This window comes from Paenibacillus dokdonensis (assembly GCF_004916975.1).
Classification (GTDB): domain Bacteria; phylum Bacillota; class Bacilli; order Paenibacillales; family Paenibacillaceae; genus Paenibacillus_AQ; species Paenibacillus_AQ dokdonensis.
Window position 1 is genome coordinate 344,076 of sequence record NZ_STGQ01000003.1, and the last position, 57,671, is coordinate 401,746.

The following is a 57,671-nucleotide window of genomic DNA, read 5'->3' on the forward strand; positions in this document are numbered from 1 at the left end:
TGGTGTATATTCGTCTTTACAAAGTCATCATCATTCAGATGCGGATAGCTCTCATACACACGGTCAATCTCTTCCATTTGTCCCGGAGACAACTCCTCTTGCAGGTTCAGGCACCATCGCCCTTCGAGCAGCCCCTGACGCCGCAGTACTTCATGAATACCTGGAATGCAGCCATGGAACTGATGAGCAGGATCGAATAAGGCAGCGTTGCTATCCGTAATCTCGGCCGCATATGTCAACCACTCTGCGGGGATACGATCCTCATCCCTCATCTTTTTAATCTCATTCAACAGCTCCACAGCTTGATGAGTCCAGACTGCCCAGTGTCCCAGGAGCCCCCCCACGATACGCTTCTCTAGGATCTGACCGTCTACTTTAAAACGGAACTTCGTCAGCAAATCGATCACAATATTATCATCATTGCCTGTATATAAGGCGATCTCATCACGGCGTTCCGATTCCATAACAGCCCGGATGACATCCAAAGATTGGTATCGGTTAAAGGGGGCCATCTTGATGGCAATGACACCCTCGATTCCGGCAAATGCATGCCAGAACTCAAAGCTGAGCGTTCTTCCTCCGACTGAAGGCTGCAAATAAAAACCAAATACCGGAATAATTCCGGCCACGCGGCGGGCCCGTTCCAGCAGCTGCTCCTCTGTCCAGCGGCTGAGTCCACCCATGCTGAGGAGTCCGGCATCGTAACCAAGCCCCGCGGCAAGCTCGGCTTCTGCAACGGCCTGCTCAGTCGGTCCACAAATTCCGGCGATCTTCATGAAGGGATGTTTCAGACCAGCTCGGTCCACCTCTTCGGCCGCCATGCGCAAAACCGGCTCCAGCAAATCAATGCCCTTGTCACGGATTTCGAATTGTGTCGAGTGAACTCCTATAGCGATGCCGCCTGCTCCAGAAGCAATATAATACCTAGTTAGCGCACGCTGGCGGCGTTCATCCAGCTGACGGTCCGCATTTAGAGCAAGCGGATGCGCAGGAATCGCCAGCCCGTCATGCAGAGCTTTCTGGAGCTCGGGAATCATAGGCTTATATGAGCTGCCCATTAATATTTCCCCTCCCGTTCCTGAAAATGTGTCGGCTTATTCCAGGTCGCTCCATCCTGGAGTACCCAGTCCGATATCCAGTCGATCATTTGTAAAACCGAAACCTTCGGATACCCAAATGTCTGCATCGCCTTGGATGCGTTACTTAGCAGTGCAGTCGGCGCCTCCTGGCCAACGAGTACTGGCTCAACGCCTAATCTGCGGCCGAATTCGCCGGCAACCCAGCGCAGCGAAAGCGTCTCCGGTCCGGTGACATTCATCGTTACTGCCGGCGAATTGCAGATACGCAGAGCTCTAAGGGCAATTTCATTGGCATCCCCCTGCCAGATCACATTGACATGCCCCATGGAAATATCGACCGGACTGCCTTCCTTGACTGATTTGGCGAGCTCCAGCAGGACACCGTAGCGGAGATCGATGGCATAGTTCAGACGGTAAATAAACATCGGGATCTGATATTTATGTGAGAAATGTTCAAACACACGCTCTCGCCCGAGACAGGACTGGCCGTATTCCCCATTAGCATTTGGAGCGCATTCTTCCGTAGCTCCCCCTGCTCCAACCGGAGTAAGAGGATATACATTGCCTGTTGAAAAGACAACCATCCGCGAATTTCTGAACTTTTCTGCTACACGGCCTGGCAAATAGGCATTCATTGCCCAGGTGAAGTGCTCATTGCCGGTCGTACCGAATTTATTGCCCGCCATAAAAATGACGTTTTTCGCATCAGGCAGTGCCTGCAGCTGCTCATCATCCAGCAGATCGGCCGAGATTGTCTCGACCCCCATCTCCTCCAGCTCCTGCTTCAGTGTACCGCTGGAAAAGCGGGATACTCCGATGACCTTCTTATTCAAACCGGCTTTGGCGATAGCGTTCATGGCCAACCGGGCCATACTCGGCCCCATTTTTCCGCCGACACCCAGCAGCATGATATCTCCATCCACCTGACCCAAGTCGGCCAGCAGCTCATCTGATGGCTCAGCGAGCCTGGTTTCCAATTCTTCAATAGAGTTGATTTTCATTCTTCAGCACCATCCTTCCATATCGGTTCAATCTCGGACAACCTGTTCTATAAAGAGCCTTACGCCTGACTTTCGCAAAAAGCGATGTCCTTCTAACGTAGAATCAAATTGCCCTGCCGATGCTTCACCGAATCGTTCTCTGACGGCAGACCGCTGCGGTTAACCGCCCTCTCGACATTGCCATGATGAAGCATGTATCCATCCCTGAAATAATCCTCCGTCACAATGAAGCTCCCTCCTTCAAAGGTAGAACCGCTGGCTGTGTACTCACCATGACCAGTTGTTAACCTGAAGTGCGAAGTCTCCGCATCCGCCGCCTGACTGACGATATCGGAGAGCCTCCATTCCACATGGCCGCTTTCCTTTTCGGTTGTGAAAAAGCATTTCCCGCGGTTGGTTCCCCTGATACATGCCCCGGAGCGTAACTCGACCCTCTGATTTAGAGCTCCGCAAAGCGAGATACCAGTGTCTTCCATTCTTCCTCCCTGGAAGCTGAACACGCTGCCTTCCATCCGAATGGGCTCCGCATCCTGTGCACCGTACAAGCGGCAGTCACGGAAGTACAATCCCCCCGCCGCACTCCAGCGGAGATCGTCCAGCCCATGAAAATCGCAGTTGTGGAAAAAAATGTCCTGCAGCACCGGCTCCCGGTTCAAACTTCGGCCTTTCACCAGCTTGAATGTACAGTTTTCCACCACGTTGGGACGACCCGAACTACTCACCGCCTGAAAGAATGCCAGCGTGTTTTCCGCTGTACAGTTCTTCATGTGCACGCCGTCCGTATTGACCCAGATTGAGCCGGAATCAGGAATGCCTTTCTGTTCAAAGATATGTACATCCTCCAGCGTGATGTCGGTTACTTTACGAAAAGAGATAAATCGGCTGCCAACATGCTTTTTGACCGTGATCCGTTTTGCGCTTTCCCCCCAGATCGGTCCACTGTTTCCAAAAGACAGCAGGCCCGAGTTTCCGGTGAAAACGAGGTCATGCTCATACTGACCATGCGTGACGAAGGTGCCGTGCTCATCACCGTCGCCGTGGCAGTTCTCCACCTGACAGTACGCAGAACCTGTAAAGTCGTTCAAATGGCGGGCATTGCTGGTATGGCAGTCACGGACATGACCATAGAGACAATAAATCTGCTGTGTCATATAGCCGGTGCCGCCAATGACCACCTCGGTCGGATTGGTCAAACGGCAGCGTTCAGTTACAAAATGAGTACAATGTCTGCGCATAATAACCGGCCAGAAGGTGCGGAATGCTTCAATTGCAGAAACGTTGCATTCCACGGCATATTCATATACCAGTGGATGCGAGCCGGTCATGTCGGTCACACCCGCTCCGTGGAACACCATGTTCTTCACATGCGCTCTCACAACAGGAGCTATCCTCCGGTAGGTTATGCTGCGACCCTTCCGGATCAACCAGCCGTTTTTATAGTTAAAACGCACATGCTTCGCGTCCATGATTTCCGTGACCATAATCAGCTTGTCGAGCTCACGCTCAGTGCTGCCCCCGCCTTCAGCATTGCTCACCTGAGCCGTCCACCACTCCCCGATGGCAAAGACCGAAGAGTCCTCGACTTCGTAAACCTCGGACATTTCCGCAGCATCCTCTGTCAATATCACCGTTTGCTCCTCGCCTGACGGCCTGCCGCGAAACTGGAATACAGCCGCAAACGGATCATTCGGCGGTCCCTCTTCTATACCGTCGGTGTAGACGGAAAAGCCGTTAAAATCCAGCTCAATGTGGCTCCGATGAAATCGGTGCCGCTTGTTAAACCTCAGATCCGAGCTCGCCTCAACCCGATACACGGATGGATCTGCAAGCCAAGCCTCCAATGCCTCATCCGCAGGGCGGTCCGCATCAAAAATTCCGAAGTGCCTGTAATCACCGACGCCGTTATGTACCATGATCCAGCGACCTATTCCTCCATCTACCGGTGCATGCACCGTGCCACCATTATCAGCGGCGGTGCTTTTGCCATCCCAGCGCATCATTTTGGCTCCGGGATCTCCTTCTTTATAGTAGCCTCCGACCCATACCGCAGCCCCCTGCTTCCGCTGCTCAGCCGGAATCAACATCAAAGATTCTATGTCTGGCACGGTGTACATCATGAATGTCCCTCCCTATGAAGCCTATATTGCTTTTTTAGTACAGATGGGGCCGGACTTAAATAATAAGCCGGCCCGTCTGTTCACTTTTTTCATATGACGGATTGTAATATGAAGTGCGACACCTCAAGCTAGGAAAAACAAAAATGGCCCATGCTGGTTTCGTGTAAAATGGAAGTCACCACAACTAAACCATTTATCACAGGAGAACCCAACATGAGCTACTCCCATCTTAGCATAATTGAGCGCGGACAACTAGAAACGTTACATCGACTGGGCTGGTCCTGCCGGGAAATAGGGCGTGAACTGGGCCGTCATCCCTCTACAATCGCACGTGAAGTTGTACGAGGCAGCCAGAAAGAAGAGTATGCGGCTCTACCCGCCCAACAGGCCTACCACGAGCGAAGAGCTTCATGTGTGCCTAACGGGAAGTACAACACAGATCTTGCTGAGCAGATCAACCAGAAGCTGCTGGAGACGTGGTCTCCTGAGCAGATCGCGGAGAAGCGACGGGCGGAAGGGAAGCCTTTCGTTTGCTTCAAGACCATCTACAGATGGCTCTACAAAGGATGCCTTGCAGCTGGAGACGTCAAGGTTCTACGGCATAAAGGCAAGCGTCAGAAACCGGTGGAAACGCGCGGTCGCTTCCTCGTTGGCACCCCAATTAGCAAGAGACCAAAAGAGGTTCGCAAACGCACGTCATTTGGCCATTGGGAGCTCGATACTGTCGTCTCCAGCCGAGGGAATAGTAAAGCCTGTGCGGCTACCTTCATTGAACGGAAGACGCGTCTTTACGTGGCTGTGAAAATGCCAGATAGGACGGCTAACTCCATGGAAATCGCCTTCGGTGTCGTGGCCAGCCAATACCCACAAGGTGCCTTCCAAACGGCGACAACCGATCGAGGGAAAGAGTTCGCTTGCTACGCGAATCTGGAAGCCTTTCACGATATCCAGGTCTATTTTGCAGATCCATATTCCTCTTGGCAGCGGGGCTCCAACGAGAATGGAAACGGCCTACTCCGAGAGTTCTTCCCCAAAGGGCATGACTTCGCTGCCATTACGGATGAACAACTTGCTGATGCGCTCCGGCTGATTAACAACCGCCCCCGAAAATGCCTAGATTGGAAGTCGGCTCACGAAGCCTTCATGGACGAGGTGTCGCACTTAGCTTGACAATCCGTCTTATAAATTAAACTGTGTTGTCCCCAGATCCTATCGATTACTCTCCGGTAAATGTAACGGTTTTGCCGGAAGCATTGGACACTTGTTCTGCATAGTAAGCAAAGATTTCGTTACCGCCATACTTGGTCATGAGCTCCTTACGGTGTGCAGGCCACTTGGAAGCGTCCTTATCATCGAATAGGACAGACACCATCAATTCGTTCATGCGTTTGCGGAGTGCCGCCAAGTCCATGCCTTCCTTCACGACCACGCTTGTGCCGATCGAAGGAACGATTTTATATGCTTCGATCGTTTTGACAATCTCCTTGTCGCGGTCGGTGATGCTTGGATCTTCAATTTCCAGTTCCAATACTTTCGGATCAGGAACAGGCGTAAACCATTGGTATACGGACAGGAAGTTGCCGTTGTCCGTAACATCCTTCTTGAACGCTTCTTGATTGATTGTGATCTTGCTGCCATCACGTGTATAGTCGGTACCGTCCTGTCCGTAGTGTGTCAGCAAGTAGCCCTCTTCACCAGCCAGCCAGTCGAGGATCTCAACGGATTTTTTGATTTTATCATCTGAAGATTGCGAGCTGAGCAGGAACGGGTTGCCCGGAACGGTCTCAATCCAGGTTCCGGTTTCCGCGAACGGATGGAATGGCTGCCAATCCGCTTTGTCATTACCTGTAATTTGCTTCGTTTTTAGCTGCAGACCTTCCGGATTGTTATCGAATGCCAGATTTTTGCCCATGCCGAGAATGATACCTGCTTTACCCTGCTCTGCTTTCTCAAGCTGCTGTCCATTTTTCGCGAGCAGCCAGTCAGGATCGACAACGCCCATAGCCATTACCTTTTTTACGTCATTCAACACCTGCTCAACGCGCGGATCGGTACGTGTATCGATAAATTTGTCGCCTTCTACGATGAAGTCGCCAATGAGCCCGTTTTTCACGAATTCAGGGAAGTCCATCGACATGTTCGTGCCGCCGCCATACGTGGTGAAGCCATAGGTATCCTTTTTACCGTTCCCGTCCGGATCTTGCTCTGTAAAGGCCTTCATGGCTGCGATCATTTCATCATAGTTGGTAGGCATCTTCATGCCCAGCTTATCCAGCCAGTCCTTGCGGATGTAATAAGAGCGGTAGATGTCTTTGGCATATGGAATCGGAGCGCGGGCGAATTTACCCTGCACCTGATACATATTCAAGTCTTTCTCAGTCATCCAGTACTTGAAGTAGTTAGGCATCGTTTGTGGAGTCACCAGGTCTTTAATTTCGCGCGCTACCCCGTCCTTGATGTACTGGTTGGAAGAAACACCATCAGAGTAAAACACATCCGGTGTATCGCCGGAGGAAATAAGCGAGTTGAGCTTGTTTTGGAAATCGGCTCCAAACGGCATATAATCGATCGTCAGATCCACATTGAACTTCTCATCAATGGCTTTCTTAACAAAATCCTTATCTTTCGCCGGAAGCTGGGCGTCAGCCGATGCGACAATAAACCATTTCAGAGCCATTTTTCCGCTGTCTTTATCTTTTCCAGCATCTCCGCTTGGAGCCTTGTCGCTTCCCGTATCACCACTAGCCGTTTCCTTCTTGTCGCCGCAGGCGGATAAAATCAGCATCATGACCATGAGTACAATAAATCCGGTTCGTTTCATTTATTTACCTCCCCTTATTCTTACAGTCAACAGTAATCGGTTATTGCCTTGTTTCAGACTGACTCGCTGCTGATTGTTGTACGTTCCGGCCAGAGCATCATTCCCTCAAGGCCCAGCGGCACCCCCCTCTATGTAATCTGGCCGTTTGAAGCAGCCGCAACCTCTGAACAGCTTAAGAGATCAACCCTTGACGGCGCCGATCATCATCCCTTTGATAAAATACTTTTGAAGGAACGGGTACACAATCATCACCGGTACAATAGCGACTACGACGGTGGCCATCTTGATTGACTCAGGCGGGAGCGCACTCAGCTGTGTTTGCGGTACGGCCAGCTCCTGGCTGACGCTTGGCGTGATAATCATATTCCGCAGCACCACCTGAAGCGGATACAGACTGCGGTCGTTAAGGTACATAATTCCCGGGAAATAAGCGTTCCAGTGCGTAACGCCGTAGAAGAGACCCAGCGTTGCCATAATGGGCATGGACAGCGGAAGAACAATTTTAACGAGTGTGGCCAGATCTCCGCAGCCATCTACTTTCGCGGCTTCCTCCACCTCCTGGGGAAGACTTTCGAAATAGGTTTTCATGATGAGCATATTAAACGTGGATACCAGGCCTGGAATAATAAGTGCCCAAATCGTGTTCATCAGCCCCGTCATTTTCACCGTCAGAAACGTTGGAATCAGCCCGCCGGAGAACAGCATCGTAAAGACAATCCCCATCAGCACCACATTTCTTCCCGGCAGAAACTTTTTGGATAACGAGTAGGCCAGAAGTGTGGTAACCAGCAAATTGAGCGCGGTACCAAGCACGGTGACCAGTACAGTGACTCCGAGAGCCTTCGGCACAACACCACTCGTAAAAATGACCTTGAATGCATCCAGCGTGAATTTATGCGGCACCAGCAGAAAACCACCGTTGCGGAGCACCTCGGTATAAGGTGTAAAAGAAACAATCACCACATAGTAGAGCGGAAACAGCGTTAACAAACCGAACAGCGCGAGCATGGAGTAAATGCCGCCGTCCACAATACGGTCAGACCATGATCTTTTGAATAAAACAGGCATGTTCGCTCACCTCCATGGCTACCAGATCCCCGAGCCGCCCAGTTTCTTGGCGATTTTGTTCGCCCCGAGCACCAGTACCAGACCAATCATAGATTTAAAGACCCCGACAGCCGCCGGAACACTAAATTGCATTTGCTCAATACCTCTGCGGAATATCCAAGTATCCAAAATATCACCGACATCGTATACGCGGACGTTCAGGAAAATGTACACCTGCTCGAAGCCGGCATCCAGAATATGCCCCAGCCGAAGAATGAGCAAGAGCACAAACACATCGCGCACTCCTGGCAGTGTAACGTTCCACAATTGCCGCCAGCGGCCTGCGCCATCGATCGCAGACGCTTCGTACAGCTCCTGGTTGATATTCGCAAGCGCCGCCAGATAAATAATGGCTCCATAACCGGTACTTTTCCAGATTTCGGTCAAAATCAGCATCGGTCGGAATACGGAGGAATTGGTCAGTACATCAACCGATGTCCAACCCATATCCCGCATGAATGTCGTGACGAGACCCGAGCCAGGTGCAAAAAAGGCATATACCAAACCGTAAACGATGATCCAGGATAGAAAATGCGGTCCGTAGGTCAGCGTTTGAATCCACTTTTTAAACCAGCGGACCCGTATTTCATTAAGCATCAATGCCAGAAGCAAGTCCGGCAGCATGTTGAAAATGATGCGGTAAACGCTGAGGAGAAGCGTATTTTTCATCAGGATCGGAAAATCAGGAGAGGAAAACACCGTCCGGAAATTGTCCAATCCTACCCAAGGGCTGCCAGTTACTCCTTTAAGGAGGTTATAATCCTGAAAGGCGACAACCAGTCCTAACATGGGCACATACTGGTAAATCAGATAGTAGATAATGCCGGGAACCATAAAAAGGTAAAGCCAGCGGTAACGCCAGAAGCTCTTCCTGCCGGTTCTCTGCTTCAATCGCTTACCTGGTTTGACAGGCATAGCTGCAGTGGTGTCACTCATGTCTGCCACTCCTTTCTTCCGGTTTAATCGATACTCACGGTAACACCCATAGTAGGCCGGGGATTCTTGCTGATACGCATATAAAACTCAGGCAGATCATCAAAAGCCAACCGGTCGGTTATCAGTGATTGGATATCGATACGTTTTTCATCAATCATTCGTAAAAAATCCTCAATATTTCGGCCTTCTGTCCAGCGGACATAACCGATTGGATAATCAAAGCCGGCCCGCTCATAGTCCTTGTCATAACGCCCTGGTCCGCCGGCACGGGAAATATGTACGCTTGCTTCCTTGCTAAAGAATAGATCACGGTCAAATTCGCAGCCGGTATCCCCTACGATGACAACGCTTCCACGATCTCTTAGCCAATGCATCGCATTATCGATCAAACTCTCGCCGCGCGTGCTTGCGCAAACCAGTACCGAATCCGCTCCTTTGCCGCCTGTCGTTTGTGCAAGCGCCTGCTTCATTTCTTCATTATTAGAGCATACCTGTGTAATTCCAGCTGCTGCAAGGATGTCGCGACGTTCTTTCAACGGCTCCATGGCAATGACACGATAATTAGACGCGTAAGCGATCCGGGCGATGATTTGTCCGAGAATACCAACACCGGTAATCACAACCGTTTCACCAAATTGCAGGTTGGCCTGCCTCAGCGCGTGTATACAAATCGCCCCGATTCCCGAAAATGCTGCCTCCTCAGCGGATACTCCATCCGGCACAAGCGCGGTAAGATGCTTGGGTGAGATCATAATTTCCCGGTGCGCCGGTGTGCCGTAGCATGCAACCCGTTGTCCCGGCTTCACATGGGTAACCCCTTCTCCGACTTCCAATACGATACCGGTTGCACTGTATCCGAGAAATGCTTCCGGATTCGTCCGGATCATGAGCAATTCCGTACCAATGCTGACCGAAGAATAATCGATTCGAACTTTGACATGTTGGGGTTTAACCTCCGGTTCGGGAAGCTCTGCAATGACTGCTGCCCCGTTCAGGCTTTTAATCGCTCTCATAGGCGCCTCCTGATTTATATCTGATTAATGACCATTTCAAAAATATAATAAATTATAATTTTGATGTATTTCTGATGTACCGATTATACACAGTCGTTTTTTGGAGTGTCAACACTAAATCAGAAAATAAACCAGAATAAAATATTGTCGGAAACTCTTGACTTGCAAGCGGTTACATTATATAAAACGAAATACCCCACGCCTAAAGGCTTGGGGCTTCCGATTGAACAATCGTCTATACTGCCTGATGAAGACGGATCTCTAGAATTGTTTGACAACAGGCTTTGTCTGTTCTCCTACTTCGGATTGAATGGCCAAATATTCAAGCTTATCATACAGTACATTTACATCAATCATTCCTGACCAATATTCCTTCAAGAACCTGCTGAACATTCTCAGTGTCTGCATTTGCAGACCAATTTCTTTGTGATATGCATAAGACGGAAGCATCTCACGGAACATGGAATACCTTGATGGACGATTGAGTCCACCCTGATTCCCTGTCGCTTCTGCCGCTTCCTTCCGAGCTGGAATACTGATCGTTTTATCCCGGATCATCATCTGCGCATCTGCGGAGGATAGGAACTCCATAAATCGGCTGGCCGCTTCCTTGGAAGGTGAATGATGAACCAGCGCAGTACCAATCGACAGCATCAGCGTTTTTTGCGGGTCCCCTCTATGCAGACTCGGAAGCGGACAAATATCGTACTCCAGATTCATATGCGCGAATTCGTTCAGGTTAAAATAGGTCGCCAGAATGGTCGACACCTGTCCCTCCGCAAAAAGACGGATCGTCTCATCATTTCCCTGCGCCCAGTAATTGGGGAAAATCAGACGGTTGTTGATGAGCTCATTGAGCTTATCCAAGCCTTCCAGCATATTGAGTCTGCTGCTTCCGTCCGGCAGCTCCTTCTTTCCCTTTCCCCCCTGCAGCAGAAATATGGAATAACGGTTCTCTGAAGCCGGCAAGAAATAGATACCGTGGCGGCCGCGGCTTTTCGCCAGTTGCGATGTTGCATCAATAAGATCATCCCAGCTCCAGTAGCTGTCCGGTTCAGGAATATCCGCATCCCGGAAATGCTGCTTGTTATAGCAGAGCACCACTGGTGAAAACGATACTGGCCGCGCATATACTTTATCTTCAATGCGAAATGCCGATTCCGTAATCGGATAAATAGCCTTATCGGATCCAAGCTCCTCAAGCAGAGGTGTAAGTCCAAGCTCATTCCATTCCTGAAATTGTGAGCTGTTAAAGGCTACCACATCCAGCAGTCCGTTCTGCATCATTTCTTCCGCGGAACGCACATAGCCCAAAGGGTTCAGGGTAATTCTTCTTACATGAATACCCGGATTCCGCCGGCTGAATTCTGCAATCAAATCGTCAATCATAAAGTCGCTGGTCAGGGAAAGAGGGCAACCATAATTAATGGTGACAGATTCCCTGGAATGCGGAGTGACCATACTGCCGACCCGATCGATCTTGACAATCAATCCTTCCTCCACCAGCTGATCCAGCCCTTTACGAATCGATTTATTGCTGAGCTGATACTGCTTGGCGAGCGCACTCTCCGAAGGAAGATAGGTTCCCTCCTGTCTAATACCGTTTAAAATATCTGTGCGTATCACGTTCACGAAATGATCAAGCCGTTCATGAAACGTGGGTCGATCTGATTTATAACTCATGTATATTTCTCCTACTTATATATTAAATGGACATCAGTTTTATTTTAAATGATTTACATCAATTGTCAACTTTTGTAGTGAACCATCTCATGCTTTTTTCCTACTGCAATGCAACTCATAAAAATGGTGACACAGGTATCGCATCCCGCATCACCATCTTTCAGGAACCTCATCTAACTGAATACACAATCATTCATGTATCTCTGCTGGTGATTCCTGCTCCTCGGCTTCAATCTTCTCCGCATCAATCTGGATAATGCGGGGCCCCTCCATAAGAAGGACGGTGAAGATCCAATCATCGGACTGAAGCCGATCACCTTTCTGCAGATCATATTTCTCTGAGAGCATCCATCCTCCGATCGTATATACCTCATCTCCAGCCGGTATATGCGTCTTCAGCTTACGGTTGATATCATGAATCAGTACTTGCGGATCAAGCAGATAACGGTTGTCCCCTGTTATGGTAATCCGTTCTGCCGCAGCATCGGACACGGCATCCGGTGAAGACGCGGACGGGATGTCTCCGACAATTTCCTCCAGAATGTCCTCCATTGTCACCAATCCTGATGTACCCCCATACTCATCCAGAAGCACGGCCATATGAATGCCTTTCTTCTGCATCTGGGTCAGCAGATCGCGTGCCTGTATCGTTTCAATCATTTGCAGGACTGGTTTGATAAAGGAGGTTATTTTTTCCTCCATGCTGCAGTTTTGGCGTACCACCTCATGCAGCAGCTCCTTCATATGCAGAATACCTGCCACCCGATCCTTGTCCCCGTTCATCATGACTGGAAGATAGCTGAATGTTTTCCCTTCAATCACCGCCAGCACATCGCTTACCTTGGCATCATGGGAAACATAACGGATCGACGTTCTTGGCACCATAATCTCCCGCGCATCCCGCTCATCAAAATCAAATACATTGTTCAGATAGCGGTATTCCGTTGGAGTAATTTCTCCGCTTCGATATCCTTCGGAAAGAGCAAAGCGCAGCTCTGCCTCGCTTAATGCCGCATCCTCCTCCGACAACATTTTAACGCCGAAAATACCCGTAATCAGACGCGAAGAGCGGCTGAGCACCCAGTTGAAAGGGTAAGTGATTTTATAGAAGATAATAATCGGACGGGCAAAAAATAGAGCCATCGGTTCGGCCATCTGGATTGCGATCGTCTTGGGTACCAGTTCTCCGACAACCACTTCGAAATACGTTAAAATCAAAAATGCAATAATAAACGATATAATACTTTCGACAGGGCCCGGGATATGCAAAAGCTCAAACAGCGGATGAAGCAGCCGCTCGACCGTTGACTCGCCCAGCCATCCAAGAGCCATGGATGTCAGCGTCGTACCGAGCTGGCACGCAGACAGAAATTCATCCAGCTTGGAAATGATATGTTTGACGGCCTTGGCATTTTTGTTGCCTTCCGCAGCCAACTGGTTCATTCTCGACAGCCGGACCCGGATGACCGAATATTCGGAAGCGACAAAAAAAGCAGTCAGCAGAATAAGTAAAACAACCATTATAATTTTCACAGTTTCCACATGTTATCCCGCTCCCGCTGCTGTAACAGGAACCGGGAGCACCTCCCTTGATCTGGTCTGAAAGTCAGAAGTCATATTCTATTTCAGTTATTACCCAATTTTCAGGAGGCTGCTTTACCTTCCGCATCGCTTTATAATTTCCGATCTGGCTCATCACTAACACAAAATGCAAAAAGGAACGCTGCTTAAGCGCAGCGCCCCTTCATGCCCATCTTCCTACTGTTCCTTGGTGCTGACCAGCTGATGAACCTTCAGCATGCCGTCAATCGTGACCAGCTTATACTCCGATACAAAGCTTTTGTTCTTTACAGACCCATCCTGATAGCTGATGGTATAATTCTCCGAAGTTACAGTCTTGTAACTGCCGTCGCTATTTTTACTCAGGCCCAGCAGCTCGAAGCTGTTCAGGTACTCCGTAATGCCTTTGGCTTCGAGATGAGCGATGTAATTCTCCGATTCCTTGTAAGCCGGCCCCGCCGGGTCAATCAGATTAGCCACCTGGTCAAAGAGGCGGTTGTTCATCGCCTCAACCGATGTAGACAGATACTCATTCATAAACCAGAGCGTGCCGCTGTAATCGAGTCCCTGCGCGCTGGCCGAGGCTGCTGCGGTTGCCGACTTCGGTGCCCAGGCAGACATATATAAGCCCGGATCCTTGGATACCGTATCCTTGGTTCGTCCGCTTCCAAAGCTGTATGTATCTCGGATGGAATCCACATACCAGCCCTTCTTCTGGGCGTCAAACACAAGTACTACTTTCACTGCACGAGAGTTTTCTTCCAGAGAAGGCGTGTCCCCATCGTAGAAATTATCCTCCATCATCCGGATATTGGCGTTAAGCGAGCATTCCCAGTGTCCGTTGTCCTGATATAACCGCATCGAATCCAGGTCAAAGGTGGAGCCCATGTATCTGCCCTCGTAATAGTTACGGTATTCACGGTCCTGGACCATACGCTGCCGCACGCTTTCTTTGAAAGTATCTGTGGCTGCCTCCATCTTGTTCACATCACCGGAGGTATATGCAACAAGCTGCTGCTGATTACTTTTTGCCACCTGATCCATGATGCTCTCCTCGAATGCCTTGTCCGAGACCGGATTCATTTCGATGTAATCACTGCTGATTGGCACCTCCGCCGTTGTCACAGTGCCCCATGGAAATGTGGACCGGATGGACATTTTCATCGTGCCGTCTGTTGTAACCGGTCCAAATGTAGGCTGTTTATAAGGATTGATGGCGGTGTCTTTGCCATTAATCACAACGGTACCCTTCAGATCCTGCACCTCTCCAATCCCCATATCGACGGTCACATCTTCTCCATCAAGATGAAGTGAAGACGTGTACCCCGCTTTCTGATCCAGCAGATTCATATCCTCGGAACGCACGAGATCCACCAAATCCGTTTTCAACTTCGCGGTAAGCGTATACTTCCCCGGCAGATAAGGACCATATTCCTGCTCATAATCCGGCTTGTCGGCTGCGCCAACCTGCTGTTCACCAACATACAATGCCGTATCCTGATAATTGGTTTTCAGCGTGACATAAACCGGTTCAACCACCAGGCGGTAATGATTATAAACCAGAAGCTTCTTCCCTTTCTTCTCGAGATGAATCAACCCTCTGTACGTACCGGAGTCCGAACCGCTGTCCTTGCTGCGGTCAAACTCCTTGGCCTGTTCGTTCAGATCCTGAATCAGTCTTTTCTGCTCGTCCGGTTCGCTGTCCAGGTAACTCTTGAATGCCGCGAGCGTATTTTCATTGATGGTAAGCCGCTTATCTCCCGGAACAAGGAGGGCTGCGGTCTTCTTCATATCCTTGTGGTTCAGTGCCGTTTCCAGTTTGCTGATCAAGCGCTCTTTACTTGTAAAATGCTCTCCCGTCTTGTATGCTGCCGTGCACAGGATGATGAGAGCAATCACGGACATAAGCCATATTTTCGCTTTCAGCGACATCCGGACAGGTGTGGCGGCAGTGCCTGGCGCGGACATGTCCACAGAAGAGGCCACCGGCTCCATCTGTCCGATCCGGCTTCCGCACTCCCGGCAAAATTTACTTTGCTCCGCCAGCTGCGATCCGCATTGTTTACAAAAAGCCATGCTGCTTCAACCTCCGCTTGTATATTGGGTATGCTGCTTAGAAGAACGGCGACAGGCTGCTGTTCATCAGATAGTCAATCGAACTGAGCAGCATTTTCCCCATAATGTACAGCGTGAGGAATGTTAGTACATAGGTCAAGATCGTACCGTATACCGTATCAAGACCGGTGCGATTCTCCCTGGTATAGCTGCTGATTACTAGTGCCGGCACTGTGAAAAGCGATCCGATAAAGCCGATCAGCAGGAAATAAACAAAAATTTTGGCATCGAGCAGTGTCAGTACGAAGGAAAGCAAAAAGCTGCATGTGAACGGCACCAGCAATGCTCCGAATCTTCCGGCTACATCCTGATAGCTGACGTTCACCTTGGAAAATTTCACGGCTAGGAAGGTATATGTTACAAGAAGCATCATAAATACCACATATCCGACAAATGGCTTTAGAACGATTGTCAGAAAGGCGCCTCTTCCGATGTATTCGGCATATTCATGAAATCCCAGGTAAATCATCAGCGGAATGATCAGCGAGAAGATCACAATCGTAATTAATCCGTTAACAAACTGTTCACGGCCCGTATTTTGCGCATAGGCAAACGGCTTCTTCATCACATCGGCGAAATAGCTGAAATACAGCTTCGATACATGCTTCGCATTCTGCAGATAAGCTTGTCTGGGTGACGGCTGCCCGGCAGGTCCGTGAGCATGGCCTCCATACATGGGATATACCGGTCCTTCTGATGCCGGGGCAGACTCTGTCCGGGCGGATGCTTCGCTGTCTGGCAGTCTCGTCCCGCATTCCTCGCAAAAATTCCCGTAGTCATTGGCATGATGGCATTTCGGGCAAATCTTTTTCATTACATACTCTCCTGTCCGAATTAATTTCTACATCTTATGTACTACATAAAGCTTGTTTTAGCCCCGTTACAGAACCTTTGGTTCTACATCTTAAGGCCTATATTTTGTGTGATTAATTATCTTTCAAGTTTTTTGATTTGGCAACCATTTTTTTCTAATCCTCCATGAATTTGTGGGGTATGCTAAAAAGCCTGCATGACGATTTCATTCGTCATGCAGGCTTGATGTGAGCAATGTTATGTTTTTAGAAAATCTGTCGCTGAAAATCAGCAATCGCTTTATATTCCTCTTCCAGCTTGCGCGAAATTTGAATAAAGATCGGCAGCAGCTGATGGTAAATACGTGCATTTTCTTTTACTGGCTTATGCTGGTGAGTCGATCCAACCATGCCTGACACGATATGCAGTGAATCTGTCTTGCCAAGGGCGTATAGCCCAAGGACCACCGCTCCCAGACAAGAGCTTTCATAGCTTTCCGGCACGATCACTTCCTGATCGAAAATATCGGCCATCATCTGACGCCACAGCGGAGAACGCGAAAAACCGCCTGTTGCATGAATCTTGGTAGGACGGCCTATGATTTCTTCCATCGCCAGAAGAACCGTATACATATTAAAAATGACGCCTTCCAGAACAGAGCGGATCATATGCTCCTTGCGGTGATGCATCGTGAGGCCGAAGAAGGAACCGCGAGCATCCGGATTCCACAACGGTGCCCGTTCCCCTGTCAGATAGGGATGAAAGAGAAGTCCATCGGAGCCCGGGCTCACCTGCTCTGCGATCCGGGTTAACAGGTCATAGGAGTCCAGACCAAGACGCTTCGCCGTCTCCACTTCAGATGCAGCAAACTCATCTCGTACCCACTGGAATAACATGCCTCCGTTATTAACAGGTCCGCCGATCACCCACATTTTGTCCGTCAAGGCATAACAGAAGATGCGTCCTTTGGGATCCGTCACGGGACGGTCTACTACGGTGCGAATTGCACCGCTGGTTCCGATCGTTGCAGCGACGACACCCGGTTCAATGGCATTCACGCCCAGATTGGATAGCACCCCGTCACTGGCTCCGATGACAAAAGGAGTAGAGGCCAGAAGCCCCATCTCTTCAGCAAATACAGGGTTCAGCCCTGTTACCGAATGCGTGGTAGGAACCGGTTCAGATAGCTTATCCGCCCCGATGCCGGCAACCTTCAGCGCTTCCTCATCCCATTTTAGCTGCTCCAGATTAAACATACCGGTTGAGGATGCAATCGAATAATCAATGATGTACTGATTAAACAGCTTCGCGAAAACGTACTCCTTGATCGAAATGAACTTGCCCGCCTTGCCGAAGATTTCCGGTTTATCATGACGCAGCCACATCAGTTTTGTCAAAGGTGACATCGGATGAATCGGCGTTCCTGTTCGCAGATAGATCTCATGCCCGTTCAAATCCTTCTTCAACGTTTCCGACCACTCCGCGCTGCGGTTGTCTGCCCAGGTAATGCAGTTCATCAGCGGCTTACCATCCGGATCGACCGGAATGACACTGTGCATCGCCGAACTAAAGGAAACGAACATGATCTGTTCAGGGCTTGTCCCGCTTTTCTCCATGGCCTGCTTTACCGAATGTATGACTGCGGTAAAGATCTGATCCGGATCCTGTTCGGCAATCGACGAAGTGGGGGTATGAAGGGGATAACCTTCACTGCCCTTGGCCACGACCCTTCCATTCTCTTCGAATAAAACGGCTTTTGTACTTGTCGTTCCGATATCGATGCCGATCATCATTTTACTGCTCATGTTTCAACCTTCTTTCTTCATTACTAAAACTTTAGGATTTCATAGTATCCCTATCCGGCTATACAAACAGGCTGATTGCCATTATGATTGCAAGCCCCACAACCGACAGCAACGTCTCCATGACAGTCCATGACTTCAGCGTCTGCGGAACGGACATATTGAAAAACTCCTTCACCATCCAGAAACCGGCGTCATTGACATGCGACAGAACAATGGAACCTGCGCCTGTTGCCAGAACGACCAATTCAACATTTGCACCGGGATTCAGCGCGAGTACCGGAGCTACAATGCCTGCAGCCGTTGTCATAGCGACTGTAGCAGAGCCGGTTGCGACGCGGATGAGCGCAGCCACAAACCATGCGAATAAAATAATATTTACATGCGCGGAGGTTGCAATCTGTGCGATGGCATCACCAACGCCGCTATTAATGAGCACCTGCTTGAATGCTCCGCCGCCACCGATGATCAAAATGATCGTTGCTGTCGGAGCAAGACATTCACTCGTAAACTTGGAGACTTGATCCTTCGTAAACCCGCGTGCAAAACCAAGCGAGAAAAAGGAGAAAACGACGGCAATTAGTAGTGCAATAACCTCATGTCCGATAAATTCGGAGAAAACCGTGACCCCGCGAACACCCTCGGGATCAATGATCTTGGCGATCGAACCGATCAGCATCAGGATAACCGGAAGCAAAATCGTAAACAACGTAATCCCGAAGCCCGGCAGCTTGCGTGTACTGCTTGCCGAGAACTGGTCAGCAAGCTGTGCAGGCGGTTCGACCTGAATCCGCTTGCCGATCCATTTGCCGAACAAAGGTCCTGCCACGATGGCAGCAGGCAGTCCCACAACCAGGGAATATAGGATTGTTTTACCCAAATCTGCCTTATAAGCATCAATCGCGATCATGGGCGCTGGATGCGGTGGAACCAAGCCGTGCACGGTAGACAAGCCAGCCAAAATCGGAATACCGATCTGGAGCAGCGACATTTTTGTTTTGCGCGCCACCGTAAAAATAATAGGAATCAACAAAATAACGCCCACTTCAAAGAATACGGGAATGCCGACGATAAAACCGACGATCATCATAGCCCAGTGAACACGTTTTTCGCCGAAACGGTCCACGAGGGTCGTAGCGATTTGCTCCGCGCCACCGGATTCGGCCATCATCTTGCCGAGCATCGTACCGAGAGCGATAACAATGGCAATGGTACCAAGCGTTCCACCCAGGCCTTTGGTCACCGAGTCAACGATATCAAGCGGTTTCATGCCTGTCAAAAAACCGAGAATCAAAGCTGACAACAGCAGTGTAACAAACGGATTCCATTTGAATTTAGCGATAAATACAATCAGAAATACAATTGCTATCAGAGTCCAAATGAGAAGCGTCCAATTGTGGCTCATGCCGAAAATACTGGACATCTAGATGCCCTCCCTTATTCTTTGTCTGGTTTAATTATGAATATCATACCCATTTATCCAACATTTGATTTTATTGCGGTATACTTGTCGACAACTTTAAGCTGCATGTTCTCTTGAACATGCGCTGCAAACAGCATTATTGACCGGAGATACTGCTATGAAGCGTTTTCCTAGAGTCAGCAAAATAATCCTGAACGACCTGCTTCACCACATCTCTATTCCGGGATTCCAGTCCCTTCATAATCGTACGGTGTTTATCAATAACCGTATGCAGCTTCTTTTCGCCTTTGGAAAAAACTTCTTCCGTCGTAATCAGCATCACCGTCATGACGATCGGGCGTATGCTTTTCCACAAATGCAAAATACGGTTATGATCAACTGCCATGATGATCGCTTCATGAAAAGACAAATCCTGATATGAAAACTCTACAGCATCATTATGCCTCATCGCCAGTTCCATTTTGTCTACAATCCGCTGAAGATTCCCGAGCAGCCCTTCGACATCCGTTTGGGTCAGCCGCTGCTGAACAAAGCTTTCAATCAAAAATCGGACATCATACAGCTCTTCCACATCCGTAATACTCAGACCGATCACAACAGCCCCCATCCGTTCGAGACGGATCAGCCCTTCGCAGGAGAGCGTTTTTAAAGCTTCCCGGACCGGGGATCTGCTCGTTCCGAACTCTGAAGCCACCCAGTTCTCCGATATGACCTCGCCGTTCTTAATCGTTCCATTTATGATTTGAAGCCTGAGTTCACAGGCAATCGTTTCTCCCAGAGAAGCATTTTGCAACCAGGCTGAAGGATACTGCAACATGATACAACTCTCCTATTTGAAGATTTTGCAAAAACTCCAAATAGCAGCTTGTCATCGGCAAAAGATAGATCGATACGAATTCTTTCGTCTATGTAAAGCAGCCGGAGCAGCTAAAAATCGAATTTTGCAAATCCTGTTTTATATATACTTATAGGATTTTATCATATCGATGCAATGACATACCAACATCCCGGAAAAATATGAACCGCTTAAGTCCTCCAATCATTCATGGCTGCATGCACGTATACTTGTCGACAACTTTCGGACTTCATTATTTTAAATCAGAACCTGCCATCTGTAAATATACGCTTTGTAAGCGCTGCACAGCAATAATTACCAGCCTCCCAACCGTTTCCCTATAACCTTTTTTTCTTTCATACCGCCATTCGGGGGACAACAGATTTCCGCCAAAGGCTCATGCATAATGGAATATACTGTATTAAAGTAATCTGGAGACACTCAATAAATTTTTTTCAAAATAGAAAAACACCCGCAAGATACAGTCAATTTCATGGAATTAATGAAACAAATTGGAATTATAAACGTCTGAATAACAAGATGCTGCAGTAAAAATTCCCTTCAAAGGAGATCCGTGGAATGAAAAAACATATTTCCGCCATGCTATTGAGCCTATTATTGAGTGTGGCCGTATTTGCCTCCTTCGCCGGAGCCTCTGCTGCGCCCGCAATCGCGAAAAGTAAAGCTACCCCGATCAAGGCCCCTGTCGGTGAACTGCGCGCCGATCAGCTGATGTTTGGATATACGGATAATACGGGAAAACAAATCCTCGGACTCATCGGAGATCCCGGCAAAAGCCATCCGGGTCCCAAAACGCTCACCTCTGTGCTGTATGCTCCCGGAAAGCAGTTTAACGTGAGTTACTTGAAGCATCAAAACATGTCCAGTAAAAGTGACGGCAGACAAAACGCCAACAATTTTAAAAACGATGAGGGCGAGCTGTTTAAGCTGACCTACGCCTCAAACAAGCTCAATAGCAATGAAAGTGTTCTTCTCGCTGCAAAAAACGCATTCCAGGGTCATACCTTTCTGGCTCTTAAGTCGGTTCAAAAAGGCAAGTTCAGCCAAAAAACAATCCAGGCTATCGAAAAAACGAAAAACCGCAAGGTTGCCAGTCAAGGCCTGATCGCTACGACAACCTCCGGTATCCAGATCGGTCTCGTGAAATTTGTGAAAGGAAGCGGCAAACCGCTTGCCAGCCTCGTGCTTGTCGATAAAGGTGGAATGGTATTCGAAGACTTCGTTGGCAACAATGATTCGCAGTCGACATGGCGTGTGGATGACGGCGGCCAAATTAGCGCAGATTATTTCAATCTGCTGTTCGTATCATACAGTAAGGCCGGTTATGCACTCGGTGTGGAATGGTACGGTGCAGAAGGCAGTAACCTGACCGTTATCCAGCAAAAGGGCGCCAAGTTCCGGGTTGTACAGGAAAACGGCCGCTATATGGCGCCTTAATCTGCAGCATCGGATTCTGCAAAAATGATAAAAAGGATAGGGTCCGGATTCCTTCCGGCTCTATCCTTTTTTACATGTTCCGTGCTGCGGCTCAGCATCCTATGAGCCCAGGTCCCAGGCCGAGTGGATTTTGGGCACGTCGCTGATCAGCTGCCGCGTATAGCTGTGCTGCGGGTTTAGAATGATCTCCTCCGCGGGACCGCTCTCTACGATTTTCCCTTTTTCCATAATATAGATCGTATCACTCACATAATAGGCCAGACCCACATCATGAGTGATAAAAATAATTGTCATCTCATTCTCATCCCTCAGCTTCAGCAGCATATCTAGAATCGTAGACCTGGAACAGGCATCGACCATAGAGGTCGGTTCGTCAGCAATGAGCACCTTGGGATGCAGCATAAAGATACGGGCAATCATCAGCCGCTGCATCTGTCCGCCGGACAGCTCGAACGGATACTTATTATGCAGTTCCTCGAATTTGAGATTGACGAAGGAGCATGCCTCCTTCATTTTCAGGTACTGCTCCTCTTTGCTGAGCTTCAGTCCCTGCAGCTTGATGCAGTCCATCAGCAGCTTCTCCACTCTGTAAAAGAGATTAAAGGACGAGAACGGGTCCTGAAAAATCGCCTGGATATCCTTCCAGTACCGTTTTCGGTCGGAATGGGATTTCAAGCGTCGAGGCTTTCCCTTATACTCAATGCTGCCACCTGATTCCTTGAGGAGTCCCATCATCATTTTGGCCAAGGTGGTTTTGCCGCTTCCGCTCTCCCCAACAAGGGAAATGATCTCCCCCTTATGAAAGTCAAAGTCCACCGCATCAACGGCCGTTGTCTTCTGAGTTCCGTAACCAAACACCTTGGTCAGGTCTTTACCCCGGATCAAAAGCTCACGATTGCTCATGCGCATACCACTCCTTCAGAATTTCCGTTTCAAAATGGCAGCGGTATTCGTTGCTTCCGTTCTTATGAATCGGTACTTTTCCGACACGGCATTCATCTTGTGCATACGTGCAACGCTCCGCAAAGCGGCAGCCTGGGGGGACCTGCTTCAAGTTCGGAGGTGCACCGGGAATCGCCGCCAGCTTCTGCCCCTTCATGCCTTCCTCCGGTACGAGAATGGAGCCCATTAATTTTTTCGTATAAGGATGGACCGGATCAAAAATCATCTGCTCCGCCGTCCCTCTCTCGACGATTTCACCCGCATACATGACCATAATGTCATCCGTGACATGATATAAAAGCGGCAGCTCATGCGTGATAAAGACCAGCGAACGGATATACTTTTTATCCAGCAAATCCTTCATCAGCTTGATGACCGCCTTTTGCGAAGTAACATCAAGAGCAGAGGTCGGCTCATCCGCAATCAATACCTTGGGATTCAAAATGGTCGAAATCGCGATGACGGTCCGCTGCTTCATCCCGCCGGATAGCTCATTCGGATACGACTTCAACACCTTTTCGGGTAAATTGAGTGTCTTGAAGCGCTCGGCAGCCAGCTCCCACACCTGCTTTTTGGATAATTCAGGCCGATGCTCCTTCAAAATATCTTCGATAAAGTGGATAATCCGCAGCGTCGGATTCAGCGCATTCATGGCTGCCTGTGGAATATAAGCAATTTCGCGGCCTGACACCTGCGATCGGAGCTGCTCTTTACTGAGCTTCATAATGTCGTTTCCGTGGATGCGGATGGACCCGCTGCCATAATGCAGTGGCGGGAAATAAAAGCCCATCAGGCTGAGAGCCAACGTAGATTTTCCGCATCCCGACTCGCCTGCGATTCCCAGCGTTTTCCCTTCCTCCAGTTCAAAATCGACACCATCCACAGCGAATACCTTTTCCTTGAGCCTGGTTTTGTAGTAGGTTTTGAGGCCGCTGACTTCCAGAATATGAGTGCTCATACGTCTAACTCCTTATCTTCGGATTGAATATTTCATCCATGCCCGTATTCATCATATACAAGGAAAACGTGATCAGCGCGATCGACAGCGCCGCAGGAATAAATGCCCACCATGCCCCTGCCACCGGCGCTTCAAACACCAGTGCCCAGTTCATTATGATGCCGAGCGAAATGGTATTGTATGGCCCAAGGCCCAGCATGGAAATCGACGCCTCCGACAGGATACCTGATGCCGTCTGTAGAACAAAGGCCATAACGACGTATGATGCAATATAAGGAAGGATTTCAAACACGATAATTTTGGGTGTGCTGTGGCCGGAAATTTTGGCGATATGAACATGATCGCGCCCCCGGAGTGACGTGGTTTGTGCCCTCACGGCCCTCGCGGTCCACGGCCAGCTGGTAATTCCGATAATGATCGCCGTCACCAGTGAACTGCGTGAATTGATGCTGACCGATATCAGAATCAGAATGACAAAAGATGGAATGACAATAAAAATGTTGGTGATGGCTGTCAGAATATTATCGACCATGCCGCCGATGTATCCCGAAGCAAGACCAATGATGAGACCGATGACTGTTGCGAACACCCCTGCGATCAATCCTACCCGGATGGAGGTCTGAATGCCGTACATCAGCTCCAGAAACAAATCGCGTCCGAAGTTATCTGAGCCAAGCCATAGATTCGCATCCGGCGGCTGGAAAGCAAGAGCCATCATCTCCAGCGGATCCTTCCGGTTGATTTGGGGATAGATCAGCACGAGAGCCAGCATGAGCAGGAACAGAATTGCACCGATCATGAATTTGGGCGATTTGAGGAGAATAACGAAGGAATTTTTCATCTTACTCTTCCTCCATTTGCGCAGCTTTAATTCTTGGATCAATCAGGCCATAGATCATATCGATAGTGAAATTGGCCAGAAGTACCGTCACGGCAATCAAAAGCGTACAGCCGGAGATTAACGGATAATCCAGCTGGCGGATCGCCGTAAACATCCAGGTGCCAAGTCCCGGATAGCTGAAGACAATTTCACAAATGAGCGACCCGCCCACCATGGTGCCGATGGAGAGAGCAAGTCCCGTGATTTGCGGAAGCATGGCATTGCGGAACACATATCTTGCGATCTTCGAATCCCGAATGCCGAGCAGCTTCGCGTACAATACATAATCAGCATTCAGCTCATAGATGGACATTTCACGCATCCCGATGGCCTGCCCGCCGATCGTCACCAGCACGATCGATAGAAACGGCAGCGTATGATGCCGGATGACCGAGCCAATAAAGTCGAAGCTGAGGCTTGGAATCTTCTGAAAATCATAACCTCCAGACAGCGGAAACCAGCCCAGTGAGAGCGCAAACAGATACAGCATAATAATCGCGAGCGTAAAAAAGGGAATCGAGTTGATAAACAGTGCCACAGGAAAGATAGCTTTATCAAACACACCCTTTTTGTAAGCGGCAACCGCTCCGAGAACATTCCCCAGAATCCAGCCAACCAGAATGGCAGGCAGCTGCAGACCAATTGTCCAGGGTATGGCGGAAGCCAATATGTCCGTTACTTTTTTCGGATAGAGGCCAAATGAAGTTCCAAGGTCACCTGTAAACAGGTTCTTAATATAGATCACAAACTGTTCCCACAGCGGCTTGTCGATGCCGAACTCCTTCATAAAGGTCTCATATACGCGCTTAATCGTGTCGCTGTCCGTCATGCCTTGGGACATTTGCGACACAATAATACTTACTGGATTCCCTTCAATCATACGGGGCAGGAAAAAGTTAAGCGCGATGGCGATCACCAGCGTCAACAGATACCAAAACAGCTTTTTGATAAAATATCTCGAATAGGCGTTCAAGAAGCTCCCCCCTTCGGACGGTCCGGCAGAATATGGATAATCATGCAGCCAGTGAAAGAGAGCCTGCATAAGGGGCGGCAGGTGTATGCTTCCCAAATGCAGGCTAACAGCAATTAGTTATGGATTTGGTACAATGCCCGAACGCCCGCACCATCCATGGCAATTTGCGGAGGAATATTACTGCCGTCCCCATCAACAGGGAAGCCTTTCCATACAGACTCATTCACGGTATGGAATACCCATGGGCGATACATCAACGGTACAGAAGGAATATCTGTCAACCAGATTTTCGTCAGATCGGTATAGAGGGATTTCAGCTCCGTCTCATCCGTGACGGTCGGGATTTTATCAATAATTTGATCGGCCTTTTCATTTTTATAACGTCCCCAGTTCCAGAAAGCCATCTCGCCCATAGGAGCTACACCTTTGGAGTACATGATGGTCATGGCACGGTTCCATGGCTGGCTTGGGTTAACGCTGCCTGCAGGCGTGTTCATGATAATATCGAATTTTCCGGTTTGCAGATCATTGGTCCATACCGGTGCTTCAGGGAATTTGGTACGGATCTCGATGCCGATTGCTTTGGCACTTTGAGCGACGATTTCCAGTGCCGCGTTCCAGTCGGACCATCCGTAAGGACATTCCACTTCAAATGGCCCGAGCCGGGTGCCGTTCAGCACACGAATACCATCCTTGCCCTTCTTCGCTCCAATTTTGTCGAGCAGCTCGTTTGCTGCTTTCACATCGGTGGTCCATTGAAGCGATTTGATGGCACCCTTATCCACATATTTCGATTCCGCATCGGTATTCAGCGTCAGTGAAGGCTCCATGGCTGCCGAATAGCCGCTCATCGCGAGATCTGAAATTTTCTTGTAATCGATGCTCATCGCAATCGCGCGGCGGACATCGGCATTATCGAGTCCTTTCTGGGACAGATTAAAGAAGATGGATGGCATGGAGCCCGGTACATAGTACGGAGCATCCTTCAGGTAAGTCTTGATCGGCTCCCCATTCTTCCACATATTCCACACCTGCGGAATGAACTGCTGCGACACATCTACCTGACCGCTCTTGAATGCCAGGTCTCCGGCAGCGTTATCCTTATAAATCACATGCGTAATATATTTAGGAGCCGGCAGTTTGCCAAACAGCGATTTTCCCCAATAATTGTCGTCTCTGGCAATTGTGATCTTCTGATCGTTGTAGAAGTACATTTTATACGGACCTGTGCCGACCGGATCCGCATTCACTTCCTTGCGGATGGCAGTTAGATCATTATTCGATTTCTTTTCGATTTCCTCCCAGATATGCTTCGGCAGCATGGGAATAAGTTCAATGCTGTCCAGAACGGTCAGTTTATTCGGGTTATCCTTGTTCAGCTTAATATTGACAGCATTTGCACCATCAGCCGTGACATCGGAAATATAGGTCCAGTAGCTGCTCCAGTTGATGTCATATTTCTTGCCGAGCTGATAGGTGTACACAACATCATCCGCAGTAAACGGCTGACCGTCACTCCACTTGGCATCCTTGTTCAGCTCTACATGCAGCGTATCGTCCTTCCATTCATACTTGCTGCCTAGCAGCGGCTCAAGCGCGCCATCCAGCTCGTTGATCATAAAGAGGGTCTCATACACAAGTTCTCTGGAGTTGCCATAGTTAATCGGGAATGCCGGATTGCCGCTCAGCAGATTGAAGTTCGTTGGTGCTCCCCACTGCAGGCCATTAATGTATAGCGTTTCATTTCTCGGAGTTTCCTTAGCGTCTCCCTTGGCCGGTTCAGCCGCAGGCTCCTTGGCCGGTTCTTTCGTTGTCGTATCTGCCGGTGTCTTATTCTCATCCTGTGTCTTCGGTGTTTCCGTTGCCGATGGCGGCTGCACGCTTTCACAGCCTGCGATGAGAACCGCTGCCATAAACAATGCGACCAGCGGCTTGGAAGCAATTTTCAGCTTCATGTGAATTCCTCCATTCATCACATTCACAACCTCATATTGGAAGTTGTGCAGAATCTAAAACGTATTCTGCAAGCGCTTTCTTGTAAAAATGTATGTCGCCTCCTGTAAATCATGACTGAAATATTTTTAGCATTCTAGCAAGTCTCGTGATCTAGCATTTCCATGGTTTGAGCAAGCGCAGAAAAGGCCGCCCCAACAGTAAGGGCGACCTTTTTAAGCAAGAATAGATATAGACGGTTTTACGCTGCGCTTCTGCGCGAAATAGCGAACAATGCGGCCCAGATCAGCACAAACCCGCAAGCCTGGGCTATGGTCACGACTTCATTAAATACAATCCAGTTGATGAGCACGCCTACCATCGGGAAACTCAGTTCCGCGAGCGTAGCTACCGAAGCTTTGGTCGTAGTCAAACCTTTATAATAGACGAGCAGGCTAAACAGTCCCGGAAGCAGCGCCTGACCCAGCAGATTGATTGATACTGCAGCAAGAGGTCCCGCCCCCGTTGGAATCTGCCAAGGATCGCCTTGATTGAGGGTAATACCAATCAGCAGCGGCAAAGCCAGAATAAACCGGAGTGAGGTTACAGTCTCGTACTCCATTTTACCCACCATCAATCTCCCCATTACAGTAGAGCCGCCCCAGAGTGCCGCCGCACCAAGGGAGAGCAGGCTTCCCACTTTCACGAATTCATTCAAATGTCCGAATGGGAATGTAAATCCGAAGGTCAGCAGGTATGTGCCTCCCAAAGCCAAAACCAACAGCCATCCGAACTGATTCGGCAGCTTTTCCTTCAACAGCATGCGTGCCATCAAAATGGCGAATATCGGCTGCAGCTTTTGAAGCAGCAATACGGCATTCAAATTCCCGTGGGTCAACCCCAAGGTAAACAGTATCGTTGCAATGGCCGAGCCACCCCATGACAGGAACAGCAGAGCACCGATATGGCGCAGCTTGAGACCTCTCATTTCGGAACGATGTTTCCAGAGAACAGGGAAGACAAACAAAGCAATCACCACATGCTCCAGTAATACAATCTGCGTCGGAGTGATATGCTCCCGAAGCAGAATAATGCGAAAGAGCGGATCTGCTCCCCATAATGCCGCACCGAGAACTACCAGCCAAAAGCCGGTTCTCGGCCGATCCGCCTGCTTGCGCACGGCGGGATTCAACTTAATCTTGCTGCCTACGTTTTCCATTTTCTTGATCCCCTTGCCTGAATACGGAGTCAACATTGGAAAACCCCCGCTCATCGACATACATCGACAAAGGCGGGGGTTGATCAAATAAGCCTGTCGAAATTGTAAAATTTCGAACAAACCTATCTTTTTGATCTTCTCCCATCCGGACTTTACCGTCGGCCCTGGAATCTCACCAGGTCAGTCGCTGCTTCTAACCACAAAACAGCGAGTCGCGGGCTTGACGTCTGTCTGCTTCAATCGCAAAGGACGTTCACCGCCGGTCAGGAATTTCACCTTACCCCGAAGATCCATATTCATATTTTTAGTATTTGTTATGCAGATCATACCATGATTTCACATCATCGTATGTTAAAGCCATCACATTGGTTACTTACGATAGTATAGCACATATCATAGCTCCGGTGTCGGATTATTTCAATAAGGATTTTTTTCCATCTTATAGAAACATTCGATCGGACTTATTTTTGCTGCAGCAAAGCCAGAATAACTACAACCGCTTCCGCGCGAGTCGCGTGGGCACTAGGCGCAAACAGATTGCCGCTTCTTCCGTTCATAATGCCTTTCTGCGCCGCCTCCGCAGCATATGGCTTGGCCCAGGCAGGGATGAGGCTGCTGTCAGCAAAGCTCAGCTTGCTGGAGTCTTTTGCGACTTCAGCCGCATTCAGCGAACGGATGGCCATAGCTGCCATTTCAGCACGAGTAATAAGCTTGTTGGGCCCAAATGCACCATTTTCATAACCGTTCATGATGCTGCGGCCGACTGCATCTTCTACATAAACGAGTGCCCATGCTGGAATCTGCTTAGCATCCGTAAACTGCAGCGGCTGATGGGTGCCCCCGTCGGTTCCTATGGCCCGGATCAGCATCGCTGCAAACTCAGCCCGCGTTACTTCCTTGTTCGGAAGGAATATGCCATTCGAATATCCAGTAATCCAGCCCTGCTGCACCGCTTGAATGATAGCATCTTGTGCCCAATGACCGTTGATATCTTTCAGAGTGACTTCGGTGGATGTTGAGCCTTCCTCGACGGTAAATGCGGCTTTGACATTCGTTCCTGCTGTGTTCAGCTTCGAATCCACCAGCTTGACATCATGGATGGACAGCTGCGCAGCTCCGGTCTGCAGCCTCTTAAACTTGACGACAGCCAGTTGAAGCGTTCCGTTATCCCCAGCAATTTTGCCAACCTTGGTATGTGCAATCCGGATGTCGCTATTTTTGACGATCGGATCAATGGAAAAGCCGCTAGCTCCTGAAGTGGCGCTTTGATAGGCAAGCTTCTGTGCATTATAAGTCAGTATGAAATCGTAGGCGTATAAATCTTTAAGATGCTCACCGGTCACAACGATCGTAACTTCGCTTCCGCTGGAAGTAGACTTTAAAGAGATGGAAGGATCAGCATCAGCTGCCAAAGCAGGTGTTCCCGAAGCGAGCCATCCGAGTATCATCACTAAACCGAATATTTCGGCGAATTTTTTCAGCATTAGTACTCTTCCTTTCAGAATGCAAATCGCAGGAAACAGCCTTAAGCTGCGTCCTGCGATCCATTTTTTCAGAAAATGTTAATCCATGCTTATTTGGTGTACCAGTCTCCGATAATCATTTGAGCTACAGCAGCCAGTGCACGTATTGAAACTTCACCCTCATTGAAGAGATCGGCCTGTGCTACGCGGCTCCAGTTGCTATCGGTCGATTTGATGCCAAAATATTTAGCCATGATGGAGAGGTCCTGAACCGAGATTTTACCTGCGCCCGGCACCAGCGTAATCAGCTTGGACTGGAAGCTTGCCACTGCGCTGCTCAGCGCGGAAACCGCCGTATCCACCTGCGACTGGGTAGCGGAAGCATCGTTTTTAACCGATACGGCCGACTGAATCGCATTTTGCAGTGCTGACTTGGCTGCGGCCGGATATTGCCCGATCTTGTCACCCGCGACTGCCTTGTCATACAGGCTTTGGGCAGTGGTGATCGTGGACGTTAATGCTGTTTTGTCCGTTGGAACGGATGGAACCGGAATGACGGCGTTTCTAAATGTATTCACAGCTTGCGTCAAAGCCGCCAGTACCGAATTGATCTGTTCCTGGGATGAGGATGCATTGCCGTATACCACATTTGCCGCTTGAATGGCTGCCAGCAGGTCGGCCTTCGCTGCAGCAGGGTATTGTCCCGGCTCTGTTCCGGTAATCGATTGGTCGGCCAGCTTCTGCGCATCCTGAATGGCTGTGAGTAGTGCGCTTCGGTCAGCGGATATGACCTGAATATGAACGGCATCTGCTCCGCCGGCAATCTCCTGCGAGGAGCTTTCCGAAGACGCCTTGAATGAAACCAAGGACATATCCGCGGTTCCGGATGCATCCGTCTTGAGCTTGCCATGAAGCTTAAACAGCTCTCCGCTGTCCTTTACCGCATGTTCTTCTCCTGTCGTAGCCAGCAAGAGGCGAATCTGCCCTTCTTCCTGCTTGATGCCTGTAGCCAGTAGGTTCAGCCCCTCCCGGGACGTAGTCACCGCATCTTCAGCCAGGGAAAGGTTCCCTTCCTGATCCGTTTCCGTTTCAAAGGCAAATTTGGAAGGATCATATTGGATCGTAACATCCAAGGCTGTGGATGCATTGGTCAGTTTGCCTGTACCTACAGACAGTTCCACCGGTGATCCGGCATAGGCGGAAGCCGGGCCTGTCAGCGTCGCCGTATCGTCAGCTTCTCCGCCGTTCGCTGCCGTTACGGTAATACCGACATTCAACAGGTCGCTGCCGCCCTTGCCATCCTCAACCTTGAAGGAAGCCGTATAGCTGCCCTCCGCTTGCGGTGTCCATGAGAAACTGTGAAGTGCAGCATTGAAGCTTGCCCCTTCAGGCAGCGTAACTGCTGAATAGACAAGACTATCCTGATCCGCATCCGCGGCATGGATTGTAAAAGATAAAACCGATCCCGCTTGCACCGTTTGAGGATTAACTGCAGTGAAAACAGGAGAATGGTTCTCTGATCCTGTCGCAGCCACGCGGATATCACTCAGATTTAGCAGCTTAAGCTGATATGCTGTTTTAAAGATAGACGAAATACCGGTAATATCGACATTCGTTCCTTCCGGAAACGACTGCTTTAATGTGTCCGCGTTCACGCCTGTACGGCTGTCCACACGCACACGGCTTGTTGTGCTTCCGTTCACCAGATCGAATTCAAGCGATCCGGTCACAGTCGCAAAATTGCGAACCGTAACGTTCTTAAGGGTAATCAGCTTGCCCTGGTTGCTGTCATTGACAGCGTCTTGAACAACAGGTGTCGGTGCCGGAATGTCAGCCCCGTCATCCAGCTTGGAGACCTGTACTTCACTCATCAGTTCCACCTCAGAGTTGTAGACAGTTTTCTGGGCTGTGATTTTGATCTTGTCGCCGACATGGTATCCCGTAGCCTTGCCCGGGTATACATAGACGCCGGCAGTAGCGTCCTGCAGGTAAAATCCGTTTCCGCCAAATGCGCCCGGTTCGGATGTGATGACGCCTTGTACCGTTACATAGCTGCTATCTGCCGCCGTTCTGGCGCTGGCAATCGTGGTCAATTCGGGAATGGTTACGACCGGACCCGATTGCCCTGATCCATAGGATCCGGCTTTATACGTAGAAGGGTCGTACCATTTGTATCCGGCTGCCGGTGTTGTCCATGGCTCCGTACCCGGAATTTCAGCCGAAGTCGCCGGGTCCTCAAGCGTACCGAGCAGCGGCGTTGGCGAATCGAGCGTGATTCCTTTATTTTCAAAAGTCGTGTAATCCTCATGCTGAGCCAGCCATTCTACGGTTTGGACCAGGAAAACTCCATCCTGCCCCTCGTCCTTAAATCCATCGAATGTGGTTTTCTTACCGCCGTTATCTTCGCGTACATAAGCCGGGCTTGAATCTTCTACCGGCGAAGAATCTCCGATGAATGCCGCCTTGCCTTTTTCCAGTTTGGATATAGCCGCGTATGGTCCTTCTTCAACACCGCCGTTCTGGTATACGCCGCCTTTCGGAAAGTTTTTCTTATCGCTGGTTTCGACGGCATTACTCCAGCCAGGAACGTTTTTCGGCAGGTAGACTACACCCTTGACCCGCTTCGGATCAAGAATCACCATAGTCGAGCCGCTGTGCATTTCAACGTCATTAACACCTGCCGTGATACCGAAGGTTTGATCATATTTCACGGCATCCGTCTTCGTCACATCACCCACAGAGTTGTAACGGAAACGGACGCCGAAGTTTTGTCCCAGCCAATCCGTGCTGGTCACGCCCTGCATTGCACCGGAAGCTGCCTCTGCCGTCGACATGCCTTTGGCTGGATCACCGAAAGCCCCGCGGCGGTAGCCGTTCATAACCTCCGATGAATCCCAGCGGTTAAGATTCCGGTCGGAATTGTAATGGTCCGAGATAAAGAAGATACTCCCGCCTTCCTTAACGTATTGCAGCATCGCGTCCTGTTCGGAAGCTTTAAAAGGAATATTAGCTTCACCAATGATAAACACGTCATACTGCTTCAGCTTGCTGAGCGTAATGGTCGGATTATCATAGGATTGTGCATTCATAGGAAGCGTTCTTTGCAGCGCGTCAACCTGGAAATTCGCTTTTTTCAGACCATCCGCAAAATCGGAAAAGGCGCCATCAATGACCCAATCAGCAGCACCTGCTGTCTGGCCATGAGTCTCGTCAAAGAGTACCTTTTTGCCGCTGCCGTCTGGAAGCGTTGTTGGAACACCGATATTTTCGCTGCCAGGATCTGCCGGATTCGGAGTACCACCACCGCCGGTGCCTGGATCTCCTCCACCAGACTCGCCAGACACGGACATCGCCGTTGGCGTCTTGATGCCGGACATGCTGCTATATGTAGCCAACGTTCCCGTGACCTGAAGCTTTTTGCCCAGATTAGCAGGGTTCGCTTTCAGCCCAATAGAAGGGCGATAGGACGCGGACACTTGAACATCAATAAGCTTGTTTTTATCGGTTTCACTCGATGAATCCGCGATCAATACATTTAAGTCATCCTGAAAACCTGAGAAGATGAGCTTGGAATTGTATACCTCACCGACAATATAGCCTTCAACCGTAGCTGTCTCTCCGCTGTTGTTCTTGGCAAGAGCCTCTGCCACAGTAAGCGCAGAAGCCGCGGCTTGCGCCGGCATGTATCCAAATGCGCTGGATAAAATCAAAATGAGTGCGAATAAGGAACCAGCAAGCTTCCTGTTACGTATTTTCAAATGATTGGCCATATTCATTCCTTTCATTTCCTCCTTCATTCTTTTAAAAGTCACGATCCCCTTAAAGGTAGCATCCCTTTATTATTGCAATTAGCTGAATCTGTAAAATCTTATAATACTTTCATAAGACCGCCTCCAGCGATATAGTAGTAGGATTTTATAATAGAAAACGGGATCATATAAGCGTCTTTTTCCTTATATTTGTAAAAAAAATACAGAGGTCTCAGGTCATCCTGAGCCTCTGCTTTTCTTTATAAAATGGGATATGTTAACTATTGTATATATGATAAACGGTCCAACCTGTCAGTTCTTGGATTTTAATATGGATGCACCTTTTCTCTGGAAGATGCTGCGGCTTCTGTTCCCTGTCTGCACAGATCGATCCTGTAAATGCCGTAGCCCTGCGCGTTGACCCGCCCTGTATACTCAAGCTGCGGGAAGTCTTTTATATATTTAACCGCATCCGGAGAAGAGGTGAATGTGATATTCACCGGATTGGCAATAGGAACGAAGCTCCAATTTTTCTCCGCAAGTCCATCAAGACATCCCTGCTCCGCAATATAATCAATTAGTACCTGGCGGTTTTCATCGGCTGAGTCCAGTACCAGTTCTGCCTCCCGGAGACCCGGGAAGTTGCCGCCTCCGAATATGCGGTAATTGCTCGATACCAGGATAAATTCTTGCTGTGGATCAACCGGTTCCCCCTGATAACAAAGGTTTACAATTCTGTGCACACAAGGGTCATGCAGAGTACCGTCCGGATTGTATCTTGCAGGCCGGGTAACGTCTACTTGATACGTGAAGCCGCCGATCACATCAAAATTAAAAACCGCAAATAGCGGATTCAGCAGCGGCTGCTCCTGCGTTTCATCCGGATCAATATGATTATATATGCCGGCACTCATCTCTAACCAATCCTTCACTGCAGCACCAGTCATTTTAACGCCCTTGACGGTATTGTCGAATAAATACAGCTCCGTTGCGCTTTTGATGGCGACAGGACCTGCAGGAATATCCGCATACTCCTTAGGTCCGTTCCGTCCCGCCTTAAACGGTGAACCGACGGAGAGCACGGGAAGATGCTGCAAATGCGGTGCGGAAGAAGCCAGCCATCGGCGGGCATAAGCACACTGGGCATGATTCAGAAGCTGAACGGAGGCGTCCTCCTGTACCAGGGAAAAATAGCTGTGCAAAGGAGCTTCGACCCGGCCAATGGGGGCATTCGCGTACATGATCGTACTTTGATGCACCTCTTGCAGCATTATCACCATCTCCGGATCAGCCTCGGCAAGCTCCTTCCCATGAAGACGATCATATACATCGCGGATCATGGACTTCCCTTGAACCACCTGCCATCTTCCATCCAGCTGCTGTAGCGACAAATCAATGATTCCAAGCATTGAACCGCCATATCCGGCCTGCACGGCCGGCAATCCGTTAATAGTTCCATCCTCCAGATGGATGGCAGGCAGCGGACTCTCATGCTCTCCTTTGAAGGCTGGATTTAGGGACGCAAAATCCGCAGCCGGAAAAATTTTATGCGTGTGGGAAAAGGTGATGGCATCAATGCCCGGAACCAGACTGAGGGGCAGCACCGCGTTTTCAGCGTTATGGTCCACCAGCGATACATTGCCATCAAATCCCGTATGGGCAAGAGCAATAATGATATCCGCACCTTCCTCTTTCATTCGCGGAACCCATTCCAATGCGGATAGCACCATATCTTTCACCTGCACCTTGCCTTTCAAATGCGTCTGATCCCAGTCCAGAATCTGCGGAGGCACCAATCCGAAGAAGCCGATGCGAACATCATGCGGCATTCCGGAGCTATCCGTACAGGTTTTGGTCAAAATCACATAAGGCAAATAACGGTTTACCGTATAACCGCCGTCACTACCTTTTTCATCTATATACACATTCGCGTTGACATAAGGAAAATCAGCACCTTCGATTACCCTATCCAAATAGTCCAGTCCATAATTGAATTCATGATTTCCAAACGTCGCCGCATCATAGCCCATCGCATTCATCACTTGAACGGCGGGGTGAATGAATGGTTCTCCTTCTGAAAGACGAGAGGGGTCTATACGTGCAGCAAATGTCCCCATCGGGGTGCCTTGTATCAAATCTCCATTATCCACAAGCAGGCTGTTTACCGCTTCAGCCCTTGCCTGCTTTATTAGAGAAGCCGTACGGACCAATCCCAGGGAAGGATCCTGCTGATCCCGGTAATAATCGTAATCCATCAGACATGCATGCACATCCGTCGTCGACATAATCCGCAGCATTATGGTAGGGTCAGCATCTGATTGCTTATTCACCATTGATCCGTTTTGATTGCCATTCACCTGTAACCACTCCCTTTTTTCCTCGATCTATCGTAATTACGCCCATTATACCGCCCAAACATTAAACCAGCGTAAAATCCTGATAATCGCTTTTCTTCCATATATAAGGATGCATCATTTCATCTGCTGAATGCTTATTCTCCATTTAGGTCCTCCATAAAATTAACGTAGAATCAACAAAAGTAATCCTTTCCGTTAACCCTTGTCTCTCAAGCCTATGTTACGCTCGTTCCTGTCAGGCAAGTGAGCTCTGACCAAAAAAAGAAAAGTACGTGGAGGGGACCATCATGTTTAAAAAAGTACTCACGATCAGTTTGACCTTAGCGCTCGCAGCCAGTCTTGCAGCTTGCGGATCCAAAAACGCCGGCACGAGCGGCGGGGACACAGCATCCGGAACCGCAGAAGCAGCATCTTCGGCATATGTGCCGAAAGAGCTTAATGTACAGTTTGTGCCTTCCCAGAATGCGGATACGCTCGAAGCCAAAACCAAGCCGCTTGAAAAGCTGCTCGGAGACAAGCTTGGCATTCCGGTTCATGTGACCGTATCGCCGGACTATAACACGATCGTTGAAGCGATGGCTTCCAAACAGGTTGACGTTGGCTTCCTGCCGCCAAATGCTTATGTACTGGCTCATGATAAGAAAAAAGCAGCCGACCTGCTGCTTCAGGCACAGCGCTATGGCGTGAAGGATGAAACCGGCGAAGATACAACGGACAAAGTCGACTTTTACAAAGCGATGATCGTGGTGAAAAAAGACTCTCCAATTCAAAGCCTGAAGGATCTGAAGGGCAAGAAAATTGGCTGGCAGAACGTGACTTCCTCAGCTGGCTATGTCTTCCCGGCTGCTGAGCTGAAAAAAGAAGGCATTGATCCGGACAAAGACGTGCAAGGCGTAACGATCAAAGGACATGATGCCGCCATTATGGCACTGTTGAACGGTCAGGTAGATGCTGTCGCCGTTTTCCAAGATGCCCGTAATACCGTTAAAAAAGACGTTCCAGACGTATTTGAAAAGACCCGTGTTCTTCACTATACCGCTAAAATCCCGAATGACACCGTCAGCGTACGCAATGATATGGACCAAAGCTGGAGAGACAAAATCAGCCAAGCTTTCATCGATATCACCAATGATGCTGAAGGCGCGGCAATCATCAAAGACATCTACACACATGTGGGCTATGTTGCCGGTGACGACAAAAATTTCGATCCGGTTCGTGAATATGCAGAAGCAGTAGGCCAAGAAATCAAGTAATCATGCACTCCTGACAATCCAAGCAGTAACCGGGGCAGCACCGTCCATGATATTTTATGGCGGTGTTGTTTCCCATTACGGGTGACACGGAAAAATCTTCCTTAGGAAACCATTCACAGAAAGTGGGCTTGATCATGATTGAATTCGATAAAGTATCCAAGGTCTATCCGAACGGAACGGTCGGACTACGCAACATTAATCTCACTATTCAGGAAGGGGAGCTTGTCGTCATCGTCGGTTTATCCGGTGCAGGCAAATCCACCTTTTTACGAAGCATCAACCGCTTAACCGATATTTCCACCGGAGAGATCAGAGTCGGCGGCAAATCCGTGACCCATGCCTCCGGCAGCCAGATCCGCCATATCCGGCGTGATATCGGCATGATTTTCCAGAGCTTCAATCTGATTAAACGTTCGACCGTCATGCGCAATGTACTATCCGGCAGGGTCGGCTATCATTCTACGCTCCGCACCATGCTTGGCTGGTTTCCTAAAGAAGATGTGGAGCTGTCCCTGGATGCGCTGCAGCGTGTTAATATCCGGGAAAAAGCCTATATCCGCGCCGATGAGCTGTCAGGTGGACAGCAGCAGCGCGTATCGATTGCCCGCGCGCTTGCGCAGGAAGCAAGGGTCATCCTCGCTGATGAGCCTGTCGCTTCTCTTGACCCGCTTACTACACGCCAGGTGATGGACGATTTGAAGCGGATCAACCGGGATATGAATATTACCACGGTAATCAATCTCCACTTTATCGATCTGGCACGTGAATATGCGACACGGATTATCGGCCTCCGCGCCGGAGAGGTGGTCTTCGACGGAACACCTGCGGAAGCAACCGATGAAGCTTTTGCCGAAATCTACGGCCGTCCCGTGCTTCAGGATGAGCTGCTGGGAGGCGCATGATGAAGACGCCTATTTCAACGGCTGCTTTGAAGCCTTCAGCCCCTGACCTCAACCCGCCAAGAAAATATAAACAGTATGCAGGGTGGCTGGTTCTCATTGCCGTGCTGATTGCATGTTCAGTCCGGACAGAGGTAACCCCTTACCAGCTCATCAGAGGGCTGCCACAAATGGGCATCCTGCTGCAGGAGATGTTCCCGCCGGATTGGAGCTACCTGCCCACCATTTGGGCACCGATGCTGGAAACCGTCCAGATCGCCATTCTTGGCACGACGTTGGGCGGATTGCTTGCCATTCCGGTTGCGCTGCTATGCGCGTATAATCTGGGCTTAAGCCGCTTTGTCTCGTTCCCTGCCCGCATGGTGCTGAATCTGGTTCGTACCGTCCCTGATTTGCTGTTTGCTGCTATTTTCGTCGCGGTATTCGGTATCGGGCCATTTGCCGGTATGCTGGCGCTCGTTTTCTTCTCATTTGGTATCATCGCCAAGCTGACCTTTGAGGCCATCGAAGCCATCGATCCCGGTCCGCTGGAAGCCATGACTGCTGTCGGGGCAAACCGGATGCAGATCATTATGTTCGGTGTCGTACCTCAGGCGCTTCCGTACTTTATGTCCTATCTGCTCTATACTTTTGAAGTCAATGTACGGGCAGCGGCCGTGCTCGGGCTTGTCGGAGCTGGCGGTATCGGACTTTTGCTGGACCGCTCGCTCGGATTGTTCCGTTATGACCGGGCTGCGGTCATTATTCTGCTCACGCTCGTCATCGTGCTGGTCATTGATTACGGCAGTACGATCATCCGGAGGAAACTGTTATGAAAAATGCGACTTCTGCTATAACCGGAAAAACATCCGGCTCTGTGTTCCGTTCACGTATACGTTTTGCACTCATTGGTTTACTCGTGATTATCGTCTACTACTGGTCGGTTCAAGGCATGCAGTTCGAGGGTATTCAGGGGACTGCCGGGACCGTCTCCAAATCCATTTTGCAGGGATTTTTGCATCCGGATTGGTCCTTCGTCTATATCGCGGAGGGAGAGGATTTGCTGCGGGGACTGCTCGATACACTGGTCATATCCATTCTCGGGACGGTTGTTGCTGCTGTGGTCTGTATTCCGTTTGCTTTCTGGGCTTCTACTAATATGAGCCGGCAGCTTGCGGTATCGGGCAGCGGTAAAATTGTACTGAGCATCATCCGCGTATTTCCGGAGATTATCGTTGCGATCCTGTTCATTAAGGCGGTTGGCCCCGGATCCTTCGCAGGTGTTCTTGCCCTCGGTATCCATTCGGTTGGCATGCTGGGCAAGCTTTATTCGGAGACCATTGAAGCCATTGACCGCGGCCCTCAGGAGGCTCTGATTGCGAGCGGTGCAAACCGGCTGCAGGTACTGCGTTATGCTGTGCTGCCGCAAGTAATACCCCAATTTCTATCCTACTCGCTGTACCGGTTCGAGATTAATATCCGCTCCGCGACAACGCTTGGTCTGGTTGGTGCTGGCGGTATCGGTACACCGCTCATCTTTGCACTTCAGGTCCGCAACTGGAACCGGGTTGGCATTATTTTGCTGGGGATTATCGTGCTCATCATTTTGACCGATCTGATTTCGGGTTGGGTGCGGAGACGGATTATTTAATCATTTTTTCAATCTCACATATTCTCGCACCTGTACATCTTCTCCGCTAAGGCGATCTGTGTGCATCCACATACTAAAGGACTGCTTCCGGAGGTTTCCCCCTGACGGAAGCAGTCCTTTCTTATCCGATAAAAAAACGCCATATTCCAATTAGGAATACAGCGTCCCTGTGAACTACCTCATACTATCCGTCTGCTTCATTAGCTGTACGTATCGGATCAGCTCCGCCTTCTGCTGCTCGATGGAATGAACCCGGTTCGCCAGGCCGGAGAAAAAAGTCTCTACGAGCCCGCGCGTTACATTCGCGGATTGACCATTCCAATCATCCAGCCTGTGATAGAGGCTTCTGGCCTCCTGTTCATCGGACTGAATACGCCCCAGCAGCCAGCTCAGCTCACGCTCCGCCTGCAGCAGATCATCCAGCTCTACAAGGATTTCCCCGTTCAATTCATTCCCTCCACTTCTTATCCCATCATTTTCCCGTTGTTAGACGCATCAGCTTGCTGGAACTGTTCCGCTTTCTTATTGATAAAGCCCAAAAACTCCGTTGTTTGCTGGACATGCCACTGCGTCAGTTCCGAAATGGAGGCATCCAGCTGTGCAACCATCGGCTGCAGCCTGCGGCTGTGGCTGGAATGCATATAATTCATCAGCTTGGATCTGACGGTCTGCATATCTGCGCTGATCTGCTGCGCATTCCGGTTCCATTTCTCCGCGACGCTGCTGAGCTCCTCGGGGGTTACCCGAATGAGTCCGCTGCCCGCTCCGCCCATCATCGCTCCCAATTGAGCCAGCCTTTGCATCTTTCCAAACGCATTCATTCCCAAGTCTTCCATCAATCTGAAGGATGCCGGCATCCGAGGTGCGCCATCCACCAATTCCCCGGTTTGATCGTCATACAGAGGATTTTTAATATAGCCGTTTTCATCAAACTTGTATTGTTTCAAACCATGATAGTAAGGCCCATCGAGCGTATTTTTGGCTTTATCGATGAGGCTAACACCATCATTTGCATCCTTGTAATTAGAGTCAATATAGTAGGTCGAACCTACATGACGGTCATATCCGCCCAGTGTACCGCTGGCAATAATATCGCCGGGATGGGCATAATTCACGATTTGCGAATCATATTCACCTGCCTCCGCCTTACGCCTGGCCGATGCTGACAGGCTGCCCATTACGGAAGGCGCGCTGAATGTAACGGCAGATAATCCCGTATAAGCGGCCGCATACTGTGCATTGCCACCCCCAAGGGAGTGTCCCGTCAAAGAAAAATCCAGATTCTTATGCTTTTTTTGCATCTCATTCGCGTAATCTTCAGCCTGGTACAGCTGTTTGTCACCGTTAAAGGTTTTATCCAGCTGCCGATCCACTTCTCCGGCCCAGTCCTTGACCGTGGTGATGCCAACCTTATCCTCGATGCTTTGCACAGCATCATCCCAGGGGTACTTCACCTCAAGGCTTTTATCAATCTTACGCCCCAGCTCACGGATGCCAATTCCACCATCGGCGATATAGTCCGGCACGGAATCCGACAACCCTTTGCCACCTTCCGTCCCCCGATAGGCAATTACGGCTTGTTTGGTGTCAGGATTGTAAAAGGTAACCGCGTCAAAACCCGTATGATCATCATTGGCTGGCTTTTCAAGCACTTCCCAGCCCGGGAGCTCCTTCGGCTTGCTTCCTTTTTTCAAATCGTTGTAAGCGAGGTCCGACATTTTTTGGTACATTTCATCCGTAACTTCTGGCGCCTTGCTCAATCGTACTCCTCCCTCGCGTTTTTTCTAAATGGACTTATTCCGGTTTGTCCTGCTTCGCAAACGGATCGATCCCTTTGGCACGTATGGCCTTCTCAAGCTCGGGGCTCATCACAAAATTGGTTGTTTTCTTGTCTTCGTAATCGACCGATATATTGAAGCTTTCATCTGGGTGATCGGTCACATGGCCTTCCATCATAATCTTCGGAGATATGTATTCCGCTAATTTTTCCTGTTTGGTAATCTCCACATCCAGGTCATACTCATTTTTGAAATACTTGAGTGCTATTTCCTTGGCCTCCTGCATCTGGTTGGCCTTTTCCGTTTTGCTCACGCTTTGACAACCTCCCAACACCAAAATCATCGTCATCATAAGAGCGATAGACCGAATAAACCTGCGAATAACCATCAGTCCTCTCTAACCCCTTTTTCTAAAATTAAACATGATTGGCAGTTATTAATCCAGTGTCTGGAAAAAAATCAGGAAAAAGTAACCACTAGCATTATGAAAATGCAGACCATTGGCTGAACCTCTCGTACCAAAGGCGCATGTAACTTATGGAATGTACCTACTTATCAGCATATTAAAATGAGCCGGGGGAAAGTCCCTCAGCTCATGTTTTTCCCATAATAGATTTCGTCCATCTCCTGCGTAATCCGTTCGGTGATTTCCTCCTGCTCCTCATCGCTCAGCTTGTCCTTGGTGTATCCGAAGAGATAGTTGTCCAGATCAAATTCCTTGAGTTTACACTTGGTATGAAAAATATGCTCCTGATACACATTCACGTCAATCATATCGTAAGAATCCTTCACATTGTCCGGAATATAGTTCTGAATCGAATTGATATCATGATCAATAAACAGCTTGTGACCGTTAATATCCCGCGTAAATCCGCGAACCCGGTAGTCGATCGTCATAATATCCGTATCAAAGGAATGGATCAGGTAGTTCAGCGCCTTGAGTGGTGAGATTTCGCCACAGGTCGATACGTCGATGTCCGCACGGAAGGTGCTGATTCCTTCATCTGGATGAAATTCAGGATAAGTATGAACGGTAATATGACTCTTATCGAGGGCCATCACGACCGAGTCCGGGAGAGGCCCCGGCGATTCCGTATAGGATTCCTTAGGCACTTCGACCACAGGTCCTTCCGAGACGAGTATCGTTACACTCGCGCCTTGTGGCACGTAATCCTGCTTGGCTATATTCAGTACATGTGCGCCAATGATGTCCGATACATTTTTCAGAATAGCCGTGAGACGGTCCGCATTATATTGTTCATCAATATATTCCAGGTAAGCTTCACGTTCCTCCTTGGTCCGGGTAAAGCATATATCGTACATATTAAAGGCCAAGGATTTGGTAAGATTATTGAACCCATGCAGCTTCACATGCTGTTCAGGCATTATTTTCATGCTTCTTCCACCTCGCTGTCTCTCATATTCACTGCCTAATATTCCCTGATGGAGGCTGACTATCCGCCAAACAGTGACATTCAAAGTTTATTTAAACTTCTTACCCAATTCACATGAGAAGAAACCTCTTCCGCAACCTTAGAGAGAACATCTTTTCCTGGCAAATATAAAAAAAACCGCCCCGCATTTAGCGGAACGGCTTCACAGCTGACCTGTGATCTGCTTATTACAATGACTGGTTATTCAATGACAAACTCACGGTATTTCTCATAGTCCATCTGTCTGCACTCGAGTGTTAATCGGGTTCCTTCATTCTCATACTCCGTTGCCCTAATATCCGCGTGCTCGTTCAAATACGACACCACCTGGCCTTGGTCATAGGGGATCAGCATATCACAATGAACATAATCCCTGAAAATAAAGCCCCGGATGAGGCTTATCAGCTCATCAATTCCGATTCGGGGTTTGGCGGCCAAATAAATGCTGTTCTCCTGAACCTCGGGAATCATGTGTCCGGCAAGATCACATTTGTTATAGGCAAATACCGTAGGGATATCTGTCACGCCAATATCCTTGAGCGTATTTTCCGTGATTTGGATCAGCTGACCGTATTTCTCATTGGCATAATCCACGACATGAATGAGTAAATCCGCCTCGGCGACCTCTTCCAATGTCGAACGAAAAGCCTTAACCAGATGATGCGGGAGCTTGCTGACAAAGCCGACGGTATCGGTTAGGAGGAAGCTCTTATTGTCCTCAAGCTGAATGTTCCGAACAGAGGTTTCCAGCGTGGCAAACAGCATATCTTTCTCAAATACCGTTTTCTCGCCGCTTCCCCCTGCTGCTCCAAACTTCTCGATCATGGCATTCATAATCGTTGATTTGCCGGCGTTAGTGTATCCAACCAGGGATACAACCGGCAGTGCGTTCTTTTTACGCTGCTTTCGCTGCGTCTGGCGCTGAAATACGAGTGATTCCAGCTCCTTGTTCAAGGCTGTAATCTTCTCTTCAATCCGGCGGCGATCCAGCTCCAGCCGTGTTTCACCGGCACCCTTGTTTTTCGTGCCCACCCCGCCGCTTTGGCGTCCCAGCGACTCGCGAAGCCCGATTAGACGCGGCAGCATATACTGCAGCTGGGCCACTTCAACCTGAAGCTGGGCTTCGCGGGTCTTCGCCCGTTTTTCAAATATGTCCAGGATAAGTATCGTCCGGTCGATAACCTTGCAATCCAGATCGGATTCCAGATTACGCAGCTGCGATGGAGACAGCTCATCATTAAAAATGATCAGATTGGCCTCAAGCCCTTTGTACAAGCCGGAGAGTTCATCTACTTTTCCTGTGCCGATGTAATGGGATTTGTTGACCCGCTCCATGTTTTGTGTGAGCTGTCCGACCACCTCAACCCCGCAGGCATCCGCCAGGTTGCCAAGCTCCTCCATCGAATATTCAAAGTCCTGCTGATGATTCAGGTTCACGCCGACCAATACGGCGCGCTGTTCCAATTGTTCCAATAGTTCCATATATGAACCTCCACATATCGTTATTATTTTATAATGAAAAACAAAAAAACCGCAGGCCTCTACCTGTGGTTAGAGCGAACGGAAAATAAAGGCGGACTGCCGGTCTGCAGCGATTTGGAGAAAAGCTGCAGCGGCAACGCTCTATTTCGGTTGGTTTCTTGGAAAGCCGAAAAAAGCAACGGCTATAGATATCCGAAAACAACAATGGAGAGGCAAAAGCCCTCTCCAGCTGCACCCTGCGCACCTGGACTCCCTGGCGGCACGCTTTCTAAATTATGGGTTCATCAAAGATATACAGACCAATCCCGTTCGCCCTGCACAAATGCAGAGCCTTTGAGCACTATTCAATTAGCGGCACAAAGTGAAGTAACGGAATTTAATGTACATAGCTTCACGAACCCTCCGTTCATTGTAATTGTTACCATCTTAGCATAAAAGATTCATTTCCACAATTCCGAAAGTTTATGTTTGAAATCAAAGCCGCAGCCCTTCGGCTGCGGCTTTCTAGTTATCGCTTAAAATCGCTCTATACATCTATTTTACTAATCGTTGTGCGGTTCCGGCCATCCTTCTTGGATTGATATAATGCATCATCCGCCTTCTTGACCAGATGCTTCGCGGAGCGTCCTTGCACAGGAAATGCGGAAATGCCCGCTGACAGCGTAATCGAGGCGCCCGTAGGGCTTTTGGTCATGGCCAGCTGTTCACGCAGCTTATCCGCCAAATCCTTGGCTCTGCCAAGGCCGCAGTGTTTGACCAGGATGCCGAATTCTTCGCCGCCATATCGGAAGCACACATCATCTTCAGAGAATATCAACTGCATGATCCGGGCGACATAACGCAATACATCATCGCCTACAATATGGCCGTAAGTGTCGTTCACAAGCTTGAAATGATCGATATCAACCAGAATCAGAGCAAATGGTATATTGTTTTCCATCCATCCAGCCATCATGCCATCAAAGGCTCTGCGGTTGGCAAGGCCGGTCAGCTCGTCAATTTTCACCTCATTGCGCAGATGCGTCAAATCCTGGTTCATGCTCTGCAGGGCGATCTTTACGCTTTGTGAGAGCAATCTTACTTCATAATAGTAGGAACGGATGTCAGGTATGTTCTCAGCCGGGACGGGTCGGAGCGTTGCCTCATCCGAAAACTGGGCTAACGTATGGAGCGGTTTCGCAATCCGGCTCGCAATCCACCAGCCAAGCAGCAAGATCAGGAGCAGGAAGGGCAGCGACACGAGCAGCATTCTTTTGACAAGATTATAGAGAGGCTTATCAATCACCTCTGCCGGTGTCTGGGAAATAATTCCCCACGAGCTGCTCTGCTCATAGGCGTATCCTGCAAGAAAGTGATTTCCTTCGGAATTCGTCACTCTCTGCGATCCACTCTGGCCCTGAATAACCTTCCGGACCACTTCATTATGAACGACAGATTGTCCGATCCGCTTCTTTTCCGGATGAAAAATCAGGTCACCGTTCTTTTCCACCACATAAACATAAGAGCCATCGCCGAAAAAATGCTCCTTCAGCATGTTGCTCAGCACGTTCTTTTCTTCCAGATAGATCGTTCCGCCCACAAATCCTTTGTAATCACCGTTTTTATCAATAATCGGAGCGGAAACCAGTATGATTAAGCGCCCTGTGGTTGCACGATAAGGCTCCGAAATAAAAGGCTTTTTCGTATTCACAGCCATTCTGCTCTGCTCAGAGGTCAGCGTGTCGCCGATGGAGATTCCGATGGTGCGCGGACTAAGAGCGCGAATAATCCGGTTGTTATCAGCAACCACGATGGAATTAAAGTACTGGGTATTTTCCTGAAACAGATCATCGAATAATTGAACATCAATGACTTGCTCGCGTTCAGAAATTTTGGCAATCGCACGGATGTTTTCCTGCATCGTAATCAAGAGCTCATTCGTATTGGAAGCCAGTTTTTTTGCATATGATTCATTCTTGTTCAAGTAATTATTTATCAAGGATGACCGGTTAACCTGCACTGCAGAGGTAATACTCGTCAGCATCGTCAGCAAGATCGCCGTGATGATGAGCAGACTGATGGTAAACCGGAGAGTCAGACCCTTTTTTATAAAATATTTCAAAATTGCATCCCGCCTGCGTAAAAAATATGGAAGATGATGTCATTGTGTGTCATCTCCCCATTATACATCAGAGGTGAGGACACGAATATATCTTAAAATAAAAATTCCATTACATTCATCAAAATATTTAATGGCATAAAGGGCTGTCTTTTTAACCCAATTCATACGATGAAGATTTGCAGCTTAGTTTATGTTAAAAAAGGCTTTGGTCGTGCGCACCGTTTGGCTAGCAACTTCCTCCAGCTCCCGCCCCATACAGGAAGCAATGACTTTTACGATATGCGCTAGGAAAGCAGGCTCGTTCCGGCCATCCTTCGGCTTCGGCCGCAAGTCTCTAGGGGTGAGGTAAGGAGCGTCGGTTTCGATCATGAGACGGTCCAGCGGAATATCCTTAACGAGCTCACGCAAATGCTGTCCGCGCCGTTCATCACAAATCCAGCCGGTGATCCCGATGTGAAAGCCCATTTCAAGGTAAGCATGAAGCTCGTCAGCGGTCCCTGTAAAACAGTGAACAACCGATTTAGCCACCATGGACGGATGCTCTTGCATGATTGCGGCAAAATCAGAATGCGCTTCCCGCTCATGTAAGAATAGCGGCAGCCCCAGTTCTTCCGCAAGCACAACCTGCTCCCGGAACCAACGGCGCTGCACGTCCCGCGGCGAAAAATCCCGGTTATAATCCAAACCGCATTCGCCAATCGCCACCACCTGCGGCAGAGCGGCCAGCTCACGTAACCTGTCCAGGGTATGCTCGGTACATTCCTTCACATCATGCGGATGCACACCCGCTGTAGCATACAGCTTGCCGGGATAAAATCCGGCGAGTAGCGCAGCTTCTTCACTGCCTCCAACACTGGTTCCGGTAATGATGAGCGGGGTTACTCCTTCCCCTTCCGCCCGGGCGATGACCTCTTCCCGATCCTTATGAAACGAACGATTGGTTAAATTAACACCGATATCTATAATTTGAGGATGCATGCAGATCTGCCCCTTTCCTGAAATGTTCCCAGTAAAAAACCGCAGCCTCTCGGCATGCGGTCATCAAATGACTCTAAGGATACAGGATAACATAAAGGAAAGGATCTCTACAAACAGATTTCTTCTATAGAAATCCATTCCTTCATCTTCCAGGACATTTTCATATGCTATAAAGTATAGTATACTACAAAAACAGGAACACTTGTTCTGAATAAGGAGGTGTGTGCTCTGGTCCATAAACCCATACCGCGGCTGTGCCCATGGCTGCAGCTTTTGTTATGCCAGAGCCTTTCAAGCATTCATTGGCCGGGAAGCAGATGATGAGTTTCAAAACCGCATTATGCTGAAGACCAACGCGGCCGAGGCGCTGGAATCCCAGCTTTCACGCATGGCCAAGCGTTTTGACTATGATATTGGCCAGTTGCGGGATCATATTGGTCTGGTGACCCTGGGGACTGCCACGGATCCTTACCAGCCAATTGAGATCAAATCGAAGATTACCCGCAGCTGCCTGGAGGTTCTTGCGAAATACCGTATCCGCACCACGATCACGACACGTTCGCCACTGATTCTACGAGATCTGGATCTCCTCACCCAAATGGATATCACCTCGGTCAACATCAGCTTGAATACACTGGAGCCTGCGATCATCCGCATGATGGAGCCGGGAGCCCCGTTACCCTATAAAAGACTTCAAGCGATGCAAAAGCTGTCGGACAGCGGTGTGCGCACCGGGCTGTTTATCGCCCCAATCCTGCCATTCCTGACGGATTCCAGGGAAAGCTTGAGGGAACTTATGACTGCCGCCAAAGAACATCGCGCCAGCTTTACCATGACGTCGCTTCTGCGCCTGACGCCTGATGTGAAAGCATGGTTTCTGCATTCTTTGGGACAGCATCATCCGCAGCTTGTGCCGAAGTACAAGAGCTTATTTCGCGGTGCTTATCCCGATAACGGCTATGCAGATCGTGTCAAAGCACTTGCACGGGAAATAAAGCATGAGCTCCGATTAAGCGGCGAGGTGCCAGAGAACAGTATTGGCGGCTGCAAGTCAGGAGCCATTGACGATGCCCTAACCTCCTTCAAACCTTCGATGACGCTTCTCACCCCCGAGGTGGAGCAGCTCAGCTTTCCATTTTAGTCAGACACAAAAAGGGCCCAACCAAGTTAGGGCCCTTTTTCATGCGTATTATAACCAACTGCCTGCCTTACTGCACCGAGTCCAGCAGCTTTTCTAGCTCTGTTTGATGATATCTGGCCAGTCCGCCATTCGAGGAGCCAATATAAATGTCCCCGGCGCTCACATTGAGCAGTCCTTCAATCCCTTTCCGATAACGCGCCTCACTAAATGCAACCTGGTTGTCATGCAATCTCCCCAAAACCTTGCCATCCTCCTTACGAAGTACCAGCAGATCAGAACCATAACCCAGCAGCAAATATTTAGAAAGCAGGGCATAATGGCTTTTAACCATGTCATCTAATGTGTATGAGGTAGACGATTGCGTGGTGGTTACAGGCATTTGCCAGAGTACATCTCCCTTTTCGCGATCAATTGCTGCCGGCAGTCCGCCTAGTACCACATACAGCCGGCTTGAATCCAATACGCCGTTTACCGCTTTGCCGGGCAGAGTCCACAGCGCGCGCTTTTCGAAAATATCATATAGAACCGTTTCCTCAATTTGGGAGCCATCATAGTCCGATAGTCCGCCTGACCGCTGTACCAATATATACCGCTGTTCATTGGTGGTTTCAAACCGTTCCTGCCGGTTCCACGGATATTCAGCCAGCAACTGGCCACTTTCCATATTGAGCAGCATCCACTTGTCTCCGACGAGGAACCAGCGGCTGGATTGCTGAGGCTGCAGCGGCAGTTGGATATTACCGAAGCTGTAATAAGGATGCGTCTGCGGATCCTGGTTGATATCTCCGTGTCCTGTCACACTCCATATCCGGTTTCCATCCTTCGGATTCAGTGCCAGCAGCTCCAAGCCCTCCCGAAGCAGAATATAAGGATCTTCTGACTCCGTACTAAGTATCTCTTGATTTTCATGCAAGGTCTTGGTCCATAGCTGTTTTCCCGTTGCACGGTCAAGCACAGTCAGGAGCCCCGGGGCATTCTCTGAGTCAGGCATCTGGTGTAAAATGATGATGTCTTTGGCGGCGTATATTTGGCTTTGACGCTCCTTTGGCAGCTGCTTCTCCCATAACACCTGCCCATCCTTCAAGCTTAATTCCCGGAGATGCTGCTCATATATTTTTTTCACAGGATCATATGCGGTATATACCGCCGCCGTATTGCGAGAATGATCCAGTGAAGCGCTGTACATCCCAAAGCCTGCATTCACCTGCCACAGCTTACGGCCCGAGGCCCCGTCGACTGCATAGATCGATGCGTCATGATGCATCCCGCTGAATCCCCCGTCATCCCCGTTCATCAGCAGGACTTGGTCGGTGGCTCCGATCAGGTAGGCGTAGTTTAGATTCCCTTGATTCCGCCATACGGGCTTGCTGCTTAACGTCATTACGGCAGGCATCGATCTGAAATCATAGGTAAACCCGTAATCTTTTCCGGCATATGCATCCAGCTTCAGCTCCTGCCCAGCCGGAAGAATCCACTTCCATGCCTCGAGCTTGCCTTCCTTGGAGAAGCTCACCGCAAATTGGGCATTCGGATGCTCATAACGCCAAGTTGTTCCAATACGCATCGGCTCACCCAGCTCCGCCAGATTGGCCGAGTGCTCCGTTACATCCGGGTTGCCGAGAAGCTTTTTGACTTTTACATCATTATCACCCTTTTGCAGCAGGAGCTCTGTCACATTCCTCGCCAGATCATCCCCTATGGCGGACCCTTGACTCAGGATTCCCGCTGGAATGACATCCTTGGATACAACGCTTTTCATATTTACCCAGAGCAGTATGGGCCTATACACCGTGAACTCCCCACGCCATTCCTGAGGGCTGACCATGACTCCCACCCAATCTTTCCACTTGGCAAGGGCGATCAGCTTCCTGTCTTGTGATGATGCTGCCCATTTCAATTGGCTTCCCGGCGCTAGAAAAAGCTTGGCATTCAGACTTAAAGTAATAACGGCAGGCTGTGTTTCCGTAATGCTCTTGGCGGCAGCCGTGGTGTACCAGCGTGGAATCCAGCGGTTACCGTCGCTATCCGAAACAGCAAGCGCCATGTCTCCCTCTACCAATTTCACTTTTACTGTTTCGCCCGCATATCCGTAATCCGCTGCCTTCAGATATGACCATGCGGTGCCAGTCGTCAAATATTTTTCAAAATACGGCGCTTTATACTGAAACACAAGCTTGTTTGTGGACTGCATCGACTTGGATACCGTAGCCTGTGAGGATTGAGCCACTACGGCAGTACCTAGAGGAGACAGCAGTATAGCGCAGGCCATCGTCAGGGTTGCTGCACTCGCCACACGCATCAGCGGGTTCAATCGCACTTGGAGCCCACCTTTCCCGGATTCATATTCAATTTTTTTACATTTAAGTATATTGACGGATTTGATAAGTAAATGTTCCGATTCTTTTCTAAAAAAAAGGCCCTCATCGCTATGGTCAAGACCCCATTTAGTGGACATTGAAAAAACACCTAGGCTGCAAACTGGCGCCGGTACTGTACCGGCGTCAGTTTGTTTAATTTACGCTGCGGTCGCCTTTGGTTGTAAAATTGTATGTACTTCTCAATTCTCCTTTGTGCCTCTGCCAGATTTCGGATATCATAGGGATAGAGCCCTTCCGTTTTGAGATGCGAGAAGAAGCTCTCCATGGAGGCGTTGTCTAGGCAATTGCCCCGGCGAGACATGCTGATTTGGGCGCTAACCTTTGGCAGCATGTCGTGGTAAGCATGAGACGTGTACTGGAACCCTTGGTCGCTGTGAACGACCAATCCGGACACGTCTTTTCGCTTAGCAAATGCTTTAGCGAACGTCTGAAGTACCAGTTCATTATCGTTACGTTCGCTAAGTTGGTAGGCCACAATCTCGTTATTGAATAGGTCTTTCACTGCCGAAAGATACAGCCAGCGCTCGCCTATCCGGTATTGAGTCACATCCGTCACCCATTTCTGGTTTGGTTTTTCGGCTGTGAAATTTCGCTTAAGCAGATTATCAGCCACGCGCTCGGCAGCCTGGTATGTCATATTAAATCGACGTTTCCGGCGAATGCTGGCTTGAAGACCAAGCTTTTGCATTAGGCGCAGTACTTTCTTGTGATTCATCCATACACCTTCATCCTGCCACAAGAAAAGTTGGATCTGACGGTAGCCATACTTTCCTTCGTAGCGTTGATACACGGTGCGAAGGAGTCGTTTAGCCTCGGCATCTCGGTCATTCTTCTTCCTCTTCAAATACGCGTAATAGCCACTTCTAGAGACGCCAAGGAGCTTGCAGTGTTCGGCTACTTGGCCGACATTCGCTGCTTGTTCGATAAGCTTGAAGCGCTGTTCTTTCCCTCCTGCATCCAGATTTCCAAACACTTTTTTAGCATCGTATTCTCCCGTTTCAACTGCTGAACATATCGCTCTTGATCTAAATATTCCTTCCGCCTTCCTCGTTGATCCAGTAAACCAAACTCACCCTTTTCACGGTATTTTCGCATCCAACGCTTCATCCGACTCTGGTCTTGGATTCCCAAATGATCGTTGATTTGCCGATACGTCCATTTTTCCTCTACGTGCAAACGGATTGCCTCCATCTTGAGTTCCTCAGAGTACGTCTTAAACTTTTGACCTTTTATAGCCATAAAAAATACACCCCCTAGAATTCATCGGTTAAACCAAGGGGTTTTTCCAATGTCTATTCTAAGGGGTGCACTTCACTATGGATGAGAGCCTTTTTAAACTTTAGTTTCATTTTCTACCCGTGATGCCCAAATTGGAAATAACTTCCATTACCGTCTGCGTCTTCACCGGCTTGCTGAGATATTCGTCCATACCCGCGGCCAGACAGCTTTCCCGGTCGCCTTTCAGCGCATTGGCCGTCACAGCGACGATTGCTGGGCATTGATCCTTCGGCAGGGTTCTCCGTATCATACGGGTTGCATCAAATCCGTTTAAACCAGGCATTTGAATATCCATGAAAATAAGATCATATTGGCAGTCCTGTGCTGCGTGCACCACATCTTTTCCATTGTTGACGATGGTGGTCTGGTGACCTAGGTTTTCAAGCATTTTTTTTAGCACGATTTGGTTAACTTCATTATCTTCGGCAATCAGAATGTTCAGGTAAGGAGAAGTAGATTCATCCATTGTCTCGGAAGCATCCTCGTGATACGACCAGTTCTCTTTTGTCATTTCAACCGTAAACATAAAGGTCGCTCCGGGCTCCCCATCTTGCTCCACCCAGATGCGGCCGCCCATTAGCTCAACCAGCCTTTTGGTGATAGCAAGCCCAAGACCGGTTCCCTCATGATTTCGGGTCATGAAATTATTGACCTGTGAAAACGGCTCAAATATATAATCCACCTTGGACGTGGGAATGCCGATACCTGTATCCTTAATCGTAAATTCGAGCCGGATTGTCCGATTTCTCTCAGAGAGCTTTCTTACCCGGGCTGAAATTCCGCCGGCAAATGTAAATTTCACCGCGTTTCCGATCAGATTCATCAGAATCTGCTTTAACCGTTTCGCATCCCCAATCATGACTACCGGGACATCATCCTGTATCTCCAAGTTCATTTCAAGCTTTTTCTCATGAGCTCTGGCCAACAAAACATCAAAGGTCTCATCCACGCATTTTCTCACATCGAAAAGCTCCTCCTGCAGCTCGGTTTTTCCAGACTCCACTTTGGAGAAATCCAAAATGTCATTAATAATGCCTAGGAGCATCTCGCCGCTTTGGCGGATAATCTTCACATATTCTTTCTGCTCATCGTCCAGCTCCGTCGTTGTTTCGAGCAGATCCGTCATGCCTATGACTCCGTTCATTGGAGTTCGGATTTCATGACTCATCACGGCTAAAAATTCACTTTTGGCCTTATTGGTGCTCTCGGCGGATTCCTTGGCAATCAGCAGCTGCTTCTGCTCGGTGACATCCTTCGCAATGATATAAAAGCCCACATTCCGGCCGTTAACATAAATGGGAGCAATCGATGTCAGTACCTCTACCGAATGACCGTCTTTATGATAAATTTTATCAATATGCTTCTCAATCGAAGGGTTTGTCAAGGATTCCATCAGCAATTTGCGCTGGTTATCTTCACCAATGAGACGGGCAATCTTCTTTCCTGCCATTTGGTTCACACAATAGCCGGTCATTTTTTCAGACATTGTATTTCCGTTGACGATATTCCCTTCCAAATCGAGTGAAATAACCGCATCATGATTGTATCTTTTTAAGGACGTGTACCGCTCCACGGTTTCCTGCAGCTTCGACTCGGCCAATTTATTTTTGGTAATATCATTCATTTGTATAATATAGGCTTGCGGATGACCGGCAGAATCCAGCATAACGGTTCCATATACGGCTGCCCAAACAATATCTCCATTTTTCCGGATATACCTTGTTTCCGTTTCAGCCATTCCATCTGCCCTATCCTTCAGCATCGTTCTGTAAAGCGTAAGATTATGCTCCAAATCATCAGGGTGAATGAGATCCTGGAACCTTTGCTGCAGCAGTTCACTTTCAGGGTACCCTATAATTCGGCAAATAGCTGGATTTACTTTCATCCAAGCTCCGTCAAGGGAGATCATTGCAATTCCAAAAGGAGCAGTGTTGTACACTTCTTGGAAAAACGAAAGATCTTCTGCTTTTATGGTACTCATCACACGCCTCCGTCCGCTAGATATTGATGATCATAAGCCCGAGTCTATTAATTATTCATAGAACGGCGTAAATTGATATGTATAACATACGACAACTTTAAAATGAACGCAAAGATAGCTATAACGTTCATTAAACCGTATGCGGAAACTAGAACCACATTTTCTCCGTAAAAAGGGATTTTCCGACAAAATAGAGCTTCGCAGGACGAAAAATGAGGCATCAAAAAAAAGGGAGGGGCAGCCCTTCCCTTTTTTGATGCCTCATTTTATTGCTGAATAGGAGTTTGCTTCTCCCCATAGTTATGCCGAAAGATGACTGCCCAGCTTATCCAGTGTCAGCAGCACATGTGAGATCAGCTCCGGAATATCCTCCATCTGATCCTCATCGATTTTGCGCCGGAATCTGAGCTCCGCTTCATTCTTATAGCTGTCCGGCTCCTCTCCGTAGACCCGGCTTAGGGTCTGTACAAGGAGGACTTCCGGCCAGATGCCTTTCAATGTATGCTCGATTAGCCCGCATTCCTCTTCAACATGACTCACCATCAAGTCAAAACGTATCCGCAGCAGACATCCAGGCTGATCTCCTTCCATCTCCAAAATCTCGGCAGCCAAATCGGTAAGCCCTGCCTCCAGGCGGATTTCAGCAGAGATCGCCGGATTTTCGGTTAACGCAAACCTAATTGAAAATTCGCGCGACATGACAGACATTTCCATCCGATCCGTACGGCCGTTTATGCGAATCCTGCCATCCATATTATCAAGATCATACAGCTGGTTTTCAAACGCAACCTTCAGATTATCAAAGATGGTTGGGTCAAACATTACCATGTATCTGAGGCATACTTCAGACCGATCTGTCTTCTGGCATCCTCCATCACCTCAGCAACCGCCAGCGAGGTTTCATGGGAGTTGATTTTGCTGCTGCGCTTACCGCGCCCGATCATGCGGATAAACTCCTCCAGCTCGTAATACATGGACTCATGAATTTGCTGCTGGGTCAGGTTCTCCACAGTACCGTCTCTGTACTGAATTTTCACATCATACGGCTGATTGATCCGGTCGATCACCATGGTCCCGTTTTCCCCCTGAATTTCGGCAGGAAGGAAGGAATCGGATATCTTCGAATACATGATGACAGCATCCATATCCGGATAGCGCATCACCAGACTGCCTTCCCCGTCCACGCCCGAAGATAGCATCATGCCGACAGCTTTCACCGATTCAGGCTTGCCGAACAGGGACACCATCGGATAAATGCAGTAAATGCCCAAATCCATCAATGCTCCGTTCGAGTAAACCGGATTAAATGCGTTCAGCACGGTTCCCTGCTTAAATGCATCATAGCGTGAGGAATACTGGCAATAGCCTGCGAAGTACCGCCGGACCTGACCAATTTTATATAGATTCTCTTTCATGATTCTGAAGTTCGGCATCAGGGTGGATTTCATCGCTTCCATCAGCACCACATGATTCGCCTCTGCTGCAGCGATCATTTTGCGTACCTCGTCACTATTCGAAGCGAGCGGCTTCTCACACAGGACATGTTTGCCGTGATTCATGCATTGAATCGCTTGTTCTGCGTGAAATGAGTTCGGACTCGCAATATAAACCGCATCAATCTCATCACTTGAAGCCATGGCGTCCAGGTCGGTATACACCTTGGGTTCGCCAAACTGGGCCGCAAATTCCTGGCCTTTCTCCTCCGTTCTGGAGTAAACTGCTGCCAGTACGAAATCATCATTCTCCTGGGCCGCATGAAGAAAACGTTCCGTTATCCAGTTGGTACCAATGGTTCCGAATCGAATCAATCTCAATCATCCCTTTCTTCATATGTAATGAACGATCAGCTGATATCCATTCCCTCGTCACTCCAGCCGGATGCTTCCTCATCCGCCAGGTTTTGAATATCCTCGGTGCTGATGCTTAAGAAGCCGTATTCTTCCTCCTGCTGCTTCTTCAAGGCTCTTTCCTTGTAAAAGCGCGCGCTGCTGCCTTCGCCTGTCTCCTCGTCATAAACGAGAATAATGCCGTCCGTTTTGCGGAACAACAGATCATCTCTGGCTTTGAATTGCCATGGGCCATCGTAAGGCTGACGACTGACCGTCTCGTAAAAATCAATTCCCTCCAAAATCTGGTGATAGTACTCCTTCTTGTCCTCTTTCCAGTTTTCTTCAGGATGCTCAAAAGCCGTAATAATCGCAATTTTAAGATGAGGATATTGTTTTTTCATGGCAATGGCCGCTTCACAAGCCCATAAGTCTACCCCGTACTGACCCGGCGAAATCACCCATTCCAGCCCCTCCTCGGCAAGCTGAACCAACTTTGCGGTAATGGCCTTTCGGATATAGACAATCCCCGGATGCTTCTGGCCGAAAATATTCAGCTCATGCGCGCGATAGCCTGTCACCAGCACATTTTTCATAGGTAAACCCCTTATTTTCCTTTTGTCTGTTCTGAGATCGCTTTCTCTCTATCATACCCCGATTCTTTCGATGATTTCCACTGATATATACCAAAAACGGGTTTATTATATGCTATATCTACAAAAGAAACCCTGCGTTTCTCTGCAGAAACGCAAGGCTCTTGCCCTGATGCTGTTCTCAAGTCATATTTTCACAGAGATATCTTCACTTCAGCATTCATGCCCGGCAGCACTTTGGTAGAAACCTGATTGATCGAAATCTTGACTGGAATCTTCTGTGTCACTTTGGTGTAGCTTCCAGTAGAACTCTGCTGTGGAAGGACAGAAAATACGGAGTTGGTCGCATATCCGATCTCTTTCACGACACCCTCAAATTTGGTTCCGGAATCACCGTCTACCGAAATATCAACACTCTGTCCGACCTTGATGTCTTTCAGCTGGGTTTCTTTGATGTTCGCCACAACAAATAAATGATCCATATCCGCTTCCTGTGCGAGCACCTGCCCAGCCTGCACCAGCTGATTCACGCGGGCATCATTTTTAATGACTTTGCCATTCATCCGGGAACTCACGGGAACAACCTTGGTCCCGTCCGAAACTCCGCCAACGATATTTTTATCGCTCACGTCAGTCCCATCCTGAATATTCCAGCTGGTCAAAACACCCTGAGCCGGGGAGACGAGCGGCATCATATCCGCCTGA

At 49.1% G+C, this 57,671-nt stretch carries 45 protein-coding genes and 1 riboswitch (2 of these 46 cut by a window edge); of the genes, 7 read left to right on the forward strand and 38 right to left on the reverse strand.

What is annotated here, in order from left to right; translation table 11 throughout:
- The 3 genes from E6W40_RS25975 to E6W40_RS25985 all read right to left on the reverse strand — a co-directional run.
- Positions 1-1,058, reverse strand: the 5' portion of a protein-coding gene (locus E6W40_RS25975; RefSeq protein WP_136608519.1) for a dihydrodipicolinate synthase family protein. Its footprint begins 13 nt before the window's first position; the window shows 1,058 of its 1,071 coding nt (coding positions 1-1,058); the start codon lies at positions 1,056-1,058; the stop codon falls past the left edge of the window.
- A complete protein-coding gene (locus tag E6W40_RS25980) occupies positions 1,058-2,074 on the reverse strand; it encodes an NAD-dependent epimerase/dehydratase family protein (protein ID WP_136608905.1) in 1,017 nt (338 codons plus the stop codon). Before E6W40_RS25980 ends, E6W40_RS25975 begins: the two co-directional genes overlap by 1 nt.
- 98 nt (positions 2,075-2,172) lie before the next feature.
- Positions 2,173-4,197 carry a peptidase C14 gene (locus E6W40_RS25985; RefSeq protein ID WP_136608520.1) on the reverse strand — a complete coding sequence of 675 codons (2,025 nt, stop codon included), beginning with the start codon at positions 4,195-4,197 and terminating at the stop codon, positions 2,173-2,175.
- A 213-nt stretch (positions 4,198-4,410) separates the two neighbouring features.
- On the opposite strand from E6W40_RS25985, the gene E6W40_RS25990 reads away from it, so the two are divergent.
- Positions 4,411-5,367: an IS30 family transposase gene (locus E6W40_RS25990; protein ID WP_136608251.1), complete on the forward strand. Its 957-nt coding sequence runs from the start codon at positions 4,411-4,413 to the stop codon at positions 5,365-5,367.
- A gap of 46 nt (positions 5,368-5,413) precedes the next feature.
- Here E6W40_RS25990 and E6W40_RS25995 read toward each other — a convergent pair whose 3' ends face one another.
- The 11 genes from E6W40_RS25995 to E6W40_RS26045 all read right to left on the reverse strand — a co-directional run bounded on the left by E6W40_RS25995 (position 5,414) and on the right by E6W40_RS26045 (position 20,263).
- Complete coding sequence (locus E6W40_RS25995; protein WP_136608521.1) at positions 5,414-7,018, reverse strand: extracellular solute-binding protein; 1,605 nt, start codon at positions 7,016-7,018, stop codon at positions 5,414-5,416.
- A gap of 180 nt (positions 7,019-7,198) precedes the next feature.
- On the reverse strand, positions 7,199-8,086 hold the full coding sequence (locus E6W40_RS26000) for a carbohydrate ABC transporter permease (RefSeq protein WP_136608522.1): 888 nt from the start codon (positions 8,084-8,086) through the stop codon (positions 7,199-7,201).
- 18 nt (positions 8,087-8,104) lie between these two features.
- Complete coding sequence (locus E6W40_RS26005) at positions 8,105-9,061, reverse strand: ABC transporter permease (protein WP_136608523.1); 957 nt, start codon at positions 9,059-9,061, stop codon at positions 8,105-8,107.
- A gap of 23 nt (positions 9,062-9,084) precedes the next feature.
- A complete protein-coding gene (locus E6W40_RS26010) occupies positions 9,085-10,074 on the reverse strand; it encodes a zinc-dependent alcohol dehydrogenase (protein WP_136608524.1) in 990 nt (329 codons plus the stop codon).
- A gap of 261 nt (positions 10,075-10,335) precedes the next feature.
- Positions 10,336-11,757 carry an extracellular solute-binding protein gene (locus E6W40_RS26015; RefSeq protein WP_136608525.1) on the reverse strand — a complete coding sequence of 474 codons (1,422 nt, stop codon included), beginning with the start codon at positions 11,755-11,757 and terminating at the stop codon, positions 10,336-10,338.
- 189 nt (positions 11,758-11,946) lie between these two features.
- On the reverse strand, positions 11,947-13,299 hold the full coding sequence (locus E6W40_RS26020; RefSeq protein WP_136608526.1) for a hemolysin family protein: 1,353 nt from the start codon (positions 13,297-13,299) through the stop codon (positions 11,947-11,949).
- 216 nt (positions 13,300-13,515) lie between these two features.
- A complete protein-coding gene (locus E6W40_RS26025) occupies positions 13,516-15,393 on the reverse strand; it encodes a zinc ribbon domain-containing protein (RefSeq protein ID WP_136608527.1) in 1,878 nt (625 codons plus the stop codon).
- A gap of 37 nt (positions 15,394-15,430) precedes the next feature.
- A complete protein-coding gene (locus tag E6W40_RS26030) occupies positions 15,431-16,246 on the reverse strand; it encodes a zinc ribbon domain-containing protein (RefSeq protein WP_136608528.1) in 816 nt (271 codons plus the stop codon).
- Between the two features lie 244 nt (positions 16,247-16,490).
- Positions 16,491-18,029 (reverse strand): gluconokinase, encoded by a 1,539-nt coding sequence (gene gntK, locus E6W40_RS26035; protein WP_136608529.1) that lies wholly within the window; start codon positions 18,027-18,029, stop codon positions 16,491-16,493.
- A 58-nt stretch (positions 18,030-18,087) separates the two neighbouring features.
- Positions 18,088-19,449, reverse strand: coding sequence for a GntP family permease (locus E6W40_RS26040; RefSeq protein ID WP_136608530.1), 1,362 nt, complete (start codon positions 19,447-19,449; stop codon positions 18,088-18,090).
- Positions 19,450-19,585: 136 nt separating this feature from the next.
- On the reverse strand, positions 19,586-20,263 hold the full coding sequence (locus E6W40_RS26045) for a GntR family transcriptional regulator (RefSeq protein WP_136608906.1): 678 nt from the start codon (positions 20,261-20,263) through the stop codon (positions 19,586-19,588).
- 600 nt (positions 20,264-20,863) lie between these two features.
- Here E6W40_RS26045 and E6W40_RS26050 point away from each other — a divergent pair.
- Positions 20,864-21,742: a hypothetical protein gene (locus E6W40_RS26050; RefSeq protein ID WP_136608531.1), complete on the forward strand. Its 879-nt coding sequence runs from the start codon at positions 20,864-20,866 to the stop codon at positions 21,740-21,742.
- Positions 21,743-21,841: 99 nt separating this feature from the next.
- Here the strand turns inward: E6W40_RS26050 and E6W40_RS26055 are convergent, their stop codons facing one another.
- The 9 genes from E6W40_RS26055 to E6W40_RS26095 form a co-directional block, all read right to left on the reverse strand.
- Entirely contained in the window at positions 21,842-22,645 is an 804-nt protein-coding gene (locus E6W40_RS26055; protein ID WP_136608532.1) for an ABC transporter ATP-binding protein, read from the reverse strand.
- Positions 22,632-23,642: an ABC transporter ATP-binding protein gene (locus E6W40_RS26060; RefSeq protein WP_136608533.1), complete on the reverse strand. Its 1,011-nt coding sequence runs from the start codon at positions 23,640-23,642 to the stop codon at positions 22,632-22,634. Before E6W40_RS26060 ends, E6W40_RS26055 begins: the two co-directional genes overlap by 14 nt.
- A gap of 4 nt (positions 23,643-23,646) precedes the next feature.
- On the reverse strand, positions 23,647-24,483 hold the full coding sequence (locus E6W40_RS26065; protein ID WP_136608534.1) for an ABC transporter permease: 837 nt from the start codon (positions 24,481-24,483) through the stop codon (positions 23,647-23,649).
- Position 24,484: 1 nt separating this feature from the next.
- Positions 24,485-25,495 carry an ABC transporter permease gene (locus tag E6W40_RS26070; RefSeq protein WP_136608535.1) on the reverse strand — a complete coding sequence of 337 codons (1,011 nt, stop codon included), beginning with the start codon at positions 25,493-25,495 and terminating at the stop codon, positions 24,485-24,487.
- A gap of 113 nt (positions 25,496-25,608) precedes the next feature.
- Positions 25,609-27,450, reverse strand: coding sequence for an ABC transporter substrate-binding protein (locus E6W40_RS26075; protein ID WP_136608536.1), 1,842 nt, complete (start codon positions 27,448-27,450; stop codon positions 25,609-25,611).
- Between the two features lie 239 nt (positions 27,451-27,689).
- Positions 27,690-28,646 (reverse strand): DMT family transporter, encoded by a 957-nt coding sequence (locus E6W40_RS26080; protein ID WP_136608907.1) that lies wholly within the window; start codon positions 28,644-28,646, stop codon positions 27,690-27,692.
- Positions 28,647-28,775: 129 nt separating this feature from the next.
- A riboswitch (FMN riboswitch) is annotated at positions 28,776-28,940 on the reverse strand.
- A gap of 167 nt (positions 28,941-29,107) precedes the next feature.
- Positions 29,108-30,130, reverse strand: coding sequence for an S-layer homology domain-containing protein (locus E6W40_RS26085; RefSeq protein ID WP_136608537.1), 1,023 nt, complete (start codon positions 30,128-30,130; stop codon positions 29,108-29,110).
- A gap of 89 nt (positions 30,131-30,219) precedes the next feature.
- Positions 30,220-33,879, reverse strand: a complete 3,660-nt coding sequence (locus tag E6W40_RS29645) for a DUF6359 domain-containing protein (protein ID WP_425464968.1) — start codon at positions 33,877-33,879, stop codon at positions 30,220-30,222.
- A 305-nt stretch (positions 33,880-34,184) separates the two neighbouring features.
- On the reverse strand, positions 34,185-36,215 hold the full coding sequence (locus tag E6W40_RS26095) for a bifunctional 2',3'-cyclic-nucleotide 2'-phosphodiesterase/3'-nucleotidase (RefSeq protein ID WP_246073196.1): 2,031 nt from the start codon (positions 36,213-36,215) through the stop codon (positions 34,185-34,187).
- Between the two features lie 287 nt (positions 36,216-36,502).
- Here E6W40_RS26095 and E6W40_RS26100 point away from each other — a divergent pair, with 287 nt between their 5' ends.
- From E6W40_RS26100 to phnE (E6W40_RS26115), 4 genes are all read left to right on the forward strand, one after another.
- Positions 36,503-37,468: a phosphate/phosphite/phosphonate ABC transporter substrate-binding protein gene (locus tag E6W40_RS26100; RefSeq protein ID WP_136608538.1), complete on the forward strand. Its 966-nt coding sequence runs from the start codon at positions 36,503-36,505 to the stop codon at positions 37,466-37,468.
- A gap of 134 nt (positions 37,469-37,602) precedes the next feature.
- Positions 37,603-38,370, forward strand: coding sequence for a phosphonate ABC transporter ATP-binding protein (gene phnC / locus E6W40_RS26105; RefSeq protein WP_136608539.1), 768 nt, complete (start codon positions 37,603-37,605; stop codon positions 38,368-38,370).
- On the forward strand, positions 38,370-39,182 hold the full coding sequence (gene phnE, locus E6W40_RS26110; RefSeq protein ID WP_136608540.1) for a phosphonate ABC transporter, permease protein PhnE: 813 nt from the start codon (positions 38,370-38,372) through the stop codon (positions 39,180-39,182). Before phnC ends, phnE (E6W40_RS26110) begins: the two co-directional genes overlap by 1 nt.
- Positions 39,179-39,997, forward strand: coding sequence for a phosphonate ABC transporter, permease protein PhnE (gene phnE / locus E6W40_RS26115; protein WP_136608541.1), 819 nt, complete (start codon positions 39,179-39,181; stop codon positions 39,995-39,997). The genes phnE (E6W40_RS26110) and phnE (E6W40_RS26115) overlap by 4 nt, the downstream gene beginning before the upstream one ends.
- Before the next feature lie 174 nt (positions 39,998-40,171).
- On the opposite strand, the gene E6W40_RS26120 is transcribed toward phnE (E6W40_RS26115), so the two are convergent.
- The 7 genes from E6W40_RS26120 to E6W40_RS26155 form a co-directional block, all read right to left on the reverse strand.
- Positions 40,172-40,444, reverse strand: coding sequence for a hypothetical protein (locus tag E6W40_RS26120; protein ID WP_136608542.1), 273 nt, complete (start codon positions 40,442-40,444; stop codon positions 40,172-40,174).
- 17 nt (positions 40,445-40,461) lie between these two features.
- Positions 40,462-41,757, reverse strand: coding sequence for a Tle-like phospholipase domain-containing protein (locus E6W40_RS26125; RefSeq protein ID WP_246073197.1), 1,296 nt, complete (start codon positions 41,755-41,757; stop codon positions 40,462-40,464).
- Between the two features lie 34 nt (positions 41,758-41,791).
- Entirely contained in the window at positions 41,792-42,088 is a 297-nt protein-coding gene (locus E6W40_RS26130) for a hypothetical protein (protein ID WP_246073198.1), read from the reverse strand.
- Positions 42,089-42,363: 275 nt separating this feature from the next.
- Positions 42,364-43,170 carry an adenosylmethionine decarboxylase gene (speD, locus tag E6W40_RS26135; RefSeq protein ID WP_136608543.1) on the reverse strand — a complete coding sequence of 269 codons (807 nt, stop codon included), beginning with the start codon at positions 43,168-43,170 and terminating at the stop codon, positions 42,364-42,366.
- 239 nt (positions 43,171-43,409) lie between these two features.
- Positions 43,410-44,681: a GTPase HflX gene (gene hflX, locus E6W40_RS26140; RefSeq protein WP_136608911.1), complete on the reverse strand. Its 1,272-nt coding sequence runs from the start codon at positions 44,679-44,681 to the stop codon at positions 43,410-43,412.
- A gap of 535 nt (positions 44,682-45,216) precedes the next feature.
- A complete protein-coding gene (locus E6W40_RS26150; RefSeq protein WP_246073199.1) occupies positions 45,217-46,791 on the reverse strand; it encodes a sensor domain-containing diguanylate cyclase in 1,575 nt (524 codons plus the stop codon).
- Positions 46,792-46,974: 183 nt separating this feature from the next.
- The gene (locus E6W40_RS26155) at positions 46,975-47,769 is read right to left on the reverse strand and encodes a TatD family hydrolase (protein ID WP_136608545.1); all 795 of its coding nucleotides are present in this window, start codon (positions 47,767-47,769) and stop codon (positions 46,975-46,977) included.
- Positions 47,770-47,992: 223 nt separating this feature from the next.
- Here E6W40_RS26155 and E6W40_RS26160 point away from each other — a divergent pair, with 223 nt between their 5' ends.
- The gene (locus E6W40_RS26160) at positions 47,993-48,910 is read left to right on the forward strand and encodes an SPL family radical SAM protein (RefSeq protein WP_246073200.1); all 918 of its coding nucleotides are present in this window, start codon (positions 47,993-47,995) and stop codon (positions 48,908-48,910) included.
- A gap of 67 nt (positions 48,911-48,977) precedes the next feature.
- Here the strand turns inward: E6W40_RS26160 and E6W40_RS26165 are convergent, their stop codons facing one another.
- The 8 genes from E6W40_RS26165 to E6W40_RS26200 all read right to left on the reverse strand — a co-directional run.
- Entirely contained in the window at positions 48,978-51,227 is a 2,250-nt protein-coding gene (locus E6W40_RS26165; RefSeq protein ID WP_168929061.1) for an outer membrane protein assembly factor BamB family protein, read from the reverse strand.
- Between the two features lie 149 nt (positions 51,228-51,376).
- Positions 51,377-52,261 (reverse strand): IS3 family transposase, encoded by an 885-nt coding sequence (locus tag E6W40_RS26170; protein WP_168928788.1) that lies wholly within the window; start codon positions 52,259-52,261, stop codon positions 51,377-51,379.
- The gene (locus tag E6W40_RS26175) at positions 52,183-52,527 is read right to left on the reverse strand and encodes a helix-turn-helix domain-containing protein (protein WP_246072784.1); all 345 of its coding nucleotides are present in this window, start codon (positions 52,525-52,527) and stop codon (positions 52,183-52,185) included. Before E6W40_RS26175 ends, E6W40_RS26170 begins: the two co-directional genes overlap by 79 nt.
- 106 nt (positions 52,528-52,633) lie before the next feature.
- The gene (locus E6W40_RS26180) at positions 52,634-54,547 is read right to left on the reverse strand and encodes a PAS domain S-box protein (protein WP_136608548.1); all 1,914 of its coding nucleotides are present in this window, start codon (positions 54,545-54,547) and stop codon (positions 52,634-52,636) included.
- A 300-nt stretch (positions 54,548-54,847) separates the two neighbouring features.
- The gene (locus E6W40_RS26185; RefSeq protein WP_136608913.1) at positions 54,848-55,369 is read right to left on the reverse strand and encodes a hypothetical protein; all 522 of its coding nucleotides are present in this window, start codon (positions 55,367-55,369) and stop codon (positions 54,848-54,850) included.
- Positions 55,369-56,352, reverse strand: a complete 984-nt coding sequence (locus tag E6W40_RS26190) for a Gfo/Idh/MocA family protein (RefSeq protein WP_136608914.1) — start codon at positions 56,350-56,352, stop codon at positions 55,369-55,371. Before E6W40_RS26190 ends, E6W40_RS26185 begins: the two co-directional genes overlap by 1 nt.
- Before the next feature lie 38 nt (positions 56,353-56,390).
- On the reverse strand, positions 56,391-56,969 hold the full coding sequence (locus E6W40_RS26195) for an SLOG family protein (RefSeq protein ID WP_136608549.1): 579 nt from the start codon (positions 56,967-56,969) through the stop codon (positions 56,391-56,393).
- A gap of 191 nt (positions 56,970-57,160) precedes the next feature.
- Positions 57,161-57,671 carry the 3' portion of an HlyD family secretion protein gene (locus E6W40_RS26200; RefSeq protein ID WP_136608915.1) on the reverse strand. The gene runs 125 nt beyond the window's last position, so only the last 511 of its 636 coding nucleotides appear in the window; its start codon lies beyond the right edge, outside the window; its stop codon occupies positions 57,161-57,163.

Excerpts from the sequence above, each read along its gene's own strand:
- E6W40_RS25985 (WP_136608520.1), bottom strand. The coding sequence starts at position 4,197 with ATGATGTACACCGTGCCAGACATAGAATCTTTGATGTTGATTCCGGCT.
- E6W40_RS25990 (WP_136608251.1), top strand. The coding sequence starts at position 4,411 with ATGAGCTACTCCCATCTTAGCATAATTGAGCGCGGACAACTAGAAACG.
- E6W40_RS25995 (WP_136608521.1), bottom strand. The coding sequence starts at position 7,018 with ATGAAACGAACCGGATTTATTGTACTCATGGTCATGATGCTGATTTTA.
- E6W40_RS26000 (WP_136608522.1), bottom strand. The coding sequence starts at position 8,086 with ATGCCTGTTTTATTCAAAAGATCATGGTCTGACCGTATTGTGGACGGC.
- E6W40_RS26005 (WP_136608523.1), bottom strand. The coding sequence starts at position 9,061 with ATGAGTGACACCACTGCAGCTATGCCTGTCAAACCAGGTAAGCGATTG.
- E6W40_RS26010 (WP_136608524.1), bottom strand. The coding sequence starts at position 10,074 with ATGAGAGCGATTAAAAGCCTGAACGGGGCAGCAGTCATTGCAGAGCTT.
- E6W40_RS26015 (WP_136608525.1), bottom strand. The coding sequence starts at position 11,757 with ATGAGTTATAAATCAGATCGACCCACGTTTCATGAACGGCTTGATCAT.
- E6W40_RS26025 (WP_136608527.1), bottom strand. The coding sequence starts at position 15,393 with ATGGCTTTTTGTAAACAATGCGGATCGCAGCTGGCGGAGCAAAGTAAA.
- E6W40_RS26030 (WP_136608528.1), bottom strand. The coding sequence starts at position 16,246 with ATGAAAAAGATTTGCCCGAAATGCCATCATGCCAATGACTACGGGAAT.
- gntK (WP_136608529.1), bottom strand. The coding sequence starts at position 18,029 with ATGAGCAGTAAAATGATGATCGGCATCGATATCGGAACGACAAGTACA.
- E6W40_RS26040 (WP_136608530.1), bottom strand. The coding sequence starts at position 19,449 with ATGTCCAGTATTTTCGGCATGAGCCACAATTGGACGCTTCTCATTTGG.
- E6W40_RS26050 (WP_136608531.1), top strand. The coding sequence starts at position 20,864 with ATGAAAAAACATATTTCCGCCATGCTATTGAGCCTATTATTGAGTGTG.
- E6W40_RS26055 (WP_136608532.1), bottom strand. The coding sequence starts at position 22,645 with ATGAGCAATCGTGAGCTTTTGATCCGGGGTAAAGACCTGACCAAGGTG.
- E6W40_RS26060 (WP_136608533.1), bottom strand. The coding sequence starts at position 23,642 with ATGAGCACTCATATTCTGGAAGTCAGCGGCCTCAAAACCTACTACAAA.
- E6W40_RS26065 (WP_136608534.1), bottom strand. The coding sequence starts at position 24,483 with ATGAAAAATTCCTTCGTTATTCTCCTCAAATCGCCCAAATTCATGATC.
- E6W40_RS26075 (WP_136608536.1), bottom strand. The coding sequence starts at position 27,450 with ATGAAGCTGAAAATTGCTTCCAAGCCGCTGGTCGCATTGTTTATGGCA.
- E6W40_RS26080 (WP_136608907.1), bottom strand. The coding sequence starts at position 28,646 with ATGGAAAACGTAGGCAGCAAGATTAAGTTGAATCCCGCCGTGCGCAAG.
- E6W40_RS26085 (WP_136608537.1), bottom strand. The coding sequence starts at position 30,130 with ATGCTGAAAAAATTCGCCGAAATATTCGGTTTAGTGATGATACTCGGA.
- E6W40_RS29645 (WP_425464968.1), bottom strand. The coding sequence starts at position 33,879 with ATGGCCAATCATTTGAAAATACGTAACAGGAAGCTTGCTGGTTCCTTA.
- E6W40_RS26100 (WP_136608538.1), top strand. The coding sequence starts at position 36,503 with ATGTTTAAAAAAGTACTCACGATCAGTTTGACCTTAGCGCTCGCAGCC.
- phnC (WP_136608539.1), top strand. The coding sequence starts at position 37,603 with ATGATTGAATTCGATAAAGTATCCAAGGTCTATCCGAACGGAACGGTC.
- phnE (WP_136608540.1), top strand. The coding sequence starts at position 38,370 with ATGAAGACGCCTATTTCAACGGCTGCTTTGAAGCCTTCAGCCCCTGAC.
- phnE (WP_136608541.1), top strand. The coding sequence starts at position 39,179 with ATGAAAAATGCGACTTCTGCTATAACCGGAAAAACATCCGGCTCTGTG.
- speD (WP_136608543.1), bottom strand. The coding sequence starts at position 43,170 with ATGAAAATAATGCCTGAACAGCATGTGAAGCTGCATGGGTTCAATAAT.
- E6W40_RS26155 (WP_136608545.1), bottom strand. The coding sequence starts at position 47,769 with ATGCATCCTCAAATTATAGATATCGGTGTTAATTTAACCAATCGTTCG.
- E6W40_RS26175 (WP_246072784.1), bottom strand. The coding sequence starts at position 52,527 with ATGGCTATAAAAGGTCAAAAGTTTAAGACGTACTCTGAGGAACTCAAG.
- E6W40_RS26180 (WP_136608548.1), bottom strand. The coding sequence starts at position 54,547 with ATGAGTACCATAAAAGCAGAAGATCTTTCGTTTTTCCAAGAAGTGTAC.
- E6W40_RS26185 (WP_136608913.1), bottom strand. The coding sequence starts at position 55,369 with ATGTTTGACCCAACCATCTTTGATAATCTGAAGGTTGCGTTTGAAAAC.
- E6W40_RS26195 (WP_136608549.1), bottom strand. The coding sequence starts at position 56,969 with ATGAAAAATGTGCTGGTGACAGGCTATCGCGCGCATGAGCTGAATATT.